Below are 53572 nucleotides of genomic sequence, written 5' to 3'. Positions count from 1 at the left end.
CGACAGTTACAGTTCCACTGAGGAAAACCGCCGCCAGCGGCTGAGCCTAATACTTGTACTTTCATTATTTTTCTTCTAGTTGATTACTTTATTACAGGCTTTTTGGTATCTATAAAAATAAGAGGTAGAACTAATAAGGAAAGGCGCCTAACCAAAAAAGCTATTCAATAAATCATTTTATATTACAGCTTTGATTAGACGCCGATCTTATGCAACTTATAGATATACAGTTGCGACCATCATCTGGGGAAGATGAAATAAAGCTTAACGGTTTGCAAAGTACATAGTAACTTCAAAACCAATTCTTAGATCGCTATACGTAGGTTTAGACCATTTCATAAGTAACTCCTATTATTAAATTTATTATCTCTTGTTTTAATATTGCTTATCAAAGTGAAACACCTGTTGCAGAAGCGGACAGCTGTTTGCGATATACAGGCATTACACTTCTTACGTAAATACCAAGCTAGATTCATGCCAAAATATCAAATTACGCATACTTACCGCATGATTTCATGCCAACTCTAATTCGACAAAAGCACTTCGGGGTTAAAGCCCATAATTAATGCCCCCCAGTGCCTACCACCCACAAAGACAGGAATTGATAGCTCATTAAGTATTTCACCTGTATCGCGTATATATGTCTGCATAAGGAAAGGTTGTGTATGAGTTGCCCTGCGCTGCTCTGAGCGCGTATCAAAGAAAATCCGCCGATTACGACTTTGGAGATTATCAATTGAGAAATCCCCGATCATAGGCTTAGACACTTTTTTATGATGTGTAGCTATATAGCCACGTTGATCCACCAATACGGTATAGATAAACTCAGAGTTCAACTCTATAAAGCGATCAATGACAGTCTGAAAACAACCATCAAACTTATCCGTACAAGATGTTACAAATTTTGCTGGCTGCTGATCTGGATTAACCCGCTGGTAATTAGTATCAAAAATATTACAACGCTGACCAAGCTCTTCGAGCAATCCCTGTAACTCACCATGAAAGCCCCTACCCTTTACAATAATGCTCTCAAAAGCACCATAACCAATAATGAAACGAGACAGTAACTCTTGACTCTCCTCAGTCGATACCTCTAGATCATTAGAGAAACTCTGAGAGTGCTCCATCTCCTGCTTAATATCCGCAGAAATTTTAGTAATCAGATCCACCTGCTTATGAGAGCTTTTATTGGTGTACGAAAGCTCATCAATAGCAGCACTAATACTGGACAACTGACCATCCACCTGTTCAAAGTCAGTTACCAACTGGCCAAACTGAACGGTTGTTTGTTCGATAAACTGCCCAGTCGATTCAACATAACCCAAAATATTCTTGGCGCTACTCCCTGTATCTGATACTAAGGATGACATCTGAGAGATATTTTTATCAATCTCGCTCGTAGCTGAGCCCACTTTTTGGGCCAACCCTCTGACCTCATCAGCCACAACCGCAAACCCTCGCCCAGCGTCACCCGCACGCGCAGCCTCAATAGAGGCATTAAGCGCTAACAGGTTTGTTTGCTCAGAGAACTCCTGAACCATCAACAATATTTGCGTAATATTTTGCGAATTTGCATGCAAGCTCGCGATTTTAGTTTGAAACTCACTAACTAGCTGCTGAATGGCCTCAACTTGTTCCTGGACCTTCAACAGCTCTGAACTGGAGCCCCGTACATCATTAAGATTTGATGAATTCTGCTCGCTTATTTGGATAGTACTTCTAGCGATCTCCTCTATAGCCTGAGTAGACTCACTACTAGACTGAAAAACCTGATGCGCTTTATCCTCTTGATCACTTGCGTTATTACTTGCCTGCCCAATCACTTTTTTGAGGCGTGCCGCCGACACCGCAATGTTCACACTTCTTGAACGCGTATCCGCAATAATATCCTTAAGCTTAGAAGAGAACTCATTATAACTCCGTGCCATAACCGAAATTTCATCACAGGTATAAACAGGTAGCGTTACTGATATGTCCCCCCCTTTTTCTTTAATAGCACTTAAAACCCGAGTAATATCTTGGATCGGTTTGAGAAAAAGATGGCGCATAAAAAAAATAGTGAAAATACCACCCACCAAAGCCAACCCCACCGTCACTGAAGCCGATAACCAAAACATACTTAAGGCATCCCCCAACAACAGCTTAGTCGATTCAGCCACCTTAGCAGACAACACAATCGACTCAACATATTGTGTATGACGATAAGTTAGAACCATCAAAACAATATTAGGAATGATCAGAAAAGAGACATTACCTACTATCTTTTTAGTAAGAGAATTAAATAAAGTCCGTTCAATACTTTTATATAAACTCATATATCCACTGCTCTTCTTTTTATAATTATCTTTAAGGGCTCAACCCAAAGCACTTGCAAACAGGCTTCCCAATTGTCAGAAACCACTTTTTAACAACGAGCGATGAGCAATAACCAAGACTTTTAGCTATCAAAATATATGCCAAAAATAAAAAAGTGCAAAATAAGTAAATAAAAAAGGAGATAAGAGCTCTAGACATCCCCAATCAAAGCGAGACAAATCCATCTTAGGTATGAAACACTAAAAAGAATAATAAAATGGAAAAAATAAAATACGCCACCAAACAAAACAAAACAAAATCGACATCGGCACCTACATCAACAACCTACCACCAACACTACAGATCCTTTGCCCTTATGAGCAAAAATACTAACTCTGTGGATAAAAAGCGCCAACTGTTGCAAAACTGCAACATCTGTATCATTTCCGTCCTGAGTACAAACCCTGCACCAAACCACACAAACAGAAACACCTGCCTCAACGCAGCAAAAAAACGGTGCACAACAGCAGCAGATGCATTAATTAATCTTTCCTATCAAATAGTTATAAAAAACAAACACAAAGAAACACTTTTAAGGCACGATAAAACCGCCTTATATTTCAACCAATTCCCACATGCAAGTCATGCAATTTAAAGCCGTATTTTGAGCCTAGCAACTATGAAAATCACACACATAAAAGAAAATTTAGGCTGGCATACATCCTGCAAAGATTTCATGAACAATGAAGCCAAACATTGCTACAGTAGAACTCGTATAACAAAAAGCCTTACAATTTAAATAGCGTGAAAGCATGCTCTCATCTATATAGATAAAATTGTAAAGGCAGGAGCGAATCCAGCATGAGAAATATGCCACAAATAAATGGCACCAAGGACGTTGTCGCCTATGTAACAGGGAATTTACAAGATCGAAAAATTATCCCAGGAGATCGAATCGCTAGATCATGGGAAAGAAGCCTATTAAAGCATGGCCTAGACCCTAAAATCCCCCAACCCGTAGACATCCTTACTCATTATGAGATCCAAGAGCAGCTACAGTTACATGAGGACTATCTAAATATTGCTCGAAATGGATTAACCGGCTTATCAAAACGTATAGCTAACGCAGGTTTTTCCGTCTTACTCACAGATGAATTCGGATTAACGTTAGACGCACGCCTGCCAAAAATGTTTAAAGATACATGCCAAGAGGCAGGGCTATTAGTCGGCTCAACTTGGAAAGAATCACAAGCTGGAACCAATGGCATAGGCACTTGCTTAGAAGAAAAGGAATCCATGATAATTCACCATCATGAGCACTTTTTCGCCAACCACAGCGCCCTAAGTTGCTCAGTCACCCCTATTTTTGATCCACTAGGCAATCTAAAAGGCTGTTTAAATGCTTCATGCCTCAATGTCTCCGGTAGCAAAGAAAATCAATTTCTAACCCTGCAAATGATTATCATGTACGGCAGGATGATTGAAAATAGCTATTTCCGCCAAACGTACCGAAGCCAGATTACAATGAATGTAAAAGAAACTAATAACTTTTCTGACTTAGCACAGGAACAGCTATTAGCAATTAACGAACGCGGCGTTATTATCGGCGCGAACCGTTCAGCATTCGCAGAATACGAAAGCCTACTAGATCGAGGCCAACAATTACTTGGCACCCAAATTGAGGATATTGTTGGTTTAAATGTGGATCAACTACTCACCCAAAGCAACGGTGGTGCATCAACAATCAGGCAGCAATCACCAAAGCTACTTGATGAAATAGAGATAGCTATTCGAGTCCCCGCTAATAGGGCAATGAGAAACAATCAAGAAAATACCATAGCAAAACAAAAAGATATCGCATCACCTTCCGTAAAACACAAGCACCCTACTTTAGAAAAACTAGCTGGGGAGGATGAAGAAGTACTTCGTAATGTGCAACAAATAAGGCATATTATCAACAAAGATATCCCTATTCTAATTACAGGTGAAACTGGCACAGGAAAAGAAGCCTTTGCTCGCGCAATCCACGACGCAAGCAATAAAAAGAACGGCCCTTTCATTGCCTTAAATTGCGCCGCTATTCCAGAATCTTTAATAGAAAGCGAGCTATTTGGCTACAAAAGCGGCTCATTTACTGGCGCTAACCGTAAAGGAATGAAAGGAAAGCTCGAACAAGCAAATGAGGGCACAATATTTCTTGATGAGATAGGAGATATGCCTGCACAGCTGCAAACACGCTTATTACGAGCACTCGCTGAACGTGAAATAATGCCTCTCGGCGCAACCGCTCCTATCCCATTGGATATACAAGTCATTTCAGCAACCCATCAAGACTTAATGCAACGAATAAAAGAAAAAATGTTCCGTGAAGACTTTTACTATCGGTTAAATGGGATGTCACTAAAACTACCCTCCCTTCGCGAGCGCAATGATAAAGACTTCATAATAAACTGCATACTAGACAGTGAATTAGGCGGCGCAGACGGGGTAGCATTTGCACCTCAAGCACGGCAGATTCTTCACGATTATCATTGGCCTGGCAATATACGCCAATTAGCGAACGTGCTCCGCTACGCCCTCGCGGTGTCAAAAGACAAGCATATCACCGTTGACGACCTCCCTATTGAAGTTCGCGCATCCAAAGAAATATACAAAGAAGAGGAAATTATTCCTGAAGCTGAAAAGTCAATGAGCTTATCCGATTTTGTAAGCGACGAAGAAGGCCGCCGCTTAATTGATGCGCTACGCCAATATCGCTGGAATATAACTCAAGTTTCTGAAGAACTTAATATTTGTCGTTCGACCGTTTACAGAAAAATGAAAAAATACAATATAGTTCAACCTAACGATATATATTAAAATCCATTAATCCATTAATCCATTAAAGGCTGGGGCTCATTGCCTCAGCCTTTATATATCACTACAACCTACCTAATATTTTTATTATTTATAAACAATCCTCTTACACACCTATTATTCAAAACAGAATCAGCACCAACGATACTTCCTCTATCCACACCTACAAAAACACACTGTTCAATAAAAGCCAACACCTTATAAAAAATTGAAAACCAGTATTCTCTAAATAATAATCACAAATATCCATATATAAACTTAAATAAAAAACTCATCTATTTTTAAAAGAAATAAATATTATTGAATACCCTTCAGAACACATAAAAAACCACCTAAAAATAAAAAAACACTTGTCGCAAAAACAAAGCACTTATGCGACAAGTGGATAAAAAAAAACACGAGAATAATTACAAACAAGCCGGAAAAATAAAATTCCTCTTAACTTTCAATAAGATAAATAAAATAAATTTGCAAAAAATATCTGGCACAACAATTGCCATATAGGTATTGGCTAGAGTAATTAAAGTTAATTATTTTTGTTCACTAAAACAAAAACTTACTAATAAAAAGTTCGGGGGATTCGTTAATGAAACGAACACTAATAAACATGAATGTTGCTGCTGCAATATTTGCTATGTCCACTGCAGCAACCACAGTAAACGCTGCTGAATTCATGGATGGAAAAATAAAAATCAGTGGCGCAGCTATGCAAGCATGGCAATCAGGCATTGAAGTAGACGGAGCAGCTGCGAATTCTGCAGATGCAGCCGCAGATTCTGCTTTTCAACGCATGCGCTTTGCATTAAACATCAATGCGCAGATATCTGAGAATGTTTCCGTATTCGCTGAGTTATCTGAAGAACCTAACGACTGGGGTAACGGCAGCGCTGCAATCAGCCAAGATTTAGGCTGGATTCAGTTTGACCTACCTAGCAACACAGGTGTTCGCCTAGGTAATGTTATTTCAACAACTCAAAACTTTATCCGCTACTCAGATGGTGCTGCTGTACAAAGTAACCCGTTTGTAGGTAACGGTCTAGTCGACATGATTACTGCTGAGGAAGGTCTATGGGCTTATGGTTCTCATAATCTATCTAGCGGCACAAACGTAACATGGGATGCCGTACTAGCAACACCTGACTTCTTCACAGATTTCTCTGACGGTCACGGTTATAACATGGGCTTACGCGGTACCATTAACCTAGAAAGCGGTCTTTCTTTTGGTGCAGGTACGTTTAAAACCAATCACGACCAAGCATCAGTTGCTGGCAAAGCGGCTGGTTCATTGATTGCTGTTGGTGATGGCGACAACTACCAGTTCGCAAACACTGCTGTTAATGCACGCGGAACTCACCCACTGATCGTTCCAGGTGTTGATGCCTTCATTTGGCAGGCTGATGTGCAATATAAAGCTAACAACTTCCTTGTACACGGCCTTATCGGTCAAGCAGAAGATGATTACAGCTGGGTAGGCCAAGGTGCAGGCGGCTCAGGTTTAACCTCGACAAGCTACGTAGCACAAAAATCTAAGATGGCCTTCTGGTCAATCGAGGGTAAATACGATATCAGCAATGATTTCTACGTCGCTGCTCGTTATGCAGAATCAGAAAACAAAAGTGCTGGTATCAGCGGTCCAAACGAAGCTACACGCTTACAGGTTGGTGCCGGTTACTGGATGAACGACTCTACTCTGTTTAAAGCTGAATATGTTAAACAGGAAGAAGATCAGTTCTCCGGCGGTGGCGCTACAGACTCTAGTGTTGCTGGCGGAACAGAATGGGACGGTTTAATCGTAGAAGCATCTGTAACCTTCTAATCGATTAACGTGGGAGCCCACCCCCTTCGGGCTCCCATCGTTTTCTTTCTCTCTTTCGTTAGATAATTACGTCATCATTTACTCTCGGTGAGTCTCACCTATTTCGTTGTGATTTTCACCCTTGAAGAAAATCGATACCTCCGTTTTCTTCAATCTACTGTTACGACAGCAGTGGCTTTGGCCTGCCTAAGTTCGCACTCTAAGGCAGGCCCTTTTTACCCCTAGGCCCAGAAATTTAAACAAAAAAGCATCACTTGTTGCGTGACTAAAACAGTAATAGCACTACGGAATAAACCCGCAAACCAAAACATTTAGAACCCCATAAAAGTCCTTATAAAACAGATAATTAAAATTTATTTTTTTCCAAAAAAACATCTTAAACATGGCACATATACTGCTAATTTAATCTTATTCACAATAAAACTAATAACCAGCTAATGGAGTAGTCTATGAACGATTTCCTAACCCCGCAAGCGAAACAATTTTTAAGTCAGTCGATCCCACAATTCATTAATGGTACTTGGATCAATAGTGAAAGCGGAAAAACTACAGATGTTATTGATCCATCATCTGGATCAAAAATTGCCACGGTCTCTTCTGGTGACGCACAAGATGTTAACCTGGCCGTAGTAACAGCAGATAAGGCATTTAAAAACTGGTCAGCACTATCACCTGCAGAACGCGCTCAATATTTAAACCGCCTTGCTGACAAACTTGAAAGCGAGTCTGAGACGCTCGCCCAATTAGAAGCGCTTGATGTAGGTAAAGCATTCGTCAATGCTGATGGCTTCGATATTCCTTTCGGCATTGAATGTGTACGTTACTATGCAGATCTTGCTGTCAATGCTGATTACGGCAAAACTTTAGATTTAAAAGATATGGACGCACGCGTCCACCGCGCTCCTTATGGCGTTTGTGGTTTTATATTTCCTTGGAACTTCCCTTTTGACCTTCTCATGTGGAACGTTATACCTGCGTTAGCTGCGGGTAATACCGTTGTTATAAAACCAGCCGAGTTAACACCTCTAACCACTCTGTATGTATGTAAGTTAGCTGAAGAAGTTGGCATTCCTGCTGGCGTAATTAATGTTGTTGTTGGTGCAGGTAGAGCTGTAGGCACACCACTTATTGAGCATCCTAAAACACGCCGTATTTCGTTTACTGGCTCTTCCGGTGTAGGCAAACAAATAGCTTCCATGTGTGGTCAACGCCCTATTCCTTGCAAACTAGAGCTTGGCGGTAAAGGTGCTGCGGTTGTCTTTGATGATGCTGATATCGATAATGCTGTGGAGCAACTTGCAGGCGCGATCACTCTAAACACTGGACAAGTTTGCTGTACCGCAACGCGTTGGTTAATTCACGAAAACATCTACGATCAATTTGTTGAAAAAGTAACAACTAAATTGAAAAGCACCGTTATTGGGCCTGGTATAGATCCAAAAACAGAGATGGGACCTGTCGTGAGCCAAGCTCAACAAAATACAGTTCTCGAGTATTTAGATAAAGGCTTAACTGAAGGTGCCGTTGAAGTCTTAGCTGGCGGCAAGGTTTCTGTTAATGGTCATGATGGGGGGTATTACGTATCACCTTATCTATTAACAGGCTCACCTAACAACATCTGCTTTAAAGAAGAGATCTTCGGCCCAGCCGCTTTTCTTGTTAAATTCAAAACTGAAGGTGAAGCACTAGAACTAGTTAATAGCTTAGAGTACGGATTAGCAAATAGTGTATTCAGTCGTGATATTGAACGCTGCAACCGTGTAGCAGAACAGATGATTGCAGGGAATAGCTGGATTAATGCTCATAACGTTTTTGCATACGGCTTACCTTACGGCGGGATCAATATGAGTGGTGTTGGTGGTGGCGTAAACTCCCCAGAAACATTCTATGATTACTTACGTGAACTAACTATTGCTAGACCTCTTGGCTAGCCCTTATTGCTCTTAAAACAAAACTGGGTATTTATATAAATGCCCGGTTTTTTTTATCTCTAAGTTAGCCCCTCTCATATCCCCCTTTCACATCAAGATTTATAACTAATTATTTTCAGCAAAGAGTGCACTTCATAACGTTTTTATAAGTGACAATAAAATATAAAAAAAACCCTAAACCAAAGGCTTAGGGCTAAAGCCGCCGTGAATAGCGGATGGATTTGGTACCACCGTAGAAGATGCGGTACCGAGAGCGAAGGGTACTACTCGTATAACAGGGTGAAAAACCTTATGCTTCTGCTGACACTGCGCCTGCTGCTAAGGTTGAAAGCTTTCCAAAAATAGCTCCCAAAATAAATGATAGAGAGATGATTAATAATGGGTTTTCAAATGATGCTGATGTTAATGTCTCTAAAGACATTTTCCCTTCAGTCTGGAGCAGGTAAGCAAAGGTTGCAGCATAAGAAAGAACCGATGCAGGCACCGCTCCAAAAATTGAAAGGTTAGAAGCGAACACTACGGTAAAGGCAGTTACTGCCACGACTATTGCCGCCCATAATGGACCTCCTAAAACTTCACCCAGTGGAAGTTTTAATAGAATAAAAGCGCCTATCCAGCCAATAACAACGCCGAAGACGCCGCAAACAATAGTATTTTTAAATGCAGTGTTATCCGCGCCTAAAGCAGCAAATGCTGCCCACGCAACGAAGATCGCCCAAATCAGAACGAGACCTGATAAAGGACTAAGTGCCATCCAGGTAGCTAACGCACCGAATATAGCGATACTTAAAGAAGTAGCGGTTAAAGGGTTCATAAATGACTTTTCCTTATTTTTCTTAAATTTATGTCATTGAATAAATGATATAACTAACCATTTATTAATTATCAATATAAACAAAGCAGTTATAATGCCAACTACGCATAAAAACAAAATAAGCCATAACCCCTTATAAAATGGAGGCTGTATATTTAAAAGCAACAAAAAAACAAAAAACAAACTGCGTCAATTGTCGCATAACTTAAACATAAATCATGAATAAAAATACAGAAAGCGACACTTAAAAGGTCAATCTTATAAAGAAGATAAAAACTAGGGGGATAAAAAATATACGTTTATGAATAAATAATTTTTAAAAAACAGCGATATAAAAAACTAATCTTTTACAATAAGGACGATTGAGTTAGAAGAGATAGAGTTAGGGGAGATTATTTCAATATATTCATTACTATATCCTGAACCACTAGCAATACGATGCAAAGCCAACTCGATATTATCAACAACATCCCGCTCTTGGATAATCAATACAGTATAATGAGGCATATCTATCGACTTAATATTATCATGAACTCTCTTATCAACAAATAAAATCGAACTCTCCTCAACCGCCAGCAACATTTTAAAAACAACAAAGCTTAAATTTCTATCAAAAGAAAAAGAAGAAGTTCCTTTTTCAGCAAAGCATAAATTTAATTTATCACCTACCTCCCCAGTTAATTCAAGGTGCGACAATAAAACATTATATATTTCACCTTCATCCTTTATGTCATAAACAGGAATATTTAATAATGATAATTTACGTTTTAATTTACCCATAAATACTCCTAAAAAGGGGAACCATTAATTCCCCTTTTACCAAAAAGGTCTGATAGCTAATTAGCTCTGAATATAGGCAACATGAGTATGAGTATATTCATACAAACCATGCTTACCGTCAGCTCCACCGATACCCGATTTACGAACCCCAGCATGAAAACCTTGCATAGCTTCAAAGTTTTCACGATTTACATAAGTTTCACCGTAGTCCAACTCATTGATAGCTTTCATCGTTTCGCTTAAATCACGGGTATAGATTGAAGAGGTCAAGCCATATTCAGACGCATTAGCAATAGCGATCGCTTCATCTAAATCATTAACGATTTGGATAGGCAGTACTGCACCAAAGATCTCTTTGTTCATGATCTCCATATCGCTTGTACAACCGGAAATAACTGTCGGTTGATAATGGAAGCCTTCACCTAGATCAGCAATAGATCCGCCTGTAGTTACTGTCGCCCCCTGCTGCTTAGCAGTCTCAACCATCGCGGCAACTTTATCTAAACCAATTTTGTTAACCAAAGGCCCCATATCAACATCTGGGTTCGCAATTGGATCCCCATAAGTGGTTTCAGCCATAGCAGCGGTCATTTTACTAATAAATTCATCCGCAACTGATGCATGAACATAAACACGCTCTGCACAGTTACAAACCTGGCCTGAGTTAATCACACGGGAGTTTTTGATTGCAGTAACAGCGAGGTCAATATCGGCACTTGGCATTACAATTGCGGGCGCTTTACCACCAAGCTCAAGGTTTAGCTTAGTGATATTCGGTGCTGCGGCAGCCATGATACGAGAACCCGTCTCAACACTACCGGTAAAGCTAATAAGGTCGACACTTGTATGAGTCGTCAAAGCGCTACCTACACCAGCACCTGTTCCACATACAACGTTAAATACACCCTTCGGCAAATCAGTTTCTGCAACCAACTTAGCAAATTCAAAGCAGTTATTAGGTGTTTCTTCACTTGGTTTTATAACAATAGTGTTACCCGTAACTAAAGCTGGCGCCATTTTTCTCGCAATAAGAAAAAATGGGAAGTTCCAAGGTAAAATACCCGCAACCACACCTACAGGCTTATGAAAAAGGAAAATATTTTCACCCGGACGGTCACTTGTAATGACTTCACCCTCAATACGACGAGCCCACTCAGCCATATAGTCCATATAGTCGGCAGTAAAATCCACTTCAACTCTAGCAAGGCTTAACACTTTACCCTGCTCTTCTGTGATGATTTTTGCCAACCTGTCTGCATTTTCACGAATTTTGTTTGCAATCACTCGCAAATAGCCCGCACGCTCATTTGCTGGTTTTGCAGCCCAATCTTTCTGCGCTGCTTTTGCAGCGCCAACAGCCAAGTCAACTTCATTAGCTGAAGCACTAGGAACACGGGATAATAATTGGCCATTAGCAGGATTAAATACATCAATAGTTGACGTAGGCTCCGCCATAAATTCGCCATTAACATAATTTTTATAAACAGGGGCTTCTAACATGACACATTCTCTTTTGTTTTATTGTGAGAAAGAAAGGAAAGCATAAAAAGTAAACTGCTCGCCCAACTCTAGGAATTACCACAATTAATTACTTAGTAGTAACACTCATCGGTTTTTCTATTTTTTATAAAGCGTAAAAATGCGTATTACTTGGTCACTTTTAAAAAGCTCACAACCATCTCAGTACTACTAAAACCCTTCCATAGCACCAATTGCTGTAACACATCCATAAGCATAAAATTTAAAAATAGCCTACGCTTCATAACCAACCTCTCATAAAACTGCAAAGGGTGAGCCAAAGAGACAAACAAACACAGAAAAAATGTAACCTATTGATTTACAATGATTATATAAAAAAAGCGTGATGCAATTATAAGTTTAATGGACTAACTTGAAAGGAAAAAACGACAACTAAAAACAATAAAAATGACTAATAAAAAAACAAAAACAGCTTTAAAAACAATGCCTTAATAAAAAAACAGGAAGTCAAAAAAGAGTAAAATTAGACAACAAAAACATACAAACTAGGCAGCGAAACAAGAATACAACAAGTGTAGCAAAACAAATAACACCTGTGGCGCTACTACAACACGCCACTGCCTATATATACTCAAAAATCTGCTCTCTTTACTTTTTCGCATAGGGCGACCCCAATGCATTTCACCAGTCCCACCCTTAGAGCGTATATTGCATATTCATTGATCGCTGTGGCATACCTTTTGCGTTATGAGGTAAAACTAAAAAGATAATAAGGAATAATGCCGTGAATCGTGCCACTTTAATTAAACTTATGTTGATACCTGCTCTCTCACTATCTTTCACTAATAGCCAAGCTGCGACAGAAATACTTTGGAAAGATGGTACTGACTATATAGGAATCAGCTCTCAACCAACTGCTGCAAACGCAACCCATCCCTACCAATTAAACTCCCAAAAGGTCGCTAGAATTCTTAGCCATCTTGAAATTCAAGAAAAACAAAAAACAAGCTTGACCTCTATTATATCCACCAGCTCGAGTAGTAAGGAAAGACGTGTTTTCACAGATAAAGAGATTGATATTCTCGCCCAAGGTATAAGTGATGCATTACAAAAAGCCTCCAAAAATGAAGCGATTACATTCTCTATTTCGGACTTAAGAAGCATCTATTTTGGTGATAAGCGTTTATCTATCAGTGGAACAGCCTTTGTCCAAGGTGATGCACTGAACCTGCTTTTTGGTGAAATTCATGTAGACCTACACAAAAAATATATACGCTCAGGAGAAGGCGTTAGTAACAGCCGCTTTGCTTCAAATGTTGAACTATCTCACTTTAAGCTTTCAACAGGCGATATAACAGAAGAAACAGATCACGCATGGAAGCTCAAAACCTTCCCCGGAGCAACCAGGGTTAATAACCGTAACGATTGGTTAAGTGTAAACTTAGATCATAAATACGATTACCTTCAGCCGCAGAATCCAACAGAAGTTATACAAAATAAATACCTATCCGAAAATCAGAAAAACAAACAGGACGAGAAAGAATCGGCCATAGAAGAACGTCTACAGCGCTTAGAAAAGGCAACACAAAAAGCCTCTGTTGCAACAACAGCTCCTTCTCCTAATGCAAACTCCGTAGAAGCCCGACTTAAAAAGGTGAAATCACTTTACGAGCAAGGCGTTATTCCGGAAAGCGTTTACCTCAAAAAAATGAACGCTATAATAAGTGAACTGTAAATCCCGATTAATAACAGCTTTTGATCTTGAGTATTGTGGATAAATAGCAGTAAAAAATTGTCTGATACATTTTTATATCATTACTTTTACCCCTATATTGTCTACATTAAGGGTAAAAGTAGTGATCATAAATTATTCATCAGTGATGATTATGAAATAATAGTTTTCAGCATTGCCTTCTTACTTATTATATCAAGCATTTATATCCCGTATGGAAACTCAACCATTTTCACTCAGATTAGTAAGTTTATGCTAAAAATATTAATGCGAACCCTCACATAAAAGTTATTAAAAGCTTTTATTTTTATATAGAAAAAGTGTGAAGTAGAAAAACAATTAAGCGTACCCAAAGAAACTGCTTAATTAAATAAAGAACCATGTGTAACTAATATTGACCTTACTAACGAAATACAGCGTTTAAACGGGAAGGGATACCCATATAAAAATGCATGAGCTGAATACTCCGTTTGCTAGTAACCTAGGCATAAAGATAATTACACCTTAATTCGCTCCAATAAGGTATTCCTTATTATGGCAATACTTACCACTCTTCCCTTTCGTCAATTCAACCGGATCAAACAAACTCACTAACGCTTTATGGGTGAATATTATTTTCCTCTGTCGCCATCCCTACCACTGGACGACCTTTTTTATAAGTTGCTTTAGTAATTTTTGGTATAGTCAACTGCCAACTTAAAATCCGTAACCAAGATAAGGGGAGCCGCTAATTATTTTTTAAAACTTTCCTTGTTTACGATAAACTCAGGAATTACTTTTCTACTAATAAGTGACTCCTATTGTTCAGAAGACGAATACTGCTTAACAAATTATCGGTAATGACAGACAACATCAGATTCAAATCAACATTATCAAACTACCCCACCACGGTTTTATTCGTATCGTTAGAAGTAAAAGAATAACGTCACTTAAATACAATTGAGGAGCCTAATTGTGAAACTAACAATGAAAATTTCGCCAAGACCCGTCAATGAACCCGAATTCACCCATCGTAACTCATTCGCTATTTTCATTAATGACATTGCGGTAGTTTTCAACTGTTCAAATAAGTCAATGGCATCAGCTTGAGTACCAATCAACAAAAAAGACACGAACGGCTATACATTGCCCCTTAGACAATATCTTCATTCGCATTCATATTAGAGTTAGTGCCCGAATCTGTTTAAAAATATTTACTTGGAAAATGAATCATTAAATGGCCATTACTATTCTCAATAACATTACACAAGGTTCAATAAAAACCAAAAATAGCTTTACCCAACGCCGATTAAACCGCTAGCTAGGAAAATGCTTAGCCTTCTTTTAGTCCTAGCAGTAACAGGGGAACAACAAAGACCACCATCAGCACTAGTTAATCATCCTCAAACTGTCACAGCTATAGTAGTACAGGGAAGTATTAAAAAGAGAGATAAATGATCAGTAGTTGAAACTATGCCTCATAAAAAAATACTCGATATATCGCAAAAACCCTGAAGGGAGATGGGTAAGAAGAGACACTACTTGCGATATATCGAGCGAATAGCTTAAGCGACAGCATTCACTAAGCTAGAGTAGAGCGTCATTACTAACATAAGAGTAAATAGCAAAATGGATACCAAAAACATAACTAATTGATATATAGGAATAATATCAATCTATTTATTTTTAAAATTTTGTTTATGCAACATACCGTATCGATCTAATGCGACAAATCGACCAAACAAGTCACAGCTAACATGCGAATACCACCCAGAATCACAGGGACCATTAATGCAAAGCAGGTTCACGCCTATAGATACACAATAAAATCCAATCTAAGCATCTGTATTGACCTATCCTAAAATGGTTATTTTCTAGCTATATAGAAAAAATCAAATAAAATAGTTTTGTATCAAGCTTCGGACTAACGAAACAATGTGATTCAATTTCTGAAACAAACTGTTTCAATAATCTTAAAAAATAACTAATAATCTTATTTTTTTACTCCACTCAAAATTTTTCTTAAAAATAATCAAGAAGTCATTCTTACTAAGTGCCTGTAGCTATTTGATAAATAATATAACCCATTGATATATATTAATAAATAAAACAAAAGAACTCTCCACTCCCCCAAAAAAACACTACGCTCCATCATTTTATAATGATCAAAACAAAAAAAATTCAACACCCTCAAAAAAACAATATAAACAATTGAAAAATAACAATTTTTACTAAAAAAAACACTCAAAATAAAAATCTATTGGCACATAAAATGCTTTTCCCCCTATGAATTGATGATAAGCCAATTTCACATTGGAGCGATTAAAAAGAACTCTGAGTGAAATCCCGTTGATAAATCTAATTATAAAATTCCACTGGGGAGTAATTATATGAACGCTAAGAAGGTATCCCAAGCTCAGCTTGGCACGGTCAGCCCTATTAAGGCGCTGACAGCAGCGATTCTTCTATCCACCACTGCAAGCACTGTATCTGCTGATATTCTTATCGGTGAAACAGATTCTACTAAATTATCTATGTACGGTATTTTAGATATAGGTATTCTCGCACAAGATAATGTCACTACGAACGGAAATGAAAAAGTTGGCGTTGAAACAAGTGGCTTGCGCCAGACCGTTATTGGCTTTAAAGGCAGCCGCAGTTTAGATAACGACATGGAGGCGTTCTTTAACCTTGAAGCTCATTTTGACCTAGATACAGGTATGTTCCATGGTACAGGTGACACTACAACAGCGGATGCTGATGATGGCAGTGGCGACATTCTTTTTCGTCGTCAAGCTAACTTAGGTTTGACAGGCGATTGGGGTACCGTCATCGCAGGTCGCCAATATGGGCCAGCACTACTTGCCCACCTTGCAACGGAACCACGCATCTTTAAAGAGCAGTTCTCCAACCTGTACGCTTGGGCCTACAGCCAATACTTCTCCACTATCAACAACGCAGGTTCCGGTGGCCGTAATGCCAACAATGATGTCGGTATTTTCTTCAAAAATGCGATTCAATACCGTAACAACATCAATGGCTTAGATTTTGGTGTTCTGTACTCTTTTGGTGGCCAAGAAGGTTCACAAAAAGATGGTGACGTAATTGCGATCGGCGCGGCTTACACAACTGGCCCACTTTCACTGTCTGGTTCATTCCAGAATATGCATGACCAACAAACAGGTGAAGATGTAGTCACCAGCTGGGCAACCGGTGCGGCCTACAACTTGGGTGATCTTACTTTTAAGATTAACTACATGAACACTGAGAATAACGATCAAAATGGCAACGAAATCCTTGATCTTGATGCCCTAGGCATGGGTGTCGATTGGAAATGGGCGGCAAAACACACAGCCACCGTTGCGTACTATATCAATGAAGATAATGCACCTACAACAAGTGCAGAAACTAAGTCTTTAGTACTTAGTAATGAGTACACTATGGGTGACTCTACAACCATGTACGCTCAAATGGCTTATGTCGATTCCGATGCAGGCATGAGCACTGTTTCACAATATGCAACTTCTATTGTAGCGACTCCAGCACCAGTGGGCGAAAAAACAACACTGGTCAACATTGGTGTTAACTTCGCTTTCTAAGAGAAACAGGGGCTAAATATCGCTGAGCAGATTTCTCACCCCCTTCTGAGCCATCTGCTTAGCCATAACCCCGACCAAAAACTAGCGAGATCAGCTCCGCTAGTTTTTCCAGTTCTAGAAGCCTATGTAGATACGCTATGTTCATAACTTTCACAGCATGAACTTATCGTAAGGTACAGAGGCTCAGTTAAACATCAGTGTTTAAACGTCTCTGATGTTTACTGCTAGAAATAGGGTTTTATTGATCTGGTTTTTCGCCCCCAAGCGGTAAGCAATCACTAAAACTCTATTAGGGATATCGGTGTTTAAACGTCACCGTTCCCGCAATACGTCAGGATACTCAGGTAGCTAAAACAATCACTTTGTTCCCCAAGCATTAGCGTTTGTTTAGTGTAAACCTTGAATTTGAAGGTAAGCGTTTAAACGTCGCGGCTCTTCAAACATCCTAAACGTAAGAGTCTAGCTTGACTAACTTCGTCGCCCCCAAGCTATGAAGCTAGCCTTTGTTAAATATGGCTCACTAAAAACCGGTGCCTAAACGTCGCCGGTTTTTTTTAACACCTTCCATACTCCTTATTAATGCCCTAGCTCCCCTCATATCCAACGCCAAATATTCTCTAGGCAAATTAACTTTTCAAAGAGAATGACGAGATACAAGAAAGTGAGTGAGGCGTAGATACTACGTCTGTGTAAAACAGAGTAAACGTCAACAATTATTTGTATGGACGCCTAGTCTTATAAACATTATCGAAAGATCAAAGAATAGATACAATAAGGAAAGCACAAACATAAAAAAGCACGCCATAAGGCGTGCTAAAGGGTCTATAGGAATGTCAAAAAACTTAGATCTCTTTACGCTTCATCTGATCAGCAATGTAGTCAGCCTGTCTTATTGCCAACGCGACAATGGTCAACGTCGGGTTTTCAGTGCCACTCGAGGTAAACTGACTACCATCTGATACAAACAGGTTTTTAATATCATGGGCTTGCCCCCAACGGTTAACTACACCATCACGTGCATGCTCACTCATACGGTTTGTACCCATATTATGGCTCGCAGGGTACGGAGGTAAGTTATTCACTTTCAGTGCCCCAACCGCATCGAACAACTCTTTTGATCGATCGTATGCATGGTTACGCATACGCGTATCATTAATATGGTCTGTTTTATAAACAACGGGTACAGGTAAACCGTACTGATCTTTTTCAGTTGCATGCAACGTTATATTGTTTGATTCAACCGCCATATCCTCACCACAGATCCAAAAACCTGCCATGTTGCCATAATTAGCAAGTGAATCCGCTAATTCTCGTCCCCAGCCACCTTTACCAGGATTAAGGAACGCTGACATGAAAGGTAAACCTAAATGAAGGATTTCTAATTCATAGCCTGCAAGGTGCCCACGTGTTGGATCATTATCCTTCCATTCATGCACAATACCCGGCACAACGGTACTTTTATACATATGTACGGGCTTTTCAAATTCTGCATAAACACCACCAGTTGTATGGGTCATATAATTTTGACCCACTTGACCAGAGGAGTTAGCTAAACCATCAGGGAACATAGAGGATTCAGAGTTAAGAAGCATACGTGGCGATTCAATTGAGTTACCCGCTACCGCAACAATTCGAGCTTTTTGCAGCTGCTGATTTCCATCTTTATCAGCATATAGAACACCAGTGACTTTACCTGTTTTGTCATGCTCAATACGAAGCACCATAGATTGAGGGCGGACTTCAACATTACCGGTCGCTTCCGCTTTTGGAATCTCTGTATACATGGTTGACCATTTCGCACCAATACGACAGCCTTGCATACAGAAACCATTAACCTGACAAGGTGGACGACCATCACGCACTTCCGTATTGATCGCTAACTTAGCCTGTTCACAACGAGCTCCAATACGTTTAGCCCCTTCAGCAACCACTTTGTAATGACTACTTTTACCGTGATAAGGCATGCCTGTAGCTTCGGTACCACAGACGCCCATTTTTTTCTCTGCCTTGACGTAATATGGTTCCATTTCTTTAAGCGATATAGGCCAATCTAAAACATTGGCTCCTGGCACCGTACCGTTGGTCGTTTTCATTTTGAACTCATGTTCCTGAAAACGCATCGCTACACCGGCCCAATGCATAGTAGCACCACCTACCCCTTTTACTATCCAAGCAGGTAAGTTTGGAAAATCTTCAGCAATTCGTGCAGGTCCAACCACATAGCGTTTATCCAGCCACGAGATTTTTCCAAACATCTTCCATTCATCGTTTTCTATATCATCCATTTTAAAGCGTTTACCTGCTTCAAGAACAACAGAACGAATACCTTTCTGCGCAAGCTCATTCGCTAATGTGCCGCCACCAGCACCAGAACCTATGATTACTACCAAGCTATCATCATTTAAATCAAATTTTGCAGACATACTTATTCTCCCGTTGCTCAAAGCCAATCGATTGCATCATAACCGCGGTTGATATAACCGCCTTTTTCCCAAGCAGAACCACCAAAACCAAAAAGCGGCCATATCTCTGGATTGTTATAAATGCCCATCATCAAGGCACCTTTGATCTTCTGGAAGAACGGGGTAGGTTCTAGCATTTTAAGAACAACGACACGTTCCTGTTCAGATTTAATTTGAGTAAACGCTACACCATATTTTTCAACTGAGGTTTTATCTAATAATTTAACCCCATCTTCTAATAGCGAAAAAAGCTCAGCATCTTTCTCTGCAGCTTCAGCCATTGGTGACATTACTTGTACATAATATTTATCTTCCAATGTATCGTGAGGATAAATATCACGCGCAAGTTTTAATAAAGTTGTATTTGCATCATTGCCTATTTTTTGAGCGGCAAAACTATTTGGAGAAAATAAACCGCCACCGACAACAACTGCTGAAGCCCCTAACGCTAATTTACCCGATTTAGCTAAAAAATTTCTACGATCGGAACAGTGATTATCAGATTTTCCAAATGATGATAATAATGTTTTTTTATTTTTATTCATAATAGCTCCAATTCTCTACCTCACAGTAAAAAGAAAAGTTTATTGAATATTTATTTAAAATGATTTTCAGAAAATTCATCAATATATTTACTTAAAGACAAATCCAAACCATCAAGCATTTTTATAACAAATCCCTCTCCCCCACTATTAAGTAGTTGAGAAAGCGAAATATGTTTATTATCGATAATGAATGGCTTCAAATTACAGGTTTTATAAAAAGCATTTGATATATTCCACATGGACGACAAGTCACCATCGCATAAAATAACCGCGTGCATCAACAAAGCCATATCACTGCCATCTTCTCTTACTGCAGGATCTGTGATTTTTTTCCACCGCTGCGCAGTACCTACTAACTTTTGGCCATCGACAACAACATTAAAGTCGCCATCACAAAAAGCACCATCAATAGAGGAACAACTGCCCGTTATATTCTGTTCGGCTAACCATTGAATAATCGCTTGACAGATAACTTGATAGCTCTCTTTAATGCTTAACTGACCTTTCTTGCACTTTAAAACAATAGAGAGATTAATAAAGCCTTCACTTTGCGGTGTTAGCTCCCCTCCAGTACTTCTTACAACGACCGGCCACCCCTGTTCTGCACAAAAATCACAGGCCTGTTTAAAGTTATCACGATGAGTCGCACTTTTAGGAACCACTAATGCCTGCTTACTTCGCCAAAGCGCATAGCCACACTGCGCGTCCCCTTTAAGAACCTGATCCAGTAAGCTTTGCTCAAGATCCAGACCAGAGGAGATATGCATAGGCGTAGGGACTTTAATCTTCGCTATACGCCTATAATCAGCCTTTACCAAGCTATTCACTTTCAATTTCCTGACAAAGGTCAGATAGGAAGTCCGCGGCAGGTGCACCATCAATTGCACGATGGTCAAACGTCAGCGATAACCCCATCATTCTTTTTTCAGATAACTGACCATTATCAATAACTAAATCGGTATAAGTTTCACCTACCCCTAAAATAGCTAATTGAGGCAAATTGATAATAGGCGTAAAAAACCTAACTCGACTTCGACCGATATTAGTCAATGTAAAGGTACCACCCGTCATTTCAGATACAGTCAGACCTCCAGTTTTAGCTCGTTGCAAAGCATCACGTCGTGCTAGAGCTCGCTCTTGGAGATCTTTTTGGTCCGCAGCAAATACAGCTGGGGCCATCAATTTCCCCCCGGGCAAGCCAATTGCAAAACTCAAATCAATATTGCGATAAACACGTATCTCTCCATCTTCAATACGCCCATTCATTGTTGGATGCTTTTTAAGTGTACGAACAAGGTAATCGGCTAGCAGGTCTTCAATGGAGATATTCACTCCCTGCTCTGCCATTTTTTCTTTACGTAACCACATATTTTCAACTGAACATACGGCGTGATGTGTCAGCTGTGCTGCTTCATCAAGACTACGTCGCATGTTATTCGCTATCATGCCTCTCAAACCTTTAAGGGGCGTTATTTTAATTGTATCTGCATCTGAATCTATCATCTGGATCTCCTAAACCTTATCCTATCGTGGCAACTTTCTGGCCTTTTTCGACAACATCATCCGCATCACTAATGAGGCTTAGTTTGCCGCTTGCTGGGGCTAAAAGTTCATACTGAATTTTTTCTACCATAAGCTCAGCAATCACATCTCCTTCACTTACATCTCCTCCATCACTGGCCAACCAAGAAGTGATTACTGCTTCAGAGTCTTCTTCCCATAGATCTACTGGAACGATTACATCGGTCATTGTTTATACTTCCTTCATTTTGTTAAAAGCTTCGATAATTTTTTCTGGGCTTGGAAGCGCCCACTGTTCCATTGGCGGGGTAAACGGAATTGGGTTATAACTCGCTGCGGCGCTGCTTTCAATGGCACTCCGGCATCAACGACAATGGCAATAATTTCACCGCTCATGCCATAACTGTGATAATCCTCATCGACAACAATTAAACGACCTTCCTTTTTCACTGGCTCAATCAATGCTTCACAATCAAGCTGCACTGTAGAGGTAACAATATCGTCAGCGTTAAGGAGGGTACATACATCAACTGCACATGATTTTTGATCATTAGAAAAACGTATTCCGCTGGGGAGAGAGTGATTAGCCATATTGACAGGTGGTTTTTCTTCCATATAAATCGTCTCAATAGTTTCCTCAAAAAACCGGCTAATGAGCATGTGTTTATAAATCCATTTTTCTTGTTCTTGGCTAGGTATCATCTCAAGCTCCCAACATCTGTGTTATTGCTTAAACACGTACCAGAGTTATATTCCATAAAAGCAAACAGCATGCCATAAGCTATCTCATTGTTTTATATGGATTATTTTGAATAGCCAAGTTATTTAAAACACTTAGCTAAGGTCAAGGTGATTCACAGACTGCTACAGTGTGTTCCAGAAAGCTTCTGCTATGAGGCATAGACGCATATATAGTTAAACGGGACGGGATCCCACTACCATTTCAAACACTGCAATTTCGACAAATTAAAACAAAAAAGCCCGAATCCTTTGTGATGAGGTACTAACTAGAGCACCTATTTTCTTCACGCAGATTCAGGCTTTATATGTATTTCAAACTTTATCGCTTGTCGGTCTCATCAACCTAAGGGATTCGTTTGACGTTTGAATAAACGTTATGCCTAGTGCCCTCCTCCTGATTTCACGCCATCGTGCGCTTGTCTACGAACGAAATGGCGAATGCTTTCTAACTCTGCATCGGTTAAATCAGGGAATTTAGGCATGCCATTAACGAGCAGCGCACCACCACGGACAACTCTCTCAAACAACTCTTCATTACCTTTGAGCAGAATCGGGGACTCACGCAGGTCAGGAGCTTTCATACCGGCAACCGCTCCACCACCATGACAAGCGACACACAAGTTTTCTGCAAACACACCCGCACCCACATCCGCTTTCTTAGCATCAACCTCAAACTTCTCGTCTAAGATTGGCTTGGCAAGTTGTGGTGCCGGCTGTTCTGGAATTAGCGCTTTCCCGTCAAGCGAAAAGGTCATTATACGACGCTCATGCAAGCCGTATTTCCAACCGTGCCCCTCAAAGCCGAGTTCGCCAGAGCCACCAAAGTTAGAAGCTAATGCACCACCAGGCCCCACTAGAAGAGAAACCATCTGCTTACCATCCAGCTTATAAGTAATTGGCGGTGCAGAGATACCCAGACCTACGTCATAAGACCAAAGAACATCACCTGTGCGCGCATCATAAGCTTTAAACATACCATCAGGCAGACCCTGGAAAATTAAGTTACCCGCTGTAGTCAAGGTGCCACCACCCCACGGGCTTTTTTGGTTCACTTGCCAAACACGCTCATTTTTAACTGGATCCCAGGCCTGCAAAGAGCCCCGAGATTCATGAGGATCTTTCGTCAACTCCCAACCACTTAAGCCCAAATACAGCTTATGGCTCTTCATCTTATGACCAGTTTTCGTATTCTTGCCGCCATCTTTAAAAGTATTCCCCAAATGGTTAGTGGGAATGAAAGCGAGATTTAATTCGGGGTTATAAGACATTGCATGCCAAGAATGGGCACCAAATGCTGAAGGGTAAATATTTTTCTCACCATCAAGGTAGCGAGCATTTTCAGCAACAATATGGCGTTGCTCTTTTAGGTCATATTTAGTTGACCAGTTAGCATCTGTAAATTTTTCAGCAGAAAGAACCTTGCCATTTGAGCGATCAATGGTATAGAAAAAACCGTTTTTAGGCGCATGCAACACGGCATCAACGTCTTTTCCATCAATTTCCAGATCAGCTAAGACTATATCCATGTTGGAGTTATAGTCCCATGTGTCGCCAGGTGCCGTTTGGACATGCCACTTATATTCACCCGTATCAGCATCTACTGCTACAACAGAACAAAGGTACAGATTATCGCCACCTTCAGGGCTACGGACTTTAATATTCCAAGGGCCGCCGTTACCAGTACCGAAGATCAGCTGATTATACTTCTCATCGTAAGTCCAACCATGCCAAGCGTTACCGCCACCACCGTTTTCCCACCACTTGCCGCTCCATGTTTTAGCTGCTCTTTCCTGAGCTGCATCTTCAAACCCATCTGCAGGGTTTCCAGGAACAATGTAAAAACGCCAAACTTGTTCGCCTGTTTCTGCATCATAGGCAGTCACATAGCCACGCATTGGGCCTAACTCAGTTCCCCCATTACCAACAAACACCTTGCCATCAAAAGCTTTAGGGTGACCTGTAATATTAAGCGGTTGGTCATGATCAAATGTTCGGGTTTGCCAAACTTCCTTACCATCTTTTCTTGTAATCGCAATTAGACGGCCATCCCACGTTGCAATAAATAGCTTATCGCCATAAGTCGACAGGCCACGGTTATGCTTCCAAAATACTTTTTTCATATTATTGTCGGCAATCTCTTTGGCAACTTGTGGATCATATTCCCAAAGCATTTTTCCTGTACGCGCATCGAACGCACGGGTTTTATTCATTTCACCTACATAATACATAACACCATCAACAACCAATGGCGTCCCAACCATATCAGACCGATCAGGTAAAGGCGCATACCATTCAGGCTTTAGCTGACTAACATTATCTACATTAATATCTTTAAGAGGACTAAACCTCTGCTCAGAGTGCGTTCGCCCGTAAGCAAGCCAATCAGTTGTATTTGACTCATCAGAAAGCTCCTTATCCGTAATAATTCTGTCTGATGCCTGTGCTGGCATAAACGTAAGAAGCGAAGCTGCCATAAGCATATGCATACTTAGGCTTGACCGTCTAAATTTCATTTTTATTATCTCCTTAGTTAGAGTTTTTTTCGCTTCAGACAACGCCTAAGCGAATACTCACGGGTAAAATTGCTTCATTGAAGTTAACGTTCCGAAGTAATGTAAATCGCCCTTTCTTTGAAAGAAAACGAGATAAAACAAGGGGTGTCGGTACTCAGCACATAAAAATGTGCTCGACTTCCTCACCACCTAGAACAATCAGTTTCGATAAATGCCACTCAGAACAGATAACCTCATTACCTCCGAATCAAACTCACTAAACTTTTATTAATTAAATACACATAGGTCTGCTCTTTGAGGCAAAAACCACCTAAACAAAGGTCCACTATAAAAACTACGACAAACCTCAATTCATACACCAGAAGCTAACGCCTCAAAAAGCATGTTCGGTTTTTTATATTAATACGTTATACAAAAAACCATATTCAATACCTTATCCTATCGTGGCGACTTTCTGGCCCTTTTCGACAACATCATCTGCATCACTAATAAGGCTTAGTTTGCCACTTGCTGGCGCTAGAAGTTCATACTGAATTTTTTCTACCATAAGCTCAGCAATCACATCTCCTTCACTTACATCTCCTCCATCACTGGCCAACCAAGAAGTGATTACTGCTTCAGAGTCTTCTTCCCATAGATCTACTGGAACGATTACATCGGTCATTGTTTATACTTCCTTCATTTTGTTAAAAGCTTCGATAATTTTTTCTGGGCTTGGAAGCGCCCACTGTTCCATTGGCGGGGTAAACGGAATTGGAATATCAGGATATGCAACTCGCTGCGGTGCGGCCTTCAACGGAACACCCGCCTCAACAACCGTGGCAATAATTTCGCCCGTCATGCCGTAACTGTGGTAATCCTCATCCACAACAATTAAACGACCTGTCTTTTTCACTGATTCAATCACTGCATCACGATCAAGCGGCACTAATGATCTGAGGTCGAGCACCTCTGCACTGACACCTTGTTCTTCTAAGATACGTGCGGCCTTTAGCCCATAATGAACACCGGATGTGATACCAACGATTGTGACATCTGTCCCAGGTCGCGTAACAACCGCTTTGCCTAATGGCACTTCATAATCAGCTTCAGGCACATGGACGATGGCGTCTTTTTCTGTACCCAACCACCCCATGCCTTGCAATGCTTTATGAAACATAAAGACAACAGGGTTAGGATCTCGAATAGCCGCGACCATCATTCCTTTGGCATCATAAGCATTAGAGGGGGCAACCACTTTCATGCCCGGCAGATGCGCAAAGGTGGCATGTACACACTGGGAATGCTGGCCTGCATCGGAATAACCGCCACCTGTAGAAGTCATCAATACCATCGGCACAGTGACATTACCACCAGAAAAGTAAGTGTTTTTTGCCATCATGTTGTAGATAGCGTCAAAACACACACCAAAGAAATCAACAAACATCAATTCCACAACAGGCTTCATACCATCCGATGCAGCACCTACTGCAGCACCGATAAAGGCCGTTTCTGAAATGGGCGTATCACGTACACGAACTGGGCCAAACTCTTTATACAGACCTCGCGTATTACCAAATACGCCACCCAGCTCACCGATATCTTCACCCATAACAAATACTTTTTCATCGGTACGCATCTCTTGTGCAATCGCTTCAGCCATTGCTCGCGCAATCGTCAACTTACGTTCTTTTTCTTTTACTTGAGTCATCTCTATCTCCTAAACCTTAGTCCTGACCTTTAGGGCTTTACATATCGCCTTAGACAAATACTTTTTCCATTGCTTCTTCAGGTGCTGGATACTCGCTATCACGTGCGAATTTGATCGCCTCATCAACAACTCTATGCGCATCGGACACAAGCTCTGCATCGTCTTCATCGCTCCAGTTGTAGACGTCAGTTAAACGCGCTTTCATCACAGGAATTGGATCGACTTTCATTAGGGCTTCTTTCTCCCCCGCTGGACGATAAGCTTCGCCATCCCCCATAAAGTGACCTGCTAGACGAGAAGTTTCTATTTCAATCAATGTGGGACCAAGACCACTGCGAGCACGATCAACTGCCAAGCCAACCGTCTTAAATATTTCAACGGGGTCGTTTCCTGGAATAAATTCTCCTGGCATTCCGTAAGAAGCTGCACGATCAGAGTTACGTTCAACCGCTGTACTTGCACGCTTGGAGACAGAGATACCCCAAGAGTTATCCTCAATAATAAAAATAACTGGAAGCTTCCAAACACCCGCCATATTGAGCGCTTCATGGAATGCCCCTTGGTTAGCAGCACCTTCACCTAAGTAAGCAACGGCAATACCGCTTTTCTGCTGCATAACACGTGATAGAGCGGCACCTACGGCAGGACCAACACTTTGACCAATAATGCCAGAGCAAGAGAAATTAACCGCCGGATCAAAAATATGCATATGACCGCCACGGCCACCACTTAACCCTGTTGTTTTGCCAAATATCTCAGCAGCCATCCCCTTAAGATCAACACCTTTAGCAATAGCAACATGGTGGGGACGGTGGGTAGAGGTCACTATATCTTCAGCATTTAGGTGTGCGCACACACCAACTGCGCAAGGTTCCTGACCGTTAGAAAGGTGCATTTCACCAGGAATTGGGCCATTAGCCATATTGAATGCTGGCGATTTGCCCTCCATATAAATTTTCTCAATAGCTTCTTCAAAAAAACGGCTAATGAGCATGTGTTTATACATCCATTTTTCTTGTTCTTGGCTAGGTATCATCTCAAGCTCCCAAATATTCAAAACTGTTTAACAACGCAATAAAATCTACTCTAACCAAGGCAAACGTCATGCCACAAGCACCTTTATGATGTAACATATTGATTTATAAGAATTAAAATAGATATGCAGTTTTAAGAATCGACTAAAGAAAATAGGCTGACACAGTTCGTGCGACACTATGTTCCAAAGAGATTGGCACACAAAAACGCACATTGCACAAAAGATAAACAAGGACGTTAAAGACGACTTAAGAAGAGGCGTAGTTTATTAAGGTTAGGGATAACAAGTCATAAAAACGACTTAATAACCCTTCCCCCATTTATCGCTCAAGTAGCGGTAAGAATGATTGATGAGTTGAAGTTAATCTATTATTAATACGATAGTTGACCCAGACCATAACAGGTCAAAGGGGTTGGATTCGATACACTTAAACCACTTGCCCTGCAGCAAAACCTGAAGCCCATGCCCATTGAAAATTATGCCCTCCTAGATGGCCAGTGACATCTAAACACTCGCCAACGAAATAAAGTCCTGGTACTTTTTTCGCTTGCATAGTTTTTTGATTGATCTCATTAGTATCGATACCACCCAGTGTAACCTCAGCAGTTCTATAGCCTTCAGTACCCGAAGGTTTAATCGTCCAACGACGAAAAGCGTCATTAATCATCTCGAGCTGTTTATTAGAAAACGAGCCCATTACCCCACTTAATTCAAACTTAGCGCATAAAATTTGCGCCATACGCTTACTCATTTGTTGAGCCATGATAGTGGTTATTTCCGCCTTTGGACGTGCACTACGCTGCTCTTTTAGCCATTCTAATAAATCAAGTTCAGGAAACAGGTCTAACTCAACATCGTCACCGGGATGCCAATAGTTAGAAATTTGTAAAATAGCGGGCCCACTCAAGCCTCGATGAGTAAACAACATCATCTCAATAAAGCTCGTTTTGATGCCTTTTTTATCAGTCACACTTGCTTGGATTAAATGAGATACGCCAGACAGCTCTTTCAGTACCTCTTTATCTTTTGGCTGCAAAGTAAAAGGTACCAATGAAGCGACGCGCGGCAGTACCTGAAGTGAGTACTGCACGGCCAGATCATATGCAAAACTGGTCGCGCCACCGTTAGGGATCGACAGCCCACCTGTCGCAATAACAACAGATTCAGAATTTATTTTCCCATTTGACGTTGTCAGAACCCAGCCTTTACCACTTTGCTCTACAGAAATCACAGTTGTTTCTGTTTTTATCTCAACACCGGCCCATTCGCACTCAGTCAATAGCACTTGAAGAATCTCTTTACTGGACTCATTGCAGAAAAGCTGACCTAAGGTCTTCTCGTGATACTCAACCCCATGACGATCCACTAGGTCGATAAAATCTTGTGCTTTATAACGACTTAAGGCAGATTTGCAAAAATGTGGGTTCTGGGAGATGAAATTAGCTGGGGAATTATGCATATTGGTGAAGTTACAGCGCCCACCACCGGACATAAGAATTTTACGACCAATCTTCGCCGTATGTTCTAAAACAAGTACTGATCGCCCCCGATAACCGGCTGTTGCAGCGCACATCAATCCCGATGCACCAGCACCAATAATTACAACATTATACAACAACGCGCTCACCCCTAAATCGACCTAATAAGTGAAGGTTTAAAGCGCGTTAGTTTAACATACCACTCTCTACTAGGTTGCCTTTTTATAGTAACCAAAGATCAGTCGACACACAGAATGTCTGACACAGGCACGTAAGCCGGAACTGAGGTTAGCGTTATTTTTACAGGGCATTCGACAAGATCAGAACAAGAGATAATGCCATTAGCAAACAACTTTTTAATAAAAGAAAATACAATCTCTGAGCTGTATTTCATGATTTAAAAAGATAAAGATACAAAAGCAGAATAGATAGAGAAGCGAAAGCATTAAAACACCCACTGGTTATGCGGGTGTTCTTAACAACAAAAGGAACTTCTTAGCTACAACTCATCTATTGCACCTAAGTACTTTATATATGAGACTAGCGACCAGATCTCATCCTCACTAAAAACTTCGCCCCAAGGAGGCATCGGCGTTGCACCCTGTCCGCCATTAAAAATAGTTTGATAGATATATTTAGGTTCTAAATCATCTCCTCTGCCAATAAATAAATCAGGCTCATGTCCATGACAATAATCCGCACAAGTCGAGTGGAAAATCCCTTTACCTTCTTCAATTCGTTCTGAATCAGTTAAATCAACGGGTATTGAACTCTCGTCATCAGATGCACCGTCTGACGATGGGACGCCACCCGCAAGCACAGCATTAAAACTAAAAATGGCAAATAAAACTGACAAATAAATCGCTATTTTTTTCATAATAAACTCATTTAACAAAGATAAAGAGGGCTAAAAGAAAATCCTTTAGCCCTCCACAGGCCTTAGCCTTACTTACCACCTACTTGAACAGCCACAAGCTTAGCATCGGTACCCGCACCGCCTACTGGCATCACAACATAGTGTTTACCATTAACGCTGTACGACATTAATGCCCCAAAAACGCCGCCAGGTAATTTCACTTCTGAAATCAACTTACCGGTTTTAGCATCATGAGCGTACATGTACGGCTCTTCTTCTTCTCCTGTTGCTTGAGCAATCAGAGCATTACCACGTGTAGATAAACCTAACACACTATAAGTACCTTCTGGCGCAACAAACAGTACATCTTCAGTCAATGTAAAATGACTCTGACGAGGAACACCAACACGGCCTAAGTTAAGGTGTTTAATCTCAGGATGATTAACAGGCCCCTTACCCGCAGGTATACGCCATAGATGCTCACCAGTATTCATATCGACTGCTGTCATTGTAGAGAACGGCGGCTTAAACAAAGGCAGGCCTTTTGGACCACCTACACCAGCCCAAGTACCTGTGTACTTATAGGCGGCTGATTTCTCTTTCTTCAGCTTAATGCCAAATGGAATGGTAAACGAGTTTACGTAGAGAACATTGGTTTTAGGGTTATGAGCAGCCCCAACCCAACTAGCACCACCAAGAACACCAGGAACTTGAAGCGTACCGGCTTTAGTTGTTGTAGGCGGCGTAAATAACTCACCGTAGTTATAACGTTTCAGGATTTTCATTGCGCCTTTTTTCAGTTCAGGCGTCAGATCGATCAAATCGTCCTGTGTAACCCCCTGCTGAACAAAAGGAGCAGGCTTCGTTGGGAAAGGCTGCGTTGGTGACGATTTTTCACCAGGCACAGTGGATTGAGGAACAGGACGTTCTTCAATTGGCCAAATTGGCTTACCATTCAGACGATCGAATGCGTAAATGAAACCTTGTTTTGTAACTTGGACCGCCGCTTTTATTTTCTTACCATCAACCGTAAGATCCATTAAGTTCGGCGCGGTAGGAATATCATAATCCCATAACCCATGGTGAACTAATTGATAGTACCAAGCGATTTTTCCTGACTTAGCATTTAAGGCAACAAGAGACTCACCGAACAAACCATCCCCTGGACGCTCACCACCATAAAAGTCATTGGTTGGTGTAGAGAATGGCAAGTAAACTAAACCATTTTCTTCATCACAGCTTGGGCGTGCCCACATATTCATGCCACCGGTGGTTTTCCAAGCATCGCTGTCCCAGCTTTCATTACCTTTTTCACCTTTCTGAGGTGGGTTATGGAATACCCAAGAACGCTTACCGGTCTTAATATCAAACGCCTGAATATCACCTGCAGGATGGTTTTGCATAGGCGGACGACCTACAGCAAAGGAGTCCAACACAGCCATACTTGGGATAATTTGATTACCACATACAATTGGTGGTGACGTTAAAGATATAATTGCACGATCGACCGGCTTGAGTAGACCTTTGGTCATATCTATACGACCATTATCTCCCCAAGATTTTATAGGCTTACCTGTTTTTGCATTAAGCGAGATAAGATAACCGTCAGCGGTGCCAAGGAGGATACGCTTGTCACTCCCATCTTCCCAATAGGTTACGCCGCGACTAATAAAGCCTAAGTTTGGTGGAGAACCAAACGCGTAAGCTTTAGGGTCAAACGTCCATAATGTTTTACCTGTTGCACCATCAATAGCAGATACCAACGACATAGGTGAACTAGAATAGATAATGCCATCGATAGCCAAAGGAGTACTTTGGTTCATCCATGTCCGTAGATCAGGGTTGTCTTTCCATAATTGATTATCAGGCATGGACCATTCCCACGCTACTGACATATCCTTCACACTCTCGGTCGTTACAAGTGGCGCTTCTGAATATTTAGATCCAGATTTATCACCATTATACTCAGTCCAATTGGACTGGTTTGCAGCATAAGTGGTGCCGCTTATTGCTATACTAGAGACAGCAACTGCTAGAGCAATCTTTCTAGGGCTGAATAATTTATATTTATACATTAGCCGCTTCCTTTACTGTGGATTTCCGCTAGGGTTTATTATTTCTATGTAAGAATCCAAGTGAGAAACATGATTCTCATACCTAAAAAAGCAGATTTTATGCCATCGATATTTTTATTTTAAAAATCAAATAGTTAAATAAAAACGATTGCGTAAAAAAGGAAGTTAAAGCCGACACAGTGTTCCATTGAATTAACTTAATGAAACAGACTGTATCATGAGCTTATTTTCATAAGCAGATAATCTGTTAATACAAAAAAAGCAGTGACAAGAAAAAATCAAGTCCAAGTAACAGTGATTGCAGAAACAACAAAAAACCTATTTTCACAGGTTTACTAAAATTACTTATAGTCTGGAGGGTGAGCAGCAAACGACTAATCAGCACATACTCAAAAGAAAACTAATATTATATTTAAAATTATCATTAACAAAAAAGTGTACTCAAACTCTACATCAACTGATCATGCACTAAAGCAAATTCCATTCGAGTAAATCAGATCGAGCACACCTTCACTTCAAGCCTTGCGTACTTTTCTACATTGGAACCACAACATTAACTTTGTTGAGCTTTCTCTTTATTCAATTTACGGATCTTATCAGCTAAGCGTGTTTTCCGTTGCTCTTGAGAATTTTCATCCTCTTCACTCTCTGCTTTTTTCTTTTCATAAACTGATTGATGCCGCTTTTTCTTCTCCAACGCTTTACGACGACGGCTATCATAACTATCCGGATCCGCTAACCGCTCTCTACGACTAGGCCCTGAGTCATCAATAAATCCCTTAGCCTTACGACTTTTCTTAATACGTGCCATTTATTTTTTACCTTCACTTTCGGCAGCGAGTGCCTCAGCTTCTATTCGTTCAAGTTCAGCAATACGACGTTTTTCCGCCCACTCCTCAACCGTTTCAAAACTAATTCGTCCTAACTTACCTGAACGTAGCTCATTAAGAAGCAACGTCGAGGCTTTGTTGCGGTCAACTACACCGCCGGGACGAAGACAGCCCCTTCTACGCCCTATTTCATCTAGCACATCTTCTGCAATAGTTGGCATCTCTTTAAATTTAAATCGCGCGATCAAACGATCGGGATAATCATTCCGAAGAAAGCCCGCGACAAAAATGGCTACATCCTCATGCTCTATCGCTGTATCTTTTATCGCACCGCTGGCGGCCAAACGATAACCTGAATCTTTATCGTCAATTTTAGGCCATAAAAAGCCCGGTGTATCAGAAAGCGCCATACCATTATGTGTTGTGAATCGCTGCTGAGTTTTAGTAACAGCCGGTTCATTTCCAACTTTAGCAATCTTTCTACCTAGCAACGCATTGATTAATGTAGATTTTCCAACATTAGGAATACCCATAATCATAGCACGCACAGGACGATCAGAATTAGAACGCGAAGGCACCATCTGCTTACAAATATCAGCGATACGGTTAATTAATTTTTTCTGAGTGTAATCTAGTGCTATCGCCTTAGTTTCAGGCTGATTGTTAAAATATTCAAGCCATTCCTGCGTACGTTTTTCATCCGCTAGATCACTCTTATTCAGCAATTTTAATCTAGGCTTGCCTTTACGAAGCGTATTAACCAGCGGATTTTCACTCGATTGTGGCAACCGTGCATCAATGACCTCAATAATCACATCAACTTCATCCATTACGCTAGCAATCTCTTTCCGAGCTTTATGCATGTGTCCCGGAAACCAATTTATACCCATTACCAAACCCTGATAAAATTAAAGTTCAATATTATACTGTATGAAACCTTAATTAGCTTAAAAGAAATAAAGAGCAATAATTTTCCCTAAAGATATAATAGGCAGACTACACTATAGATATAGCCTGATCATGTTACGCTGATAGATAGGATGGCCTGCTTTTATGGATCAAACAGAAAACTCACAAGTATTAATGGCCCGACAGCCAATCTTCGACCGGAACCAAAAAGTTGTTGCCTATGAGTTATTGTATCGAACTGAGGATGTTCAAGGACACGCTCTCTTTGCAAACTCTGAAGCGACCAGCGAGGTCATTCTTAATGCTTATACTAGCATCTCTGATTCCGGTGAACTTAAGCGAGTGCCTGCTTTTATTAATCTCACACGGGATATATTGGTAGACCAACAACTTCCAGAAGTATCTAAAAAATATATTGTACTTGAGATACTTGAAGATATTGAACCTGATGAAGAAGTGGTGGGCGCGGTTCAAAAACTGCATTCTGAAGGTTATAGAATAGCAATGGATGATTTTGTCTATAACCCCAAGTATGACCCATTATTAAAACTTGCCCATATAGTCAAAATTGACGTTTATGAATTAACAATGGAGCAAGTGCGTGAGCAGGTAAAAGAGCTTAAGAAACACAAAGTCACCCTCCTCGCTGAAAAAATAGAAACACACGAACAATTAGAAACGTGCATTGAGTTAGGCTTCAAGCTTTTCCAAGGGCACTTTTTAAGCAGACCAAAGGTTATTAAAGGCAAAAAGATACAGGGTAGCCAAGTAGCGCTCATGCAGTTAATACAAGAACTGCAAAGCCCTAAAGCTACACCGGAGAAGCTAGAAGAATTGATAATGAGAGACCCTGCATTAACTTATAAGTTGCTGCGCATAGTCAATTCAGCGGGTTATAGCTTAGTGCGTCAAGTTGAGTCTATCGCAGAAGCCATCGTTCTCCTTGGTTTAGAGCAAGTCAAAAAATGGGCAACCTTGATCGCAATGTCTTCAAATCAAGAAAAACCCGAAGAACTGTCCAGAAGCTTGCTGATTCGTGGGCGAATGTGTGAAGAGGTAGCCCATGCAGCTAAGCTAAATAACTACGGGAGTTACTTTATGGCGGGTATAATGTCAGGTCTGCATGCAATGCTCGACATTGAGCGCGAGACAATGCTAGAACAAGTGCCTCTTGGTGATGATATAAAAGAAGCGGTTAGTTTAGGCCAAGGCCCTATAGGTACAGTACTACGTAATGTTGTGAACTATGAGAATGGTGACTGGGATCTACTGCCACCTGATCTAGACGGCAATATTTACGACAAAGCTTACCGAGCTAGCCTCGAATGGGCTCAAGAATCCATGCAAGCAATGTATGAATAGATAAACGTTGTCTATATTTTGATTATCTATTTAAGGCAACAGAGTGTTGCCTTTTTTATTGCCTTTAGCCGCACACCAAAGTTTATAATGTTCTCAGTCTAAATAAGCTTTAAAATAATCTAATAACTTCCGCAACAGTCGTTCAATAGGCTGTCAGACCATAGTGTTTATCTATTTATGCCATTACCTATAGCCTCTGCCCGTTCACTCAAACATACCCGCCGCGTTATTTGTGAAGGTTTTAAACGTGAAGACGGTTTATGGGACATTGAAGCCCATCTCATCGACACAAAAACGTTTAGCATGGATTACAAAGACAGAGAGAACGGCATCATTCCCCCTGGGGAGCCTTTGCATGGAATGTCTGTACGTATCACCATTGATATGGATCTCAATATACTAGATGCGGTCGCTTCGATGGATTACACCCCCTTCAGTGGCTGTAAACAAATTACCGAAGCCTATAAGCAACTTATTGGACTGCAAATAGCACGGGGCTTTACAGGTAAAATAAAATCACTCTTTTCTGGACGCGGGGGATGCACACACCTGCTTGAATTACTTGGACCTTTAGCAACAACCGCCTTCCAAGCAACTCACCAAGAACGTGAATTAGCGGAAAACTTCTGGCAAGATGGCGACAAAAAGCCACCTATGCTAGATACCTGTCACGCACTTGCGGCTAATGGCCCTGTCGTCAAAGAGTACTGGCCTCATTTTTATGAGCATGATAATAATAAAATAATTCCTACAAACTCAGTCAAAGCAACCGAATCAACTGATGAGTTTTAACTAATAACCGTTACATGAGACTTAATTATGCTGATCCATCCAAACAAATCATGTCTATTGATTGTCGATATTCAAGATAAATTAGTCCCAGCAATTGATGAACCAACTGAACTCATTAAAAATACTCGATGGTTAACCGAGATAGCCGCTAAAGTTAACGTGCCTATTTTAACATCCGAGCAATACCCCCAAGGCTTAGGACACACAATACCGGAAATTGCAGAACTTATACCCGAAGAAGGGATAATGGAAAAAGAACACTTTTCCTGCATGTCAGAACCGAGCTGCAATGAAAAAATTAACGCACTACGCCCAAATCAAGTTGTTGTTGTTGGTATGGAAGCGCATGTTTGTGTTTTACAAACAGCGATTCAATTAAAGCAGCAAGCAAGAGAAGTCTATGTTGTGGCGGATTGTGTGTCGTCAAGAGATCCTAAAGATAAAGCTTTAGCATTGGAGCGCATGCGTCAATGCGGTATATACATTGTAAGCCGAGAAATGGTTGCATTTGAATGGATGCAGAAAGCAGGAACTGATACTTTTAGAGAGATCAGTAAGAACTACCTAAGATAGACTTATGCCTAGCCAATCACGTAACACGCTAGATTGGCTAATTTCACCGCCCTATCCGTTCCTCGAGTAACTCAACGAATCGTTCAACCCGCTTTGCATTGACCCCTAGGTCCGATTGTCCAACACGTGAGGCCGAACGGAAGTTAATTTCCCGAGTATCCATATCTATACGCACCTCAAAATCATCAACAAACCCCCATAAGGTGCTAGTAAAAATAGCAGAAATGTAAGTATAAGATTCTAATTGAACGTCTCCGCCAACCTCAGTAACGAGGTTTTTAACCAGAAGACTTAAAGACTCTATACTATCAACCTGTGCGGGGATCACAAAAGGCTCGACAAAATGATTTTTATCTTCAGGGTACTCTGAACAGACACAGTTAGGCTTAGACCCACAAGGTGCCAAACGTCCCTTTACCAAACCGACGGCCCTGCCTTCTTTTGAAGCCATCGACATAAAACCAAAGATCAGTAAAACTACTATAACTAGGACTGCTGCAATCCATTCCATTTTATAAAAATGCTTCCCTACCATTCCTGTCGATACCACTTTTTACATGCAAAGGGCTTCCACTGCATATAGGCCTAAGATACCAGCTCCACCCACGCAGGTATAACTAATTTAATAAGTTTATTCTTCACAAGAAGCCTAGACAAACCCAGTAGCATTAATTAGATACAAAAAAAGAGCACTAATCACTCACTGCTCTTTTTTACAAATGCGGACTACTTAATCGTCTCGGCTAGTTACTTCAAGAAGATGGTAACCAAACTGAGTTTTAATAGGGCCTTGAACAACACCGACATCACCGGTAAATACAGCTGTATCAAACTCAGGAACCATCTGACCACGGCCAAAAGAACCTAAATCTCCACCCTCACCACCAGACGGGCATGTAGAGTGCTTTTTTGCGGCTTCAGCAAAGTCAGTACCTGACTCAATTTCAGCTTTAAGCTGGTTACATTTTTCTTCAGTATCGACCAAAATGTGACGTGCAGTTGCGCGAGCCATCATTTAACTCCTATTGTAATATTCAGTTTTGAGAACAGTACCTGCCTACCTAAACTTAGTCCAGTCACAACTGTTCTGGAGTTTAAAATAAACCGTTTTAGCACAGTAATAGAGATGCACTTTTCCTCTTTATCCATTATTAAGAGTGAACATACCGTCAAAAGCAAACAACATACTGTTTACTTAATTCCCCAAGAGTCTGTGAAAATCATCTCTTTTAGCTGGGTTCGCTTTTCCCACTCAGCAAGCTCAAGCTCAGGTTTTTTTAAAAACTCAGAAACATAACCTACGCATAAGTAAGCTACAGGCACAACGCCATCCGGTAAATTCAAAAGCTCACTCAGGGTTTCTTTTTCTATAATTGAAACCCATCCCACACCCACATTTTCAGCACGCGCAGCCAACCAAAAATTTTGAACGGCGCACACCGTACTATATAGATCCATCTCAACTTGATGAGTTTTACCTAAAACCACAGGTCCACCCCGTTCACGATCACATGTAATACAGACGTTAAGCGGTGTATCAAGGATTCCTTGTAGCTTTAGGCTTTGATATTTATTACGCCGTTCACCCTCAAACATCTGTGCCGCTTCATCGTTAGCAGAAACGAAGGCTTCATAAATTTTCTGCCGTTTTTGCGGATCACGAATAAGAATAAAGTTCCAAGGCTGAGATAAACCAACGGAAGGCGCATGGTGAGCCGCATGTAATATATTGGTTAGTACTTCATCAGGGATCTCATCAGCTAGAAATTGGCCACGGACATCACGACGTCCATATAGTACATCATAGAAATGCTCCCGCGCTTGAGGTGTTATATCCTGCTGCTTTTGATCATTATTGGAAGGCATTAAATCACTCAGTATAAGTTACAGAAACTCACAGGATAATAGCTATTAATAATAGAAAACCTATACATTAGGTAAAAATTAAGACTACGTCGTCTTCAATAGAATAGAAAAACAGACTTGAATCTAACTATAAACTAGATTCAAGTCTGTTAAAACGTCGCAACTCAGTTGCAACTGCAGTCTAAGTAACTTAACCAGGCAACTTAAACCGCAGAATTTTTTGAAGAGCCTCTCTGCTCAATCAATGCAGCATGCAGCGCTATCACCGCTTGCTCATAGTCTTCCTCAGAAACCACACATTGCATCTCAACCTGACGAATGGATTGATGTAATGCCATTACATTGATCCCGGCTTCTGCTAATGCGCTAACCGTACGAGCTAAAATACCTTTAACTTTCATCTGAGAGCCTATAGCAGACACTATAGCCAAATTATGTAAGCGAATCTGACCTTCGGGATACATCTCTTCCATCAGACGTGTTGCACGATTAACCATTTTACGAGAGCCACCTACATAGTAGGTAATACTGTTTGCATCGGCATCTTTATTAATTACATACAGCTTCAGTTGTGAAAGCAGCTTAGATATCTCAATATCATAAGCAGCATCACCAAGCATCTCTTGGTCAAATATTTCAATACCGAAAACATCTTTACGCCCAGCAACAATCTCAACACGAGGTGTATCGCTATGATATTCTTGGCTAATTATTGTCCCTTCATGTTCAGGCTCAAATGCATTTTTAATACGTAGTTTTACGCCATTACGACGTAGACCTTTGGCCGCTTTAGGGTGGATAGCTTCCATACCTAAGTTGGATAACTGGTCAGCCACATCATAGTTCGTAGCACCTATAGTCATCACATTATCCGGCCCAACCAACATAGGGTCCGCCGAACTTAGATGATACTCTTTATGAATAATTGCTTCGTTTGCACCGGTTACTGTAGCGATCATACTAAACGTCATCTCACTGTAACCACGATCAAAGGTTTTCATTAACCCTTCTTCGCAATGTGTATAACCTGTCGCTATCAACATTTCACTTGCAATATCGACATCTGAAAACTGTTGCTGAATCATCTCCTCAAAGGGAAGAGGTTGATCCATATGCCAACCGGTTAGATCAACAAAACGAGCATTAATACCTGCTTTGCGCAAAGCAAGTACCGAGTTGTATGCACTATGAGCTTCACCAATTGATGCCAACATTTCTCGCACTTTCATCAAGTGTTCTTCTAACTGAAAATGCCCATAGGTACACAAGTGATGTAAACTTTTCATACAATCACGAACATCATTCAGTCGCTCGATTACAAAGCTATCAGCGGCATTACGCTCAAACTCTGCATCTGCAAAAAGTTCAGCATTAATCTCTTCCATACGCGCTTGAACTTTATTTAGCTCATCAACCCAAGCTTGTTCAGACTCAGCATTAGCGAACCGTGCATAAACCCCTGGTTCACCTGTTTTTTTATGCTCTAGAAGGTAATTGGTAATCCCCCCATACGCAGACACAACAAAAATTCGGTTATACAGTTCTTCTGGAGCGGTACGTTTACCCACCAAAATAGTGTCCATCAACTCCTCAAAGCGGCTCATTGAAGTACCGCCGATCTTCTCAACTGTATGCATTGTTTTTCCGAATATTACTGGTTGGATTTTGGGTAGACCCAAAGCAAAAAATTGGGCACAAATTTTACATTAATATAAGCTTTTTTGTGATCCTTTTTAAACATTAAGTAAAAAAAAGCCCTGTAATTCATTCATTACAGGGCTTTCTTCATTATCTTTTTCGTTCTAACTAAACATACCCTTAAACATAAAGAAGAATATTATGGCTAGACCCGCACCAGCGGGAAGCGTGACAACCCATGATACAAAGATCGTACCTACAATACGCATATTTAACGCGGCCATACCCCGCGCTAAACCAACACCCAACACGGCTCCCACCAAAGTATGCGTAGTTGAGATAGGCAATCCCGTGCCTGAAGCGAATACAACGGTTGTTGCAGCTGCTAAGGTAGCAGCAAAACCACGACTTGGCGTTAATTCAGTGATATTACTACCGACTGTTGCAATAACCTTATGACCATACATAATTAGCCCTGCAACAATACCCGCACCACCCAATAGCAAGATCCATACAGGCATCGCCGTTTTCTGTGCAACTTCACCGCCTGCAGCAACAACCCCAACGACCGCAGCCAAAGGACCAACCGCATTAGCCACATCATTAGAACCATGAGCAAATGCCATTGCACACGCCGTAAACATCATCAAAATGCCAAACAGCTTCTCAACACTCGCAAAGTGATGATCACGATCAGCTTCAGGGTCCGGTTGAATGTTTTTCTGCATCCGTATACCAATCAGCATAACTATCACACCAATGGCTAATGATGCTAAAGCACTTTCACTCCAACTAAAATCAAGCCCCACATGTTTCAGGCCTTTAATGAAGGTCACCATAGAGACCATAAACCCTACTAAAAAGGTATAAACGGGAATATACTTTTTAGCATTTATAAAGGGATCTTTTGTATCTAAAACTAAGCGTTGCACACTCCTAAACAAGAAGAATGCAATCAAACCCGCGGTAACCGGCGAAACAACCCAGCTTGCGACAATCTTAGTAACCTTACCCCAGTTGACCGCATCAACAGAGATACCCACTGCAGCAAAACCAACGATGGCACCTACAATCGAATGGGTTGTGGAAACGGGCCAGCCAAAATGCGTAGCAACCAGTAACCAGATACCTGCAGCTAAAAGCGCTGAAAGCATACCAAACACAAGTAACTCAGGTGTTCCTGCTAATAGACTGGGGTCAATAATACCTTTACGAATTGTTGCCGTAACGGCACCACCGGCTAAATAAGCACCCAAAAACTCAAACATAATCGCGATCATAATCGCTTGTTTAAGTGTTAACGCCCTTGAACCTACCGAGGTGCCCATTGCATTGGCAACATCATTTGCACCAACACCCCAAGCCATAAAGAAACCAAATACGCATGCAAGAATAACGATTATGTCGCCGTACTGAGCAATAATTTCCATTCTAATAACCTACCAAATTAACGAGCGACGAGTAGCTGCAAGCGGCTACCGACTTGTTGAGCACGATCAGCTAGATCACCTATCAAAGTAATTACCTGATATAAAAACATGACATCAATTGGCGGTAACTCTTTCTCAATACTGAATAACTTTGCACGAATATCTCTCTCGTGCTCATCAGTACGGTGTTCCAACGCATCTAATTGATCTAGCATCTTCTCAATCACACTGATCTCATGGCCACCAAATCCGCTATTAACCAGTTCATCAAGTTCATTAAGCGCCGTTAAAGCTTGTTCTGATGTTTCCAAAGCAACGCGAACATACTCGGTCATATCTGATTGAATAATCGCAGGTATAGACATTTCTCGTCCAAGCATTAGACCTGAAATGTCTTTAGCCCGATTGGCAATTTTGTCCTGCATTCTTAAAAGCTCTAATAGGTCGGTACGGGGAACAGGTAGAAAAATACTCTTCGGGAGGTTCTGACGAATATCTTTCTTCATTGCATCAGCATCGCCTTCAAGCACGGCGATCTTTCTTTGAATTTTTTTAGCCTCTTCCCAATCATCAGCCATTACAGCTTCAAAAAAAGGAATTAGCTCTATCGCACATTCTTGCGCTTTAGCGATGTGTTCCTGCATAGGTTTGAACGGCGAACGCGCAAACATCTGCAAAAATGGATTATTGGTAGAGACCATACAACGCACCCTAATGAGTCGAAAAAACATTTTTGAGCGGAAAAAACAAAATGCTCAGGCGCGCGAATTATGACGGATTTGTTACGCTGAGTAATTACAGTTTTATGACAATTTGGCAATTAATTGATAAAAAAATCACTTTTTTTGATTTCACACACATAGCTGATATACATAGCCCATAACTTGCATTCGCAAAGCATACCAATGTATATACACAAGCTTATTTGCCTAGAGCCTCACCAATTAGTGCTACTCAATTCAAAAAAGTGGCAGCTATACATTCATATTGACGAAATCCCTGCTTGAGCCAAAAAGAAGCCGCGATACTATTATCAAGATGCCAGCCAACTTGCATAGAGGTCGCTCCCTGTACCAACAACCACTCCTTTGCATACTTGACTAAAGTGGTACCAATTTGATGGCGGCGCATTAGAGGATTAACCCAAAGATTAAAAAGAACCCCGCTCTTTGGTTGATCATATCCCCGCTGCGTGTTCTGAATAACGGCTATCGTGCCACATATTTCATTATTTTCATTAACAGCAACACACACTTCCGCCTCATCTTTAGCTAAACAGCCCTGTAATGTGTTTTTAAGATGGACTCTCTGTTCATCCAATAGCGGTTTGCCAAAGGGATTGAAGTGATAACTCGGTAACTCACAGATTAAGTGCTCCCACATAGGGTAAACAATAGCCCATTCATCTGCTTTTACACTTAACACTTTAATATCAGACGAGAGTGAATTCATGGCAAAACACCTTCATAAATAACTATGAGTAGATTTTAAAATTGAGCCCTTATATGCAGCTTACAAAATCACAATAGCTATGGAACACATTAAAGGACTTTCTAAGCACTTTAAATTTTAACTCAGATACAAAAATGCCCAGCTTAAGCTGGGCATTCTCTATAGATGAATAGTCCTATTGAACGAGTGTCATCTCTTCTTCATCATAGTCTTCATCAAAAGCGTCATCTACAGCAGACTCTGTTGCTGGTTTCTGCGCACCTTTCTTATTAACATTTTTCTGATGAATTTTATCTAGCTGGCGATCAATTTTATCCGCTAGAGTATCAAGTGCTGCATATAAATTATCGGCACTCGCTTTAGCAAATATATCTTTGCCCGCAATATGAATAGTAGCTTCTGCCAAATCCTCACGATCATTTTTTTCTAAGATAACATGGGCGCTAGTAATAACCTCATAACGCTCCTGACTGTTGTTTAGCCATGCTTCTACTTTGTCTTTCATATTGTCAGAAACTTTAGCATTGCGGTGAGTGATTTTAATGTTCATGTGTAAATCCTTAATGCAATGTTGCTATTAGGGGACTCAATTAAAATGCCTTTCAATATCCCCTCTACACTTACAGTAGTACCACTCCTAGCGAGGATTACAAGCACTTTATTGACATCTAGATAAAAAAATCAATCTCTACTAAAAAATTGAACACTCTCTGCTCAATTATCCGCTTTTGATTGTTTGTTTTTGCGAGAAACAGCAGAAAGAATACCTGCGCTAATAGTTAAAACGACACCAATAATGCTATTTAGATCAAGCACCTCTTGCCAAAACAACCAACCCAACAGAGCTGCAAATACAACCGATGAGTATGTATAAGGCCCTAACTGACCAGCGGGCGCTAATCCGTAGCCTTTACTCAATAATAACTGGGCAATTGTTGAGGTTATAGCAACACAAAGAAGCCACCCACAAGCGGCTAATGAGGGCGTTACCCAATTAAGCATCGCAGGAACAAAAGCCAACACTGTACTAAAAAATGCGAAATAGAAAACAACCTGCTGCGGAGATTCACTGATACTCATCCGGCGGACAATCACTTTTGCCAAGGCGCCTAATATGGCACCAAACAAGGCAATTAACACAGCGATATTAATCGTTTGGTCGGTAGGATTTAAAATAAGAAAGACACCGCAAAAGCCAATGAAAATAGCAGTTTTAACCCTGTTACCAATACGCTCACCTAGCCAGAACAAAGCGATCAAAGGTACAAAAAAAGGCGCTGTTTGTTTGATAAGGGCTGCTTCGGCCAGCGGCAAATTCCCCCATGCATAATACAAACACATCATTGCGGTAACGCCGACGGCTGCGCGGGCAAAATGTAAATGTAAATTTTGAGTATAGATGCGATGTAAACCGACACTATAAAGCCATGGAAGTATAAGTAGTAATGCAAAAAGGTTACGCGCAAGGACAATTACTTCGGTTGGTAGCTCACCGCTTAATTGTTTAATGAGCATCCCTGAGAGCACCAAAAAAAACTCTGACAGGATAATCAGTAACGCTCCACGATAAAGCGGATTGATAGGCATATATACGGCCAAACAAAAAAGCCCCTATATTTAGGGGCTATGGGTAAATGTAATCGCTTAACGCACGTCAGCCACTTAATTTATCAATATAGCGACTTACCCGCCGTTAAACCTCGATGATCTCAAAGTCCGATCCAAGCGTCTCTGCCTGAGCTTGGCTAGTAACCACCGCTATACTTGCTTCAGCATCAAGTAAATAGGTTTCTGCAACACGTTTCAGATCATCAATAGTCACCTGCAATATACGTGAACGCACTTTACGACGCTGTTCTGGCGTACGACCAAACAAACTACTGTGATAAGCCTGCTTAGCTTCTCCGGCTGGAGAACCTGGTTTATCGATAGAACTAACCACACCCAGAATCGCTTCCTCCAGTCGCTGCTCATCGTGTTCACTGTCTAACAGCCATTTTATCGAAGCATCAAAATCATCCAAGGTTTCGGTTAAACGAGGATCACGGTATGAGAAAAACCTAAAAGCGGCATCTCCTGAATCCTGACCTGCCCCCGAACCATAAGCACCACCACGCTCACGAATAGCTCTATGTAAAAAACCATTGCGTAAAAAATCACCGAGTACAGTCAACGCAGCAGCATCGGGGTGCTCAACTGCCACTGTAGTAAAAGCTTTTGCACAAAAGCTAACTTGTGTACTCGTCACCCAAGCCTGCTTAACCTTCTCTCTCAAGGGTGGCAAACTAAACAGTTCAGTAGACTTATCAGCTAATGACTGCCAGCTACTTTCTAAATAGCCTTGCAGCTGGTTCTGATGCTCCTCTTCAGCCACCATTAAAAACTGCTTTGGTGCTTGTGCAATTTTTTGATGTAACTGCTCTAAGCGTTCAGCAAGAGACTTAAGTGCAGAATCCTGTTTTAAGTCATCATCTAGGGTCTTGTAAAAATGTATAGACTCAAGTCCTTTTGTCGCCTGAGATAATGCCGCGGCGGGGCTCATCTTCGAAGTCGCTGCCATCATCGCTAACGCATGACCATGACCAGTTATACTTTGTTCTTTACGGGTACGCTGTTGAGAAACAACCTCTTTTATACGAGCTAACTCATCAAAACGAGCGCAAGCTAAAGTCTCTTTCAGAAGATCAGTCAGCTGCGCCTGCTTAGAAACAAGCGCTTTACCTGACAAGGTAAAGTAACCTTTAACATTTTGCTCATCATCAGGCATACCTCGCACAGATGCAAAAGCATGAATTCCACCCGTTACTTCTGTTTGATACTGCTGATTTTCCTGATAACTACGTTCACCACAACCTAGCTCTGTAAGCAGATGGCTATATAAAGGTAATAGATGCTGTTCCTCCTGGTCTAACGCAGGAAGTTGAATAATCACCTGTTGATAAACTAATCCATTCGTTGCTCTATCAAAGCGTACATAAGGTAACTTAGAGGCTACACCTGTCGGTTCAGGCACTGACATATCATCAGGCACATCCGCTAATGTCACTTTAGGTAAAATAGACTCATCATCTTCATGATACTGTCTTGCTTCAAGGGCAGCAGCACGATCAATAACTTTCTGTTTTTCAGCCTCACTTAGGCTTGCTTTAATCTTATTAAGCTGCGCTTTTTCAGCCGAATCTCGTTTCACAGCCAATTGATTATCAGGGCGTAAGGTTAAGCGCACTCGATGGGGGTTATTGATAAGGTCTTTAACCATCCCTTTAATGAAATTAGGATCTTTAATCTCTTCACGCAGCTTGTCTAAAACTGGATCAAGATTAAGTAAAGCGATTGGATCTCCTCGATTGATAGCCGCACCTAAAGAAGCCATTAACAAGCTCATACCATAAGGGTAGCCATCACCATTAATCTCTCTTTGATGAAGTTCTAACTGATGTAACTGAGCTTCCAACATTGCGATCGGCACACCGTTCTCTGCAACTTCAGCTAATACATTTAGCACTAAAGCTTCAAACGCATCAGCATCTTTTGGCTCACTGCCTTCTAGACCACACATAAAACTCATTTCACGATTAGAATCTTCTAAACCGCACAAGGGTGAAGGAGCACTGCCCAGATCCGTTGTTTCTAGCGCAAAACGCAAAGGAGATGCACTGTTATCCAACAGTACTCGAGACATAAGATGCGCTTTCAACTGCGCCTCCAAGTCATTAGACTGACCTAATAACCAAGCCAGAACATGATGCGTTTTACCTGTTGTATCCTCTTGATCTAACTCATACCCCTCTTCTACACGTAAGGGTGAGAAATAACGTTTTTCATCATGTATCTCAATCGTTTCATCTAGTTTTTCAAACCGAGAGAGCGCCTTATCTTCAATAACAGCCTGTAGATCCGCAGCGGGAATATCACCAAAGGTCATGATAACCGCATTACTCGGGTGGTAATGGGTTTTATAGAATGCTAACAGCTCATCATAAGTAAGATCAGGGATACTTTCCGGCTCTCCCCCACTGTTATGATGATAGGTCGTAGTCGGAAATAGATATTTTGTCACTGATTGCCATAAACGAGAAACCGGCGAGCTCATCGCCCCTTTCATCTCGTTAAACACTACACCTTTATATTCTAAATCCGATTCAGCATTATTAGGTTCAGAAAACTCGACACGATGCCCCTCTTGCTCAAAATCCATTTGATCTAAGCGACTAAAGAAAACCGCATCAAGGTATACATCTAATAGATTATAAAAGTCTTTACGGTTTTGACTTGCAAAAGGATAAGCCGTCCAGTCACTACTGGTCATCGCGTTCATAAACGTATTTAGAGAACGCCGAGTCATCATAAAAAATGGGTCACGTACAGGAAAACGTTCACTGCCACACAAAGCTGTATGCTCCAATATATGTGCAACACCTTTAGAATCTTCTGGAACTGTCCGCAAGCCAACTAAGAAAACATTTTCAGTATGGTCAGCTGCTATATGGTAATGCACAAGCCCCGTTTTGGTATGACGATACTCTGTAACATCAATCCCGAGTGATTCTATTATTTCTGTACGGATAAATTCGAAAGTCTTATGCGGGGTTGGAGCAGTCTGAATAATTGTCATGAAAAAAATTGATCCCGTTACTGACAAGCTTAAAACCGGTAAAGCATCCTGCTTTGAGACAATAAATACAGAAAACTCTACCCTATTGATTGATTGTAATGACTATTAGCTACGATGAACAACCTTGAACAGCCTAAGTACGCATAATTCTTCGACTCTTTTTAATCAACTAAGGTCTAAGAGAGACGCTAATAGCTATTATAGCAACCAATACTCCCCCACAGAAAAGCACCTTAAACCAGCTATCTAATTGTTTATAAAGAGATAAAAATAGGAAGAGCAAAAAACAGTCTTTTTTTGTGCATTGCACAAAAAAATATTTGACAGGTTATTTATTAATCACTATATTGAATACAAATGCTGCAACGCACAAAGTTAATTTTTGATTCTCAGAGGAATTGAACATGTATGATGATCTGATGAAAGACGTCCAGGAAAAAATGCAACCAGCAATTGATGTTGCTGAAGTAAATAAAAAAGCGTTGGAAACTTTGTTTTCCCTTCAGTCTGAATACGTAACAGACTTTGTTGATTCAAGTGTTGCTCAGCTAAAAGCACTTTCAGAAGTTAAAGATGCTAAAGACGCTATTGAGCTTCAGGTTCAATTTTTCAAAAACTTAGAAGTAAAAATGACTTCAGTCGCTGAAAAAGAACTCGCTGCATTAACAACTGCAAAAGATGAGATTTCAGACATTGTTGAGAAAAGTCTTTCTGAAATAAAAGAGATGCCTTATGTATCCGACTTCAACAAATTTATAACAGAAGCGACTGAAGCAACTACAACCGCAATTTCTGAAGCGACGGCGGCTGCAACACCTGTAGCGGCGGAGCCAAAAGCAAAAACAGAACCTGCAGCAGCCCCTGCAAAGAAAGCTCCAGCGAAAAGAGCGCCTGCAAAGCGTAAACCTGCAGCGCCAAAAGCAGCAGCGAAAGAATAGATCGTTTGGGATCACGTTACGATCCCACTTCTCTACTCTGGCTGGTTAATTCAGCCTATATCCTTTGCCGGTCGCCCTGACCGGCTTTTTTTATCCAGAATTTCTATCCTAAATATCTTCTGATCTTGCCAAGTCGGGCAATGGCCCTTCAAGCCCCATAGCAAAGCGCATCACTTTATTTCGAGCAGGACTCACTTTACCCGCAATACCTAAACCTAGATTACGCAGTAGTTTTAATGGACCGCTTTGGTTACTAAAGACACGATAAAACAGATCCATGGTTTGCATCATAATGAGGTTATGTTGACGGCGTTGTTTTTCGTAATCATTCAATACCTCTAGTTCAGTGATATCTTCACCCGTCTTAGCAGCAACAAGCAGTGTTTCAGCGAGTGCAGCAGCGTCTAACAAACCTATGTTAACGCCCTGGCCTGCCAGCGGGTGGATCATATGGGCAGCATCACCTGCTAGGGCAACACCTTCAAGTACATACTGCTGTGCGTGCTGTCGTCTTAGTGGAAAAGCGCCACGTCCTAAGAGTTGATCTATATTCCCTAAACAGTCAGGAAAGACCGATGTTAATTCAGCCATAAAGCGATCATCAGGCAATGCCATTAACCGTTTTATCTCATCTGGGGTGTTATACCAAACCAGAGATGCGTGATTACCAGATAGTGGAAGAAAGGCTAAAGGCCCAGTAGGAGTAAATTGCTGCCAAGTGATATCTTGTTGCAGATAGTGGGTTGTAACTGAGGCAACTAATGCACTTTGTTCATAATCCCACTTATTAACGCCAATACCTGCCGCTGAACGTACCTTTGACTCACCACCATCGGCCGCAACCAGAAGCCTTGCTATAATTTCTCGATCATTATCTAAACGAATGATGCTGCTACCAGGAGAGTAATCAATCTCTTGAATACCTGCAGGGCAGATAAGGTCGATATTATCAAACTGCTGCAAACGCTCTAGCAAAGCTAATTGAATGATACGATTTTCTACAATATGGCCTAGGTAATCACAGCCAATATGATCTGAAACGAACTCTGTAGCAGCCTTCTCTTCACTCGCCTCCCACACTTTCATACGACGATAAGGACAACTACGGCGCGATAATATACCTTCCCAAGCTCCAACCTTCTGTAAGATATTTTGAGACGCTACACTAATAGCTGAAACACGTAGATCGTGTGGCTGCTCACTATCAAACTCCGCAGGGTAGTGATTTTCAAGAACCGCCACAGATAGATTACTACCACCTAAGGCACAAGCGATTGTCGCACCAACCATGCCACCGCCTACTATCACAACGTCATATCGAGTCTTCATTTTTTCTACCAAATCATCGTTAAATGCAGACACGAGTATACGCAAAAAAAATACTGACTTCTTGAAAAGGAGCCGGAAAATAATGAATCTTCTAAGCTATCCCTTTTTCACCTCAAGCTTTATAAATAATTCTGTCCTTAAAGGCGATTTACGACGCTTTTTTCTCCGAAGCAGACGAATTTGATTTATAATCAACTCATCTTTAATCCTTTCCAAATGAGCCTACTGTGTCCAATACCCTTTTTTCCAATTTAGACCTACCGCAATCCATGCTTGCCAACCTAGATAGCTTGGGTTATCAACATATGACCGCGATTCAAGAGCAAGCATTACCAGAACTACTTGCAGGTAAGGATCTAATAGCCAAAGCCAAGACTGGCAGTGGTAAAACAGCTGTTTTCGGTATTGGCACGCTACTAAAACTCAAGACAAAGAACTTTGCCACACAATCGTTAGTGCTTTGTCCTACCCGTGAGCTTGCCACCCAAGTCGCTAACGAGTTGCGTAAACTTGCACGCTTTACAGAGAATGTGAAGGTTTTAACTTTATGTGGCGGGCAGTCTATCGGGCCACAGATTGGCTCTTTAGAGCATGGTGCACATATTGTTGTAGGCACCCCAGGACGCATTAAAGATCACCTTCGCAAGAAAACCTTACGCTTAGAACAAGTCCATACAGTTGTTTTAGATGAAGCCGACCGTATGCTAGATATGGGCTTTGCAGACGATATTAGGGATATCATCTCCCATGCACCCAAAAAGCGTCAAACACTACTCTTCTCTGCGACCTACCCTAAATCAATCGCTAAACTTAGCGCTGATATTCTAGTAGACCCTGTGACAGTTGAAGTTGAATCAACCCATAGCCAAAACCAAATTGAGCAATATTTCTTTGAGATTAACAAAGAAAATAAACTCAATAATCTGACAGATATTATCAGTAACTATCAACCTGAGTTTGCAGTAATTTTCTGTAATATGAAGCAAACTTGTAACGATGTTCAACAACACCTAAAAGCGATGGGCTATAGCGCTAGAGCGATCCACGGCGATTTGGAACAACGAGAGCGTGACCAAGTGCTTATGCAGTTTGCCAATCGCAGCTGTTCATTCTTGATTGCAACGGATGTGGCAGCACGTGGCCTTGATATTGACGAGTTACCCTGTGTAATAAACTATGACATCACCCGCGATGCTGAGGTACACACCCATCGTATTGGCCGTACTGGTCGTGCAGGAAAACAGGGGATCGCCCTCAACCTTTATCAGCCATCAGAAGCCTATAAAGTAGCGGCAATTGAGACCTATCTAAAGACTGAATTCAGTGTGACGCCTTTACCTACCGCCAAAGCAGACTTTGTTCCTAGCAAGCCTCCCATGACGACACTTTCTATCGCGGGCGGTAAAAAAGACAAAGTACGCCCAGGCGATATTCTCGGTGCTCTGACCGGTGATGCCGGGATTGATGGCAGCCAAGTCGGCAAGATCAACGTACTAGATTATGTCGCTTACGTTGCTGTTGATGCTAAAGTGGCTCGGTCTGCAGTAGAGAGCTTAAATAAAGGCAAAATTAAAGGTCGTAAATTTAATACTCGCCGCCTTTAATTAACCACATTACCTAATGCAACCTGCTGAATAATACGACGGTAATGGTCCGCCATTACCGTCCAGTTCAAATGAGAAACATCGACACATTTAAGCCCTCTCCCTGCTTTTTTATAATCAATCAATTGCTTTAACAAAAGCGCAAGCGTCTCAGCCTCATCCTCTCCACTATAGCGACAGCCTTCAGGGAACAGTTCGGTATAAGCGAGCCTATCAGGGACAACAGGAAACGCACCTGCAGCCGCACCTTCAAGTACAGCAATACCTTGATAATCATGTAAGGCCGTTGATAGAACCACATCAGATTGCTGTAACAACTGCTGATAAGCCAAGCGCGACGGCATATAGCCCCAATGCCCTATCCTATCGGCCAATAACGCGTTAAGTAGATCGAACTGTTTAGGAATCTTACGAAACTGCTGACCAACAATATTGAGCGTAAAATCCACATCTAAATCAGATAACAACCGCATGCTATCTAAGAGTAATTGAGGGTTTTTGTCATACTCCCAACGGTGATTCCAAGTAATAGTAAACTCGCCGTTTATAGCAGTACTCGGCAAAAAACTATCATCACACAAAGGGACAGACAGCACTGAGGAGCGCTTCCTAATCCTCTCAATTAAACCTAAAGGCACTTGATCAGGTAATTTAGCCAGTAAAGCAGCCGCGCCTTCTAACATTGTCTTCCGGTTATACTCACTGTTAAACAAGCAGTAATCCGCTGCTAAGGCGGTATATAAGTTCAAAATACAAGGCTCTACGCTCTTAAACTCTTTTCCTGAACTTGGATAAGCAAATTGATTCTCATGAAAATAAACCAAGGTAGGCGTATTAGCCAAAGAGGGAACAAAACCCCGCAAGGAGGATAAGTCGGTCATCGATGTAGCGATCACTAAATCATACGGCTGGGAGAGTGTTTCATATTCAGAGAAAGCCCAGCTTAAGCTATTACCTCTCATCCGCCAGCTGAAGTATCGACCCGGTAACTTAAGTACCGTCCATTGATATTCAGATAAGTGTGCGACTAGGCCTTCTCGCCAATAAACATGGCTATCAGCATCATAAGCAGACAATAGTAAAATGCGCATAAATAAACTAGCCAACTCCGTTCGTTAAAATGACTGCTGTTAAGTCGTTGGCATTTTACCCCTCCCCCTTTTATTTGCACCCAACCTATAGAGCTAAATGCGCCATAAAGTATCAATATACGCGACTTGTTAAAATTTAATCCCCTTATAGTCAGATAAAATTAATACTTGCTCCAACAAAAAACGGATGACGTTTAAATATTAAGTAAGTAGCAGGAGATAGCAGAGATGAATACACAACAACTGGATCAACTTGAAAAAGAGATCACTAATAAAGTTAAAGAAGGCGATATTATCTTCATCTCGATTAATAGCTTTCTCTATCGCCAAGTCGCCAAAGGCACTGGAAGCTGGACCTCACATGTGGGCTTTATAGTACGCGAAGATAATGAGTGGTATGTACTCGAAAGCGCAGTTCCTAAAGTAACACGCTGCCCCTTACGCAAGTTTCTTTCTAGAACAACCAATAACGAAGTCAGTGTTATGCGGGTAAAAGAGGGGCTTAATCAAGAACAAATTACGAAACTTAAAACTGTCGCTGAAACAAAAATGGGCCGTTATTATCATTTGGGATTTAAATACGATTCTAAACGCCAGTTCTGCTCAAAGTTTGTTCACCTGACCTTCAAAGAGGCCTTAGGTATCGAAATTGGTAAAGTCCAAACCCTAGAAGTATTACTACAAGAAAACCCTCAAGCAAGTGTTAACTTTTGGCGCTGCTGGTATTTAGGGTTTGTACCTTGGCAGCGAAAAACCATTACACCGGCTAGCCAACTCAATGATCCGAAATTAGTCCCCGTATATACACAATGCTAGCGGCTAATTTATTACGGTATATTCGGCACAAAAAAAACCACTTACGCGTCACTGCTGTCCCATAGTTTTGGATGGTAAATGAAAAAGCCTGAGATCCACTGGTAAACTGTTGTTACCACACACCAGTTA

Annotated in this window: 44 protein-coding genes; 12 read left to right on the top strand and 32 right to left on the bottom strand. The window is 41.1% G+C overall.

Translation table 11 applies throughout. From position 1 onward, the window contains the following. Positions 1–264: 264 nt before the first annotated feature. Together pqqA and A3774_RS13325 are read right to left on the bottom strand one after the other, a co-directional pair. Complete coding sequence (pqqA, locus tag A3774_RS16425) at positions 265–339, bottom strand: pyrroloquinoline quinone precursor peptide PqqA (RefSeq protein ID WP_075107977.1); 75 nt, start codon at positions 337–339, stop codon at positions 265–267. Between the two features lie 185 nt (positions 340–524). After that, complete coding sequence (locus A3774_RS13325; protein WP_067868463.1) at positions 525–2315, bottom strand: methyl-accepting chemotaxis protein; 1791 nt, start codon at positions 2313–2315, stop codon at positions 525–527. 257 nt (positions 2316–2572) lie between these two features. On the opposite strand from A3774_RS13325, the gene A3774_RS16675 reads away from it, so the two are divergent. From A3774_RS16675 to A3774_RS13310, 4 genes are all read left to right on the top strand, one after another. Beyond that, positions 2573–2950, top strand: coding sequence for a hypothetical protein (locus A3774_RS16675; protein WP_156473717.1), 378 nt, complete (start codon positions 2573–2575; stop codon positions 2948–2950). Between the two features lie 206 nt (positions 2951–3156). Continuing rightward, on the top strand, positions 3157–5154 hold the full coding sequence (locus A3774_RS13320; RefSeq protein WP_067868460.1) for a sigma-54-dependent Fis family transcriptional regulator: 1998 nt from the start codon (positions 3157–3159) through the stop codon (positions 5152–5154). A gap of 583 nt (positions 5155–5737) precedes the next feature. After that, a complete protein-coding gene (locus tag A3774_RS13315; RefSeq protein ID WP_156473716.1) occupies positions 5738–6967 on the top strand; it encodes a hypothetical protein in 1230 nt (409 codons plus the stop codon). 449 nt (positions 6968–7416) lie between these two features. Then, complete coding sequence (locus A3774_RS13310; protein WP_067868454.1) at positions 7417–8898, top strand: aldehyde dehydrogenase family protein; 1482 nt, start codon at positions 7417–7419, stop codon at positions 8896–8898. 289 nt (positions 8899–9187) lie between these two features. Here the strand turns inward: A3774_RS13310 and A3774_RS13305 are convergent, their stop codons facing one another. From A3774_RS13305 to aldA, 3 genes are all read right to left on the bottom strand, one after another. Further along, positions 9188–9712, bottom strand: coding sequence for a DUF1097 domain-containing protein (locus A3774_RS13305; protein WP_067868451.1), 525 nt, complete (start codon positions 9710–9712; stop codon positions 9188–9190). Positions 9713–10051: 339 nt separating this feature from the next. Next, the gene (locus A3774_RS13300) at positions 10052–10492 is read right to left on the bottom strand and encodes a hypothetical protein (RefSeq protein ID WP_067868448.1); all 441 of its coding nucleotides are present in this window, start codon (positions 10490–10492) and stop codon (positions 10052–10054) included. 60 nt (positions 10493–10552) lie between these two features. Then, complete coding sequence (aldA, locus tag A3774_RS13295) at positions 10553–11992, bottom strand: aldehyde dehydrogenase (protein WP_067868445.1); 1440 nt, start codon at positions 11990–11992, stop codon at positions 10553–10555. Between the two features lie 763 nt (positions 11993–12755). On the opposite strand from aldA, the gene A3774_RS13290 reads away from it, so the two are divergent. Together A3774_RS13290 and A3774_RS13285 are read left to right on the top strand one after the other, a co-directional pair. Beyond that, the gene (locus A3774_RS13290; protein WP_067868442.1) at positions 12756–13706 is read left to right on the top strand and encodes a hypothetical protein; all 951 of its coding nucleotides are present in this window, start codon (positions 12756–12758) and stop codon (positions 13704–13706) included. A 2366-nt stretch (positions 13707–16072) separates the two neighbouring features. Beyond that, complete coding sequence (locus A3774_RS13285; protein WP_082792441.1) at positions 16073–17281, top strand: porin; 1209 nt, start codon at positions 16073–16075, stop codon at positions 17279–17281. A gap of 842 nt (positions 17282–18123) precedes the next feature. On the opposite strand, the gene A3774_RS13280 is transcribed toward A3774_RS13285, so the two are convergent. From A3774_RS13280 to ylqF, 15 genes are all read right to left on the bottom strand, one after another. After that, a complete protein-coding gene (locus A3774_RS13280) occupies positions 18124–19704 on the bottom strand; it encodes a GMC family oxidoreductase (RefSeq protein ID WP_067868439.1) in 1581 nt (526 codons plus the stop codon). A 17-nt stretch (positions 19705–19721) separates the two neighbouring features. Beyond that, the gene (locus tag A3774_RS13275) at positions 19722–20288 is read right to left on the bottom strand and encodes a Twin-arginine translocation pathway signal (protein ID WP_067868436.1); all 567 of its coding nucleotides are present in this window, start codon (positions 20286–20288) and stop codon (positions 19722–19724) included. 50 nt (positions 20289–20338) lie between these two features. After that, the gene (locus A3774_RS13270; protein ID WP_067868433.1) at positions 20339–21115 is read right to left on the bottom strand and encodes a lipoate--protein ligase family protein; all 777 of its coding nucleotides are present in this window, start codon (positions 21113–21115) and stop codon (positions 20339–20341) included. Next, positions 21108–21791, bottom strand: coding sequence for a 2-oxo acid dehydrogenase subunit E2 (locus A3774_RS13265; RefSeq protein WP_067868431.1), 684 nt, complete (start codon positions 21789–21791; stop codon positions 21108–21110). The genes A3774_RS13270 and A3774_RS13265 overlap by 8 nt, the downstream gene beginning before the upstream one ends. A 16-nt stretch (positions 21792–21807) precedes the next feature. Next, positions 21808–22038: a biotin/lipoyl-containing protein gene (locus tag A3774_RS13260; protein WP_067868421.1), complete on the bottom strand. Its 231-nt coding sequence runs from the start codon at positions 22036–22038 to the stop codon at positions 21808–21810. A 14-nt stretch (positions 22039–22052) separates the two neighbouring features. Then, positions 22053–22511 carry a hypothetical protein gene (locus A3774_RS13255; protein WP_067868428.1) on the bottom strand — a complete coding sequence of 153 codons (459 nt, stop codon included), beginning with the start codon at positions 22509–22511 and terminating at the stop codon, positions 22053–22055. A 419-nt stretch (positions 22512–22930) separates the two neighbouring features. Further along, positions 22931–25063 carry a PQQ-dependent dehydrogenase, methanol/ethanol family gene (locus A3774_RS13250; RefSeq protein ID WP_067868424.1) on the bottom strand — a complete coding sequence of 711 codons (2133 nt, stop codon included), beginning with the start codon at positions 25061–25063 and terminating at the stop codon, positions 22931–22933. A 433-nt stretch (positions 25064–25496) separates the two neighbouring features. Next, entirely contained in the window at positions 25497–25727 is a 231-nt protein-coding gene (locus A3774_RS13245) for a biotin/lipoyl-containing protein (protein WP_067868421.1), read from the bottom strand. Between the two features lie 3 nt (positions 25728–25730). Next, the gene (locus A3774_RS13240; protein ID WP_075107975.1) at positions 25731–26753 is read right to left on the bottom strand and encodes an alpha-ketoacid dehydrogenase subunit beta; all 1023 of its coding nucleotides are present in this window, start codon (positions 26751–26753) and stop codon (positions 25731–25733) included. Between the two features lie 49 nt (positions 26754–26802). Then, positions 26803–27789, bottom strand: a complete 987-nt coding sequence (locus A3774_RS13235) for a thiamine pyrophosphate-dependent dehydrogenase E1 component subunit alpha (protein WP_067868418.1) — start codon at positions 27787–27789, stop codon at positions 26803–26805. A 427-nt stretch (positions 27790–28216) separates the two neighbouring features. Beyond that, positions 28217–29407 (bottom strand): BaiN/RdsA family NAD(P)/FAD-dependent oxidoreductase, encoded by a 1191-nt coding sequence (locus A3774_RS13230; RefSeq protein ID WP_075107976.1) that lies wholly within the window; start codon positions 29405–29407, stop codon positions 28217–28219. 359 nt (positions 29408–29766) lie between these two features. Next, on the bottom strand, positions 29767–30144 hold the full coding sequence (locus A3774_RS13225; protein WP_067868470.1) for a c-type cytochrome: 378 nt from the start codon (positions 30142–30144) through the stop codon (positions 29767–29769). 68 nt (positions 30145–30212) lie between these two features. Then, the gene (locus tag A3774_RS13220) at positions 30213–32198 is read right to left on the bottom strand and encodes a pyrroloquinoline quinone-dependent dehydrogenase (protein WP_067868414.1); all 1986 of its coding nucleotides are present in this window, start codon (positions 32196–32198) and stop codon (positions 30213–30215) included. A 553-nt stretch (positions 32199–32751) separates the two neighbouring features. Continuing rightward, on the bottom strand, positions 32752–33009 hold the full coding sequence (locus A3774_RS13215; protein WP_067868411.1) for a hypothetical protein: 258 nt from the start codon (positions 33007–33009) through the stop codon (positions 32752–32754). Next, positions 33010–33918 carry a ribosome biogenesis GTPase YlqF gene (gene ylqF / locus A3774_RS13210; RefSeq protein ID WP_067868408.1) on the bottom strand — a complete coding sequence of 303 codons (909 nt, stop codon included), beginning with the start codon at positions 33916–33918 and terminating at the stop codon, positions 33010–33012. Between the two features lie 163 nt (positions 33919–34081). On the opposite strand from ylqF, the gene A3774_RS13205 reads away from it, so the two are divergent. The 3 genes from A3774_RS13205 (at position 34082) to A3774_RS13195 (ending at position 36664) form a co-directional block, all read left to right on the top strand. Next, positions 34082–35299, top strand: a complete 1218-nt coding sequence (locus tag A3774_RS13205) for an EAL and HDOD domain-containing protein (RefSeq protein WP_067868405.1) — start codon at positions 34082–34084, stop codon at positions 35297–35299. A 177-nt stretch (positions 35300–35476) separates the two neighbouring features. After that, the gene (locus tag A3774_RS13200) at positions 35477–36091 is read left to right on the top strand and encodes a DUF2889 domain-containing protein (RefSeq protein ID WP_067868402.1); all 615 of its coding nucleotides are present in this window, start codon (positions 35477–35479) and stop codon (positions 36089–36091) included. 27 nt (positions 36092–36118) lie between these two features. Continuing rightward, positions 36119–36664, top strand: a complete 546-nt coding sequence (locus tag A3774_RS13195) for a hydrolase (protein ID WP_067868399.1) — start codon at positions 36119–36121, stop codon at positions 36662–36664. Between the two features lie 43 nt (positions 36665–36707). Here A3774_RS13195 and A3774_RS13190 read toward each other — a convergent pair whose 3' ends face one another. From A3774_RS13190 to A3774_RS13145, 10 genes are all read right to left on the bottom strand, one after another. After that, the gene (locus tag A3774_RS13190; protein ID WP_082792440.1) at positions 36708–37199 is read right to left on the bottom strand and encodes a DUF1499 domain-containing protein; all 492 of its coding nucleotides are present in this window, start codon (positions 37197–37199) and stop codon (positions 36708–36710) included. A gap of 195 nt (positions 37200–37394) precedes the next feature. Continuing rightward, positions 37395–37676 carry a peptidylprolyl isomerase gene (locus tag A3774_RS13185; protein WP_067868391.1) on the bottom strand — a complete coding sequence of 94 codons (282 nt, stop codon included), beginning with the start codon at positions 37674–37676 and terminating at the stop codon, positions 37395–37397. 179 nt (positions 37677–37855) lie between these two features. Then, a complete protein-coding gene (bluB, locus tag A3774_RS13180; protein WP_067868388.1) occupies positions 37856–38530 on the bottom strand; it encodes a 5,6-dimethylbenzimidazole synthase in 675 nt (224 codons plus the stop codon). 203 nt (positions 38531–38733) lie between these two features. Continuing rightward, complete coding sequence (locus A3774_RS13175; RefSeq protein ID WP_067868385.1) at positions 38734–40167, bottom strand: aspartate kinase; 1434 nt, start codon at positions 40165–40167, stop codon at positions 38734–38736. 165 nt (positions 40168–40332) lie between these two features. Beyond that, on the bottom strand, positions 40333–41598 hold the full coding sequence (locus A3774_RS13170) for an inorganic phosphate transporter (protein WP_067868382.1): 1266 nt from the start codon (positions 41596–41598) through the stop codon (positions 40333–40335). A 17-nt stretch (positions 41599–41615) separates the two neighbouring features. After that, complete coding sequence (locus tag A3774_RS13165; protein WP_067868379.1) at positions 41616–42299, bottom strand: TIGR00153 family protein; 684 nt, start codon at positions 42297–42299, stop codon at positions 41616–41618. A gap of 253 nt (positions 42300–42552) precedes the next feature. Beyond that, on the bottom strand, positions 42553–43050 hold the full coding sequence (locus tag A3774_RS13160; protein ID WP_067868376.1) for a GNAT family N-acetyltransferase: 498 nt from the start codon (positions 43048–43050) through the stop codon (positions 42553–42555). 175 nt (positions 43051–43225) lie between these two features. After that, positions 43226–43600 carry a ribosome hibernation-promoting factor, HPF/YfiA family gene (gene hpf / locus A3774_RS13155; RefSeq protein ID WP_067868373.1) on the bottom strand — a complete coding sequence of 125 codons (375 nt, stop codon included), beginning with the start codon at positions 43598–43600 and terminating at the stop codon, positions 43226–43228. Between the two features lie 164 nt (positions 43601–43764). Further along, complete coding sequence (locus A3774_RS13150) at positions 43765–44637, bottom strand: DMT family transporter (RefSeq protein WP_067868370.1); 873 nt, start codon at positions 44635–44637, stop codon at positions 43765–43767. Positions 44638–44743: 106 nt separating this feature from the next. Beyond that, the gene (locus A3774_RS13145) at positions 44744–47665 is read right to left on the bottom strand and encodes an insulinase family protein (RefSeq protein WP_067868368.1); all 2922 of its coding nucleotides are present in this window, start codon (positions 47663–47665) and stop codon (positions 44744–44746) included. Between the two features lie 404 nt (positions 47666–48069). Here A3774_RS13145 and A3774_RS13140 point away from each other — a divergent pair, with 404 nt between their 5' ends. After that, positions 48070–48603: a phasin family protein gene (locus A3774_RS13140; RefSeq protein ID WP_082792439.1), complete on the top strand. Its 534-nt coding sequence runs from the start codon at positions 48070–48072 to the stop codon at positions 48601–48603. A 108-nt stretch (positions 48604–48711) separates the two neighbouring features. Here the strand turns inward: A3774_RS13140 and A3774_RS13135 are convergent, their stop codons facing one another. Then, positions 48712–49932, bottom strand: a complete 1221-nt coding sequence (locus A3774_RS13135; protein WP_067868466.1) for a UbiH/UbiF/VisC/COQ6 family ubiquinone biosynthesis hydroxylase — start codon at positions 49930–49932, stop codon at positions 48712–48714. A 227-nt stretch (positions 49933–50159) separates the two neighbouring features. Between A3774_RS13135 and dbpA the strand changes: the two genes are divergently transcribed. Continuing rightward, positions 50160–51536 (top strand): ATP-dependent RNA helicase DbpA, encoded by a 1377-nt coding sequence (gene dbpA, locus A3774_RS13130; RefSeq protein WP_067868365.1) that lies wholly within the window; start codon positions 50160–50162, stop codon positions 51534–51536. Here dbpA and A3774_RS13125 read toward each other — a convergent pair. Next, entirely contained in the window at positions 51533–52627 is a 1095-nt protein-coding gene (locus A3774_RS13125; protein WP_067868362.1) for a tRNA-queuosine alpha-mannosyltransferase domain-containing protein, read from the bottom strand. The genes dbpA and A3774_RS13125 overlap by 4 nt on opposite strands. Before the next feature lie 228 nt (positions 52628–52855). On the opposite strand from A3774_RS13125, the gene A3774_RS13120 reads away from it, so the two are divergent. Beyond that, on the top strand, positions 52856–53443 hold the full coding sequence (locus A3774_RS13120; RefSeq protein ID WP_067868358.1) for a YiiX/YebB-like N1pC/P60 family cysteine hydrolase: 588 nt from the start codon (positions 52856–52858) through the stop codon (positions 53441–53443). The last annotated feature ends 129 nt before the right edge of the window (positions 53444–53572 follow it).

Source organism: Neptuniibacter marinus (assembly GCF_001597725.1).
GTDB classification, from domain to species: domain Bacteria; phylum Pseudomonadota; class Gammaproteobacteria; order Pseudomonadales; family Balneatricaceae; genus Neptuniibacter; species Neptuniibacter marinus.
This window is presented reverse-complemented; position numbering and strand designations above follow the sequence as displayed.

What these genes read in the sequence shown, in the direction of transcription:
- A3774_RS13325 (WP_067868463.1), bottom strand. Translation starts at nt 2,315, where the DNA reads ATGAGTTTATATAAAAGTATTGAACGGACTTTATTTAATTCTCTTACT.
- A3774_RS16675 (WP_156473717.1), top strand. Translation starts at nt 2,573, where the DNA reads ATGGAAAAAATAAAATACGCCACCAAACAAAACAAAACAAAATCGACA.
- A3774_RS13320 (WP_067868460.1), top strand. Translation starts at nt 3,157, where the DNA reads ATGAGAAATATGCCACAAATAAATGGCACCAAGGACGTTGTCGCCTAT.
- A3774_RS13315 (WP_156473716.1), top strand. Translation starts at nt 5,738, where the DNA reads ATGAAACGAACACTAATAAACATGAATGTTGCTGCTGCAATATTTGCT.
- A3774_RS13310 (WP_067868454.1), top strand. Translation starts at nt 7,417, where the DNA reads ATGAACGATTTCCTAACCCCGCAAGCGAAACAATTTTTAAGTCAGTCG.
- A3774_RS13305 (WP_067868451.1), bottom strand. Translation starts at nt 9,712, where the DNA reads ATGAACCCTTTAACCGCTACTTCTTTAAGTATCGCTATATTCGGTGCG.
- A3774_RS13300 (WP_067868448.1), bottom strand. Translation starts at nt 10,492, where the DNA reads ATGGGTAAATTAAAACGTAAATTATCATTATTAAATATTCCTGTTTAT.
- aldA (WP_067868445.1), bottom strand. Translation starts at nt 11,992, where the DNA reads ATGTTAGAAGCCCCTGTTTATAAAAATTATGTTAATGGCGAATTTATG.
- A3774_RS13285 (WP_082792441.1), top strand. Translation starts at nt 16,073, where the DNA reads ATGAACGCTAAGAAGGTATCCCAAGCTCAGCTTGGCACGGTCAGCCCT.
- A3774_RS13280 (WP_067868439.1), bottom strand. Translation starts at nt 19,704, where the DNA reads ATGTCTGCAAAATTTGATTTAAATGATGATAGCTTGGTAGTAATCATA.
- A3774_RS13275 (WP_067868436.1), bottom strand. Translation starts at nt 20,288, where the DNA reads ATGAATAAAAATAAAAAAACATTATTATCATCATTTGGAAAATCTGAT.
- A3774_RS13265 (WP_067868431.1), bottom strand. Translation starts at nt 21,791, where the DNA reads ATGATAGATTCAGATGCAGATACAATTAAAATAACGCCCCTTAAAGGT.
- A3774_RS13260 (WP_067868421.1), bottom strand. Translation starts at nt 22,038, where the DNA reads ATGACCGATGTAATCGTTCCAGTAGATCTATGGGAAGAAGACTCTGAA.
- A3774_RS13255 (WP_067868428.1), bottom strand. Translation starts at nt 22,511, where the DNA reads ATGATACCTAGCCAAGAACAAGAAAAATGGATTTATAAACACATGCTC.
- A3774_RS13250 (WP_067868424.1), bottom strand. Translation starts at nt 25,063, where the DNA reads ATGAAATTTAGACGGTCAAGCCTAAGTATGCATATGCTTATGGCAGCT.
- A3774_RS13245 (WP_067868421.1), bottom strand. Translation starts at nt 25,727, where the DNA reads ATGACCGATGTAATCGTTCCAGTAGATCTATGGGAAGAAGACTCTGAA.
- A3774_RS13240 (WP_075107975.1), bottom strand. Translation starts at nt 26,753, where the DNA reads ATGACTCAAGTAAAAGAAAAAGAACGTAAGTTGACGATTGCGCGAGCA.
- A3774_RS13235 (WP_067868418.1), bottom strand. Translation starts at nt 27,789, where the DNA reads ATGATACCTAGCCAAGAACAAGAAAAATGGATGTATAAACACATGCTC.
- A3774_RS13225 (WP_067868470.1), bottom strand. Translation starts at nt 30,144, where the DNA reads ATGAAAAAAATAGCGATTTATTTGTCAGTTTTATTTGCCATTTTTAGT.
- A3774_RS13220 (WP_067868414.1), bottom strand. Translation starts at nt 32,198, where the DNA reads ATGTATAAATATAAATTATTCAGCCCTAGAAAGATTGCTCTAGCAGTT.
- A3774_RS13215 (WP_067868411.1), bottom strand. Translation starts at nt 33,009, where the DNA reads ATGGCACGTATTAAGAAAAGTCGTAAGGCTAAGGGATTTATTGATGAC.
- ylqF (WP_067868408.1), bottom strand. Translation starts at nt 33,918, where the DNA reads ATGGGTATAAATTGGTTTCCGGGACACATGCATAAAGCTCGGAAAGAG.
- A3774_RS13205 (WP_067868405.1), top strand. Translation starts at nt 34,082, where the DNA reads ATGGATCAAACAGAAAACTCACAAGTATTAATGGCCCGACAGCCAATC.
- A3774_RS13200 (WP_067868402.1), top strand. Translation starts at nt 35,477, where the DNA reads ATGCCATTACCTATAGCCTCTGCCCGTTCACTCAAACATACCCGCCGC.
- A3774_RS13195 (WP_067868399.1), top strand. Translation starts at nt 36,119, where the DNA reads ATGCTGATCCATCCAAACAAATCATGTCTATTGATTGTCGATATTCAA.
- A3774_RS13190 (WP_082792440.1), bottom strand. Translation starts at nt 37,199, where the DNA reads ATGGTAGGGAAGCATTTTTATAAAATGGAATGGATTGCAGCAGTCCTA.
- A3774_RS13185 (WP_067868391.1), bottom strand. Translation starts at nt 37,676, where the DNA reads ATGGCTCGCGCAACTGCACGTCACATTTTGGTCGATACTGAAGAAAAA.
- bluB (WP_067868388.1), bottom strand. Translation starts at nt 38,530, where the DNA reads ATGCCTTCCAATAATGATCAAAAGCAGCAGGATATAACACCTCAAGCG.
- A3774_RS13175 (WP_067868385.1), bottom strand. Translation starts at nt 40,167, where the DNA reads ATGCATACAGTTGAGAAGATCGGCGGTACTTCAATGAGCCGCTTTGAG.
- A3774_RS13170 (WP_067868382.1), bottom strand. Translation starts at nt 41,598, where the DNA reads ATGGAAATTATTGCTCAGTACGGCGACATAATCGTTATTCTTGCATGC.
- A3774_RS13165 (WP_067868379.1), bottom strand. Translation starts at nt 42,299, where the DNA reads ATGGTCTCTACCAATAATCCATTTTTGCAGATGTTTGCGCGTTCGCCG.
- A3774_RS13160 (WP_067868376.1), bottom strand. Translation starts at nt 43,050, where the DNA reads ATGAATTCACTCTCGTCTGATATTAAAGTGTTAAGTGTAAAAGCAGAT.
- hpf (WP_067868373.1), bottom strand. Translation starts at nt 43,600, where the DNA reads ATGAACATTAAAATCACTCACCGCAATGCTAAAGTTTCTGACAATATG.
- A3774_RS13150 (WP_067868370.1), bottom strand. Translation starts at nt 44,637, where the DNA reads ATGCCTATCAATCCGCTTTATCGTGGAGCGTTACTGATTATCCTGTCA.
- A3774_RS13145 (WP_067868368.1), bottom strand. Translation starts at nt 47,665, where the DNA reads ATGACAATTATTCAGACTGCTCCAACCCCGCATAAGACTTTCGAATTT.
- A3774_RS13140 (WP_082792439.1), top strand. Translation starts at nt 48,070, where the DNA reads ATGTATGATGATCTGATGAAAGACGTCCAGGAAAAAATGCAACCAGCA.
- A3774_RS13135 (WP_067868466.1), bottom strand. Translation starts at nt 49,932, where the DNA reads ATGAAGACTCGATATGACGTTGTGATAGTAGGCGGTGGCATGGTTGGT.
- A3774_RS13125 (WP_067868362.1), bottom strand. Translation starts at nt 52,627, where the DNA reads ATGCGCATTTTACTATTGTCTGCTTATGATGCTGATAGCCATGTTTAT.
- A3774_RS13120 (WP_067868358.1), top strand. Translation starts at nt 52,856, where the DNA reads ATGAATACACAACAACTGGATCAACTTGAAAAAGAGATCACTAATAAA.